We start from the raw sequence: 55823 nt of genomic DNA, 5'->3' as shown, positions 1-55823 counted from the left end.
GCTGACGGCACTGCTGGGGTGACGGCGCCTCAGCCCCGTACCGGACACCGGGATCCGGGCCCCGTACGCCGGACGGGACCGGCGGCGCTCCACCGGTCCCGTCCGTCCGCGTACGCGGGCCGCAGATCAGGCGATGCGCTCCAGGACCACCGGCGAGGCGCTGAAGTCCGTGCCCGCCGGGGCGACGTCGTAGGAGCCGGCCACGGCCTCCAAGGCGTACGCGAAGCGGTCCGGGGTGTCGGTGTGCAAGGTCAGCAGGGGCTGGCCCGCGGTGACCGGGTCGCCGGGCTTGGCGTGCAGTTCGACGCCCGCCGCCGCCTGCACCGGGTCCTCCTTGCGGGCGCGGCCGGCCCCGAGGCGCCAGGCGGCGACACCGACGGCGTAGGCGTCCAGGCGGGTGAGGACACCGGAGGAGGGGGCCGTGACGACGTGCTGCTCCCGGGAGGTGGGCAGCGCGGCGTCCGGGTCGCCGCCCTGCGCGGCGATCATGCGGCGCCACACGTCCATGGCGGAGCCGTCGGCCAGCGCCTTGGCCGGGTCGGCGTCCTTCAGACCGGCCGCGTCCAGCATCTCCCGGGCCAGGGCCAGGGTCAGTTCGACGACGTCGGCGGGGCCGCCGCCGGCCAGCACCTCGACGGACTCGCGGACCTCCAGGGCGTTGCCCGCGGTCAGGCCGAGCGGGGTGGACATGTCGGTGAGCAGCGCGACCGTCCGCACCCCGTGGTCGGTGCCCAGGCCGACCATGGTGGAGGCCAGTTCGCGGGCGTCCTCGACGGTCTTCATGAAGGCGCCGGAGCCGACCTTGACGTCCAGCACCAGCGAGCCGGTGCCCTCGGCGATCTTCTTGGACATGATCGAGGAGGCGATCAGCGGGATCGCCTCGACCGTGCCGGTGACGTCCCGCAGGGCGTAGAGCTTCTTGTCGGCGGGGGCGAGGCCGTCGCCCGCCGCGCAGATCACCGCGCCGACGCCGTCCAGCACGGACAGCATCTCCTCGTTGGACAGCAGGGCGCGCCAGCCGGGGATGGACTCCAGCTTGTCCAGGGTGCCGCCGGTGTGGCCGAGGCCGCGCCCGGACAGCTGCGGGACGGCCGCGCCGCAGGCGGCCACCAGCGGGGCCAGCGGCAGGGTGATCTTGTCGCCGACGCCGCCGGTGGAGTGCTTGTCGGCGGTGGGCCGCGACAGCGAGGAGAAGTCCATGCGCTCGCCGGAGGCGATCATCGCGGCGGTCCAGCGGGCGATCTCCCGCCGGTCCATGCCGTTGAGCAGGATGGCCATGGCGAGCGCGGACATCTGCTCGTCGGCGACCTCCCCGCGGGTGTACGCGTCGATGACCCAGTCGATCTGCTCGTCGCTGAGTCCGCCGCGGTCCCGCTTGGTGCGGATGACGGAGATGGCGTCCATGGCCATGGTTGTTTCGCTTCCTTCCGGGGTGCGAAGGGTGTTGTTCCAACGGGTGCGGCCCCTCTGCGCCGCGCCGGGCTCACCCGCGGGGGGCTGCGCCGGGCCGGGCGCCGAGGGGCCGTACACGGGTCACTTGGCGAGGTGCTCCGGCCCGAAGGCCTGCGGCAGCATCCGCTCCAGCGGCAGGATCCCGGCCGGGGTCTCCAGCAGCAGGTCCGGGCCGCCGAACTCGTACAGCAGCTGGCGGCAGCGCCCGCACGGCACGAGGATGTCGCCCTTGCCGTCCACGCAGGTGAAGTGGGTCAGCCGGCCGCCGCCGCTGTTCTGGAGCTGGGAGACCAGGCCGCACTCGGCGCACAGTCCGATGCCGTAGGAGGCGTTCTCGACATTGCAGCCGGTGACGGTGCGGCCGTCGTCGACCAGGGCGGCGACGCCGACCGGGTAGCCCGAGTAGGGGGCGTAGGCCCGGCTCATCGCCGCCCGCGCCGCCTCGCGCAGGGCCGCCCAGTCGACGCTCGGCGCGCTCTGTGTCACTTGCCCTGTCCCTTCCGGTACGGCAGTCCGTCCGCCTTCGGCATCCGCAGGTGCTGCGCGGACAGCGACAGCACCAGCAGGGTGACGATGTACGGGGTGGCGGTCACGACCTGCTTGGGCACGTCGCTGGTGCCGGCGTACCAGACGAACATCAGCGCCGAGATCACGGCGGTGACGACGGCCGGGACGAGCTTCTTGCGCCACACCAGGTACGCCACACCGAACACCAGCAGGATCGCCAGCAGCAGGATCAGCGCGTGGACGTTGGTGGTGCCGCCGCGCAGGTTCAGGCTGTCGGTGTAACCGAACAGCCCGGCGCCGAGGGCGAGGCCGCCCGGCATCCAGTTGCCGAAGATCATGGCCGCGAGGCCGATGTAGCCGCGGCCCGCGGTCTGGCCGTCGAGGTAGACGTTCGAGGCGACGATGGACAGGAAGGCACCGCCGAGACCGGCGAAGCCGCCGGAGATGATCACGGCCAGGTACTTGTACTTGTAGACGTTGACGCCGAGGGACTCGGCGGCCACCGGGTTCTCGCCGCAGGAGCGCAGCCGCAGCCCGAAGGCGGTGCGCCACAGCACCCACCAGGACAGGGGGACGAGGGCCACGGCGACGACGGTGAGCGGCGACAGGTCGGTGATCAGACCGCCGACCAGGCCGGCCACGTCGGAGACCAGGAACCAGTGCTTCTCGTTGAGGGTGTCCAGCCAGCCCGACAGGCCGGGGATGTCGAAGGTGCCCAGCGAGTCGATCGGCGGGGACTGCTTGGAGGAGCCCTGCGGGACGCCCTCGAAGGTGAACTTCGACAGGTAGCGGGTGGTGCCGAGGGCCAGGATGTTGATGGCCACACCGGAGACGATGTGGTTGACGTTGAACGTCACCGTGGCGACGGCGTGCAGCAGCGCGCCGAGGCAGCCGCCGATGATGCCGAACAGGACACCGGTCCACGGGCCCCACTGGTAACCGGCCCAGGCGCCGAACCAGGTGCCGAGGATCATCATGCCTTCGAGGCCGATGTTGACGACGCCCGCGCGCTCGGCCCACAGACCGCCGAGTCCGGCGAGGCCGATGGGCACGGCCAGGCGCAGCGCGGTGGACATCTGCCCGGTGGAGGTGATGCCGTCGGCGCCGGTGATCAGGCGGACGACGGAGGTCAGGACCAGGACGCCCGCGATGATCAGCAGGAGCACCGGCAGGGAGAACCGGCGGCTGCCCCGGCCGGGCTGCTTCGCCTGCGGCTTGGCGATGGTCGCGGTGGTCATCGGGCCGCCACCTCCTTCTTCTCGGAGTTGTTCTGGGCGGCGGCCACGGCGAGTTCCAGGCCGACCTGCTTCTGCTGGCGGCGCAGGCCCCACTGGCGTACGGCCTCGTAGGAGATGACGACCGCGAAGACGATCAGGCCCTGCATGATCGTGGCGATCTCCTTCTCGTACGCCACCGGGGTGGCGTAGTCGAGGGCGGGGGACGCCTTGTCGAGGAAGGCGATCAGCAGCGCGGCGACGGCGATGCCGACCGGGTTGTTGCGGCCGAGCAGGGCGATGGTGATGCCGGTGAAGCCGAGTCCGGTGGGGAAGCTGAGGCTGTAGGTGTGGGCGTCGCCGAGCAGCAGCGGCAGGCCGGAGAGGCCCGCGACCGCGCCGGAGATCAGCATGGCGGTGAGGACCATCTTCTTGGCGTCGACACCGGAGGCCGCGGCGGCGGACTCGGACTCGCCGGTGGCCCGCAGGTCGAAGCCGAAGCGGGTGCGGTTGAGGACGACCCAGTAGACGACGCCCATGACGATGGCGAGGAAGACCAGGCCGTAGATCTCGCCGACGTCCGAGCCGAGGTCGATGCCGGGGACCCAGCCGGAGTCCTTCATGATGCCGGTGGTCGAGTTGTTGCCGACCTGCACGCCCCACACGCTGTTCAGGGTGAGGTAGCCGATGAGGCTGGTGGCGATGGAGTTGAGCATGATCGTCGCGACGACCTCGCTCACGCCCCGGGTGACCTTCAGGACGCCCGCGATGCCGGCCCAGAAGGCGCCGGTGAGCATGCCCACGAGGAGCAGCACGGGGATCTGGAGGAAGGACGGCAGGGCGAGGTGGGCGCCGACCACAGCGGTCACCATCGCGGCGAGCCGGTACTGGCCGTCGACGCCGATGTTGAACAGGTTCATGCGGAAGCCGACGGCGACCGCGAGCGCGGCCAGGTAGTACATGGACGCCTGGTTCAGGATCAGCACCTGGACGTCGGAGTACCCGGCCTGCTGGAGCATCAGCGTGTACGGCTCGATCGGGTTCTTGCCCGAGGCGATCAGCACGACCGAGGTCAGTACGATCGCCGCGACGAGCGCGATGACCGGACCGGCCACCGCGAGGAGCACCCGCTCCTTGTCGAACTTCTTCATCGGGCCTCGTCCTCCGGACCGGCGTCGTCGGTGGTCTCTGCGGATTCCAGGTGGCCCGCGGCGGCACCCGTCATGGCCGAGCCCAGTTCCTCCGGGGTGATGGTGGCGGGGTCGGCGTCGGCGACGAACCTGCCGTTGTAGATCACCCGCAGGGTGTCGGACAGGCCGATCAGCTCGTCCAGGTCGGCGGAGATCAGCAGCACGGCCAGGCCCTCGCGGCGGGCCTCGCGGATCTGGTCCCAGATCTGCGCCTGGGCGCCGACGTCCACGCCCCGGGTGGGGTGGGCGGCGATGAGGAACTTCGGGCCGTGGCTCATCTCGCGGCCGACGATCAGCTTCTGCTGGTTGCCGCCGGACAGGGAGGCGGCGGTGACGTCGATGCCGGGGGTGCGGACGTCGTACTCCTCGACGATCCGGCGGGTGTCGGCCTGGGCGCCCTTGGGGTCGAGCCAGAAGCCCTTGGCGTTGGGGCGCTCGGTGACGTGTCCGAGGATGCGGTTCTCCCACAGCGGGGCTTCCAGGAGGAGGCCGTGGCGGTGGCGGTCCTCGGGGATGTAGCCGACGCCGGACTCGCGGCGCCTGCGGGTGGGCCAGGGGGTGATGTCCTCGCCGAGCAGGCTGATCGAGCCGGAGTCGGCGTGCTGGAGGCCGATGAGGGCCTCGATCAGCTCGGTCTGGCCGTTGCCCTCGACGCCCGCGAGGCCGAGGACCTCACCGGCGTGGATGGTGAAGGTGATGTCGTCCAGGACGGGACGGCCGCCCTCGGCCTCCAGGCGGAGCCGGTCGACGGTGAGCACGGGCCGGTCGGTGACCGTCGACTCGGCGGTCTCCGGCGTCGGCAGTTCGCTGCCCACCATCATCTCGGCGAGCTGGCGCGGGGTGGTCTCGGCGGGGACGGCGGTGCCGACCGTGGTGCCGCGCCGGATGACGGTGATGTCGTCGGCGACCGAGAGGACCTCGCCCAGCTTGTGGGAGATGAAGATGACGGAGAGGCCCTCGGACTTCAGTTCGCGCAGGTTGTCGAAGAGCGCGTCGACCTCCTGCGGGACCAGCACGGCGGTCGGCTCGTCGAGGATGAGGGTGCTGGCGCCGCGGTAGAGGACCTTGAGGATCTCCACCCGCTGGCGGTCGGCGACGCCGAGGTTCTCGACGAGGACGTCGGGGCGTACGCCGAGGCCGTACCGGTCGGAGATCTCCTTGATCTTCTTGCGGGCGGCGCCGCCGATGCCGTGCAGCTTCTCGCTGCCGAGGACCACGTTCTCCAGGACGGTCAGGTTGTCGGCCAGCATGAAGTGCTGGTGGACCATGCCGATGCCGCGGGCGATGGCGTCGGCGGGGCTGCCGAAGGCCACCTGTTCGCCGTCGACGGTGATGGTGCCCTCGTCCGGCTTCTGCATGCCGTAGAGGATCTTCATCAGGGTCGACTTGCCGGCGCCGTTCTCGCCGACGAGGGCGTGGACGGTGCCGCGGCGGACCGTGAGGCGGATGTCGTGGTTGGCGACGACTCCGGGGAACCGCTTGGTGATGCCCGCGAGCTCGACCGCGGCTGTCGGCTGAGCGGTGAGCGGAGGGCTGCTGGACGCGTCGATGGCGCACTCTCCTCAGGAAAGGGGCCGCTCTACGCGCGTAGCGCCCCTGCTTTACGTAGTGCCCGGAATCGATCGGATTTTTTCCGTCCCGATCTTTTCCGAGCATTCTGCCGCGCGAACGGGGTGCGGAGACCTGTCATGCCTCCCGCACCCCGTTCCCTGGCTGTGACGCTGCCACGCTGCCATCGCAGCGTCGCCCTGACCATGCCCGGGAAGGTTCCAGGCCGGTCACGACCGGGTCAGGAGGTCTTGACCTTGATGGCGCCGCTCTTGATGCCGTCCTCGGCCTTCTTCAGCGCGGCCTGGAGGTCGGCGTTGTTCTTGAAGACGGGGTTGGAGTCGGCCAGGCTCACACCGCCGGTGGACAGGCTGGCCCGGACCAGGCCGCTCTGCGGCTTGCCGTCCTTGACCGACTTGGCCAGGTTGAACACCGCGCCCTGGACGTCCTTCATGGCCGAGGTGAGGATCGAGTCCTTGTACTTCGCCAGCGCGTCCTGCTTGTACTGGTCGGAGTCGACGCCGATGGCCCAGATCTTGTGCGCGGCGGCGGCCTTGATCACGCCCTGGCCGGACAGGCCCGCGGCGGCGTAGACGACGTCGGCACCGGCGTCGATCTGGCCGTTGGCCGCGTTCTCGCCCTTGTCGGGGCTGGCGAAGCCGCCCTCGGCGGCCGTCTCGGTCAGGTACTGCGACTTGACCTTGACACCCTTCTTGGTGTCCTCGACGCCCTGCTTGAAGCCCGCCTCGAACTTGTGGATGAGCGGGACGTCCACGCCGCCGACGAAGCCGACGGTGTTCGACTTGGTGGTCTTGGCGGCGGCGACACCGGCGAGGTAGGACGCCTGCTCCTCGTGGAAGACCATGTCCACCACGTTGGACGCCTTGATCTGCTCGTCGTCGACGATGCCGAAGGTGACCTTCGGGTACTTCGCGGCGACCTCCTTGACGGCCGGCGCGTAGGCGAAGCCGACCCCGATCACCGGGTTGTAGCCCTGCTTGGCCAGGGTCTCCAGGCGCTGCACCTTGTCCGCGTCGGACTCGCCGTCCTGCGGCTCGACGGCCGTGCTCTTGTAGCCGAACTCCTTGTCGGCACGCTCCAGGCCCGTCGTCGCGGCGTCGTTGAAGGACTGGTCGCCCTTGCCGCCGACGTCGTAGGCCAGGGCGAGGCCGAGGTTCTTGCCCTCGCCGCCCGAGGACTTGCTGGACGAACTGCCACAGGCGGAGACGGTGACAGCGAGAGCTGCGGTTGCAACGCCCGCAACCGCGATACGGGACACCCGGCGCATGGAAGGAGACTCCTTTGTGCAAGCGCCCAAACCAGGCGCTGGTTCCGCCGCAGCGTAACGCGCGTAGACCAGACGGAAAACCCCTTCTGTCCCCTCCGTTACCGACCTGTGGCCGCACGGAGGCCGCCGCCGCGGCCGCCCTCACGGACAGCGCCGCGCCCCTCGCGCAAGGCGAGGGGCGCGGGCGCGGAAGCGGCCGGACAGGAGCCGGACAGGGGCCGGGGAGCGGCCCGGCAGGTCCCGCGCCCCCACCCGTCCGGACCACTCCAGGTCCTCCTCCAGGTCCTGCTCCACCCGCTACTTCACCTGCTGCTCCACCCGCTACTCCACGCGGACGGTGACCTTGCCGTCGACGATGTCCTGCTTCGCCTTGTCGACGGCGGCGACGACGTCCTTCATGGCCTGGTACTTCGGGTTGGAGTCGGCGAAGCCCACGGCGCCCGACTTCAGGTCGCCGCGCACCTCGCCGGTGTGCGGCTTACCGTCGACGACGGACTTGGTCAGGTCGTACACCGCGCCGCCGACGTTCTTCAGCGCCGAGCCGAGGATCCAGTCCTTGTACTGCGCGAGCGCCGACTGCCGGTACTGGTCGGAGTCGACCCCGATCGCCCACACCTTGTGCGCGGCGGCGGACTGGATGACGCCCTGCCCGGACAGGCCCGCGGCGGCGTACACGACGTCGGCCCCGGCCTCGATCTGGCCGTTGGCCGCGTCCTTGCCCTTGTCGGGGCTGGCGAAGCCGCCCTCCTGCGCGGTCTGCGTCAGATACTGCGACTCGATCTTGATCTTCGGGTTCACGGACCGGGCGCCCTGCTCGAAGCCGGCCTCGAACTTGTGGATCAGGGGGATGTCGACGCCGCCGATGAAGCCGATGTGGTTCTTCTTGGTCGTCTTCGCCGCGGCCACCCCGGCGAGGTAGGAGCCCTGCTCCTCGTGGAAGAGCAGGTCGGCGACGTTGGACGCCTTGACGGTGTCGTCGTCGACGATGCCGAAGGTGATCTTCGGGTACTTGGCGGCGACCTCCTTGACGGCCGGCGCGTAGACGAAGCCGACGCCGACGATCGGGTTGTACCCGGCCTTGGCGAGCTGCTCCAGGCGCTGCACCTTGTCGGCGGTGGACTCGCCGTCCTGCGGCTCGATGTCCCGGCCGCCGATCTTGAACTCCTTCTCCGCCTTCTCGAAGCCCGCGAAGGCGGCGTCGTTGAAGGACTGGTCGCCCTTGCCGCCGATGTCGTACGCCAGGCCGATGCCCTTGCCCGAGTACGCGCCGGAGGCGGAGGCACCGCCCCCCGAGTCGGTGCTGGACTTGCCGCATCCCGCGGCCAAGAGCGCGACGGCCGCGACAGCCACCGCGGCCTGGGAGAAACCGGTCCTCCGGGAGTTCGTACGCACAGCAAGCACCCCTTCTTGCCACGGCGCCGTCACCGGCGCGCGCCCCATGTGCCGCCCCTGGTGGCGAGTCCGGCGCACAGTAACGCGCGTAGAAGGAGGGGGGAACGGTGTTTTTCCGCGCCGTTACCGAACCGTGCCGCCGTGGGAGGGGTGCCCGGGGGCGCCCCTCCCACGGCGGTGCGCCGGACCCGGCTCAGTGCGTCGGGTGCAGCAGCGCCGCCGCCGTGAACAGCTCCACGCCCACGCGGATCGCGGACTCGTCGGCGTCGAAGTCGCCCTGGTGCAGGTCGCGCAGGGTGCGCTCGCCGGGGGTGCGGACGCCGAGGCGGGCCATGGCGCCGGGCACGTGTTCGAGGTACCAGGAGAAGTCCTCGCCGCCCAGGCTCTGCTCGGTGTCCTCCACGGCGGACGGGCCGCGCCGGGCGGTCATGGCCTCGCGCAGCAGTTCGGTCGCGACCGGCTCGTTGACCACCGGGGGGACACCGCGCACGTAGTTGATCTCCGACTTGGCCTTGTGCAGGTTGGCGACCTCGTCGATGGCGGCGACCACGATGTCCGGGGCGTGCCGCCACGCCTTGATGTCCAGGCAGCGCACGGTGCCGGACAGCTCGGCGTGCTGCGGGATCACGTTGGGCGCGTGCCCGGACTCGATGCGGCCCCAGGTCACGGCGAGTCCGGCGCGGGTGTCGATGCGGCGGCCGACGAGGGCGGGCACATCGGTGACGACGCGGGCGGCGGCGGTGACCAGGTCGGTCGTCAGGTGCGGCCGGGCGCTGTGCCCGCCGGGGCCGTCGAGCGAGACCTCCAGGCGGTCGCAGGCGGAGGTGATGGCGCCCTGGCGCAGGCCGATCGTCCCGGCGTCCACGCGCGGGTCGCAGTGCACGGCGAGGATCCGGCTGACGCCGCCGAGCACCCCGGCCTTGATCGCCTCGGTGGCGCCGCCGGGCAGCACCTCCTCGGCGGGCTGGAAGACCAGCCGCACGGGGCGGGCGAGCAGGCCCTCGCGGTGCAGCTCGGCGAGGACGAGTCCGGTGCCGAGCACGACGGTGGTGTGCACGTCGTGGCCGCAGGCGTGGGCGCGGTCGGGCACGGTCGAGCGGTAGGGGCTCTCGCTCTTGGTGTCCGGGATCGGCAGCGCGTCGATGTCGGCGCGCAGCGCGAGCATGCCGTGGGCGGCGTCCGGCTCGGTGGCGTTCTCGTCGATGCCCGTGTCGTCCTCGGCGTCCTTGCCGATGTCGCAGACGAGGCCGGTCCCGGAGGGGAGCACCCGGGGCCTGAGGCCCGCCTTCTCCAGCCGCGCCTTGATCGCGGCGGTGGTGCGGAACTCCTGGTTGCCTAGCTCCGGGTGCATGTGCAGGTCGCGGCGGAACGCGACGAGTTCGGCGAACAGCGCCTCCGGCAGTGTGCCGGGCAGGGCGTTCTCCGCGGGATGATCGGCCTCGGACTCTGGGGACATCAGTTGGTTCACCCTCTGAAGGGTATGACGCCGGGACGGTCAACTGCCCCTCGTTCAACAAAAGTTCAGCCCGTCAGGGGAAGAAGAACCGGCCGTCGGCGCATAGGCGTCGAATGGGATGGGTACACTCGCCCGTCCTGCTCGGCCGAGTGCACCGCTTTTGTTCTTTTCTCCAGGCATACCACGTGCCGTCCGGATCACGCCCGAAATGTTCACCTGCTGGACGTCCGGACGGCCCGTGTCACCCCTCCCCCCGGGCCGCGCGGCACGACGCGGGCCGTCCCGGCGGAGGCCGCAGGGCGCCTGAGGTCAGGGCGCCTGCGGTGCCTGCCGGCCGGGCAGTGCCGTGCCCGCGACCCGGTGCACACCGCGCGCGGTGCCGGTCACCCCGGAGAGGAAGCCCTCGGCGCGCGGGGAGGCCGTCGGTGTCAGCCAGCTCGGGTCGATGTCGCAGACGGCGACCCGCACCCCCGTGCCCTCCAGGGCCAGCGGCAGCGTGTGCACGACCGTGGAGGGGAAGCTGAGGACCGTACGGCCGATGGGCCCGCGGCGGGCGGTCAGCTCCAGCGGCAGTTCGGGGCGGACCACCTCCAGGCCGGTCTCCACCGCGAGCCGGTGCAGCTTCTCGGTGCTCTCGCGGCGGTGCGCGAAGTAGCGCCCGGCGCCGTGCGCCCCGGCCAGCGCGCGGACGGCGGCGAGATAGCGGTCGCAGTCCACCACGCCGGTCTCCACCAGGGAGGTGCCCACGAGGTCGGCGCCGGTGGTGACACGGGGTGGCCCGAAGCGGGTCCGGGTCCACACGAACCGGTTCGCGGTGACGCTCACCCCGTCCGGGACCGTGTCGATCGGCATGGAGGAGAAGACCTCCACCCGCCGCCCGTCCCGCCCGGCGGCGCCGGGTGCGAGCCGACGGCGGGCGGCGGCGGACACCGGGGCGAACAGCAGGTCGCGGGGGCCGGGCCGGCCGCCCTTGCGGTGCCAGCGCACCAGCCGTTCGCCGCGGCTGAGCTGGGCGGTGAACTCCATGGTCGCGGTGCCGTCGTCCACGACCACCAGATCGGGCGCCCCGGTGATCGTCAGCAGCAGCTGCACATAGCGCGAGAACGGGTCGCCCATCACCACCCGCTCCGCCTGCCGCAGCCGTCCCGTCAGCGCGCCGATGGTCCTGAACGGCGCCGAAGCCCCGCCCCGCGCCTCCTCCCACCGCACTTCGTACCCCTCGTCCCGGGCCAGTTCGGCCATGCGCCGCAGCTGGCCCCGGGTCATCGGGTCGGTCGGGGCCAGGACGACGACGGTGAGCAGGTCGCGGGCGGCCCCGGCGGCCCTGTCCGGCGAGGTGTCGTCCCCGCTGTCCGTGGCCGGGCGCCGGACCTCCGCCGAAAGACCGTGGGCGTGGGCCCACTCCAGAACGTTCAGGAGCTGGACCGGGCTCTCGACGAAGGCGAGGGTGCGGGTGGGAGCGGGAGCGGGAGCGGGGCCGGCGGGGCCGGCGGCGGGGCTCATCGGCGTACGACCGTTCCGTCGCGTGAGGGTGCGGGGGCGGGCGGGCTCGGTCTCACACCGCGACCGGCTCGCCCGCCGCCGCGGCGATCTCCGCCTCGGCCACCACACCGGTGACGCGGCGCAGCTTCTTCATCGGGCCGTGCTCGGAGTCGTAGACCTTCTTCACGCCGTCGCCGAGCGATGCCTCGATGGTGCGGATGTCGCGGACGAGGCGGGTCAGGCCCTGCGGCTCGACGGAGGCGGCCTGGTCGGAGCCCCACATGGCGCGGTCGAGGGTGATGTGCCGCTCGACGAAGGCGGCACCGAGGGCGACCGCGGCGAGGGTGGTCTGCAGGCCGGTCTCGTGGCCGGAGTAGCCGATCGGGACGTTCGGGAACTCCTTCTCCAGCGTGTTGATCACGCGGAGGTTCAGTTCCTCGGCCTTGGCCGGGTAGGTGGAGGTGGCGTGGCACATGAGGATGTTGTCGGAGCCGAGGACCTCGACCGCGTGCCGGATCTGCCGGGGGGTGGACATGCCGGTGGAGAGGATGACCGCGCGGCCGGTGGCCCGCAGGGCGCGCAGCAGCTCGTCGTCGGTCAGCGAGGCGGAGGCCACCTTGTGGGCGGGCACGTCGAACTTCTCCAGGAAGGCGACGGCCTCGGTGTCCCACGGGGAGGCGAACCAGTCGATGCCCTTCTCCTTGCAGTACGCGTCTATCCGGCGGTACTCGTCCTCACCGAACTCCACGCGGTGGCGGTAGTCGATGTAGGTCATCCGGCCCCAGGGGGTGTCGCGCTCGATGTCCCACTGGTCGCGCGGGGTGCAGATCTCGGGGGTGCGCTTCTGGAACTTGACGGCGTCGCAGCCTGCTTCGGCGGCCACGTCGATCAGCTTGAAGGCGTTCTCCAGCTCTCCGTTGTGGTTGATGCCGATCTCGCCGCAGATGTAGACCGGGCGGCCGGGGCCGACCTCGCGCGAACCGAACGTGCGCAGGCGGGAGTGGGTGCTCATCAGGGGGTTTCCTTACTGGGGGAGGGAATCGAGGGTGGGGCCGAGGATCCAGTCGGCGATCTCGCGGACGGCGCCGTCGCCGCCGGGGACGGTCGTGACCGCGCGGGCGGCGGCGCGTACGGCGTCGTGGGCACCGGCGACCGCCACGGGCCAGCCGACGAGGGCGAAGCACGGGAGGTCGTTGACGTCGTTGCCGACGTAGAGGACACGCTCGGGGGCGATGCCCTGCTCCTCGCACCACTGCTTGAGCGCGAGGTCCTTGCGGTCGATGCCGTGCAGCACCGGCAGTGCGAGCTTGCGGGCGCGGGCGGCGACGACCGGGTTCTGTTCCGTGGAGAGGATCAGCATCTTCAGGCCGCTCCTGCGCAGCGCCGCGATGCCGAGGCCGTCGCCGCGGTGCACGGCGACGAGCTCCCGTCCGTCGGAGTCGATCAGCACCCGGTCGTCGGTCTGGGTGCCGTCGAAGTCGAGGACGACCGCGTCGATGTCGGCGGCGGTCGGGAGGGGGCCCGCGGGCACCCCGGCCGCGTCGAACAGCGGCGCGAGGGCGCGGGCGCGGGCCAGGTCGTGCGGGTCGTCGATCTCCAGGACGCGCGCCGGGTCGGTGCGGACCGGTTCGGTGCGGCCGAAGAAGCGGTGCCGGCGGGCGCGGAAGCCCGCCGCGTCCATCGCGTACGCGGCGCCGGTCTCCAGCAGGTCCTGCGGGCGGTCCTGGCGGCGGGGGCGGAAGGACTTGTCGTGGTTGACGCCGTAGCCGCCGGTCGCGGGGGTGGCGGGCGCGATGGTGGCGGCACCGGCGCGCGGGCCGTCCGCGCCCCCCGCCGCGATCGCGGCCGCGCCGGTGTACGCGGGATCGGCCGCGCCGGTGTACGCGGGTTCGGCCGCGCCCGCCGCGTCCTCGGCGGACCGCCACAGGAAGCCGTGGAAGGGCGCCACGGTCACCGCCGTGTCGGCGCCGTCCTCGACGACCGCGCGGGCGACCCCGTCGACGTCCTCACCGGTCAGGAACGGGCTGGTGCACTGCACCAGCAGGACCACGTCCACCACCGCGCCGTGCAGCGTCTCGTGGGCGTCCAGCGCGTGCAGGACGGCCGCCTCGGAGGTGGCGGTGTCGCCCGCTATCGCGGCCGGCCGCAGCACCACCTCGGCGCCCGCCTCGCGGGCCACCGCGGCGATCGCCCGGTCGTCGGTGGAGACCACGACGTCCGTCACCAGCCGGGCGGCCCGGCACGCACGCACCGCGCGCGCCACCAGCGGGACACCGCCCACGGGGGCGAGGTTCTTGGCGGGCACGCCCTTGGAGCCGCCGCGGGCGGGTATCACCGCGAGCACACGGCGCGCCGGGGCGCCCTGGCCCGCTTCCGGGTGGGACATGACTTCTGCTCCTTGACGTGGGGCCGGACCGCCCGCGTACGGGACCGGACGGCCGGGGTGGGGGGCCGGGCCGCTCACAGCTCGCCCATCCGCCGGATCACCGGCGCCACGCGCTGCACACCGTGGCGGTAGGCGCCGCGGGCGGCGCGGCGGACGGTCCGCCGGACCGCTCCGGGCTCCCGGGCGGCGGCCGGTGCGCCCGGCAGCGGCGCGCCGTCGGGTCCGAGGTGGTGGCGGGCGAGGAGGCCCGGCAGATAGCCGGGCGCGGTCGCGGGGGTGTAGTAGGGGGCGAGCGGGGGCAGCGCGCCGCGCTCGCCGAGCAGGCCGGCGATCTTCTCCCGGGCCTCCTCGAAGGCACCGGCGTACGAGTCCTCGCCGCAGGCGTCCGGTCCGGCGGGCGCGCCCCCCGGGGCCACGCCCTGCCGGGCCACCCAGTCCTCCTCGGGCACCGGCCGGTGCCCGGCGTCGAGCTGGTCCCAGGAGGCGAGGCAGCCGGAGCCGGTGAAGTGGTGGTTGCCGAGCGTCTCGCGCACCCCGAGGTCGGTGAGGACGGCGGTGGGCACCCGGCGGTGCAGCGCCTCCAGGGCGGCGGTGGAACTGACCGTCACCAGCAGGTCGGTGCGGTCCAGCACCTCCCCCATGTGCCCGTAGACCAGGCGCAGGTTGGGCGGCAGCGTGAGCTTGCGCGCCAGTTTCTGGTACGGCAGTTCCTCGATGTGGGTGGTGTGCTCGCCCGGCTTGGAGCGCAGCTTGAGCAGCACCTCGCGCCCGGGGTGCAGCCGGGCGTGCCGGATCAGCCGCTCCAGCAGGTAGGCGCGGTCCCGGCGGCTCTCCGGCACGGAGGGCTGCGCGGCGAACACCACGGTGTACGGCTCGTGCGCGCCCGTGTAGGGGGCGCCGCCGAGGAAGGGCAGGGCCACCTCGGTGACCGCGGCCGCGTCGGCGCCCACCCCCTCGTAGACGGCGCGGAAACGCTCCGCGTCCTGGCGGGAGTTGGCGAGCACGAGGTCCGCGCCGTGCCGCAGCAGCAGGCCGTCGGTGAGCTTCTCGTAGACGACGCCGACATAGCCGGTGACGACCACGGGCCGCCGGGCGGCGTCCTGCCAGGTGTGCCGCAGCCCGTGCAGCACGGCCTGGACGCCGCCGCCGACGAGGGCGAGGACGAGCAGGTCGTAGGGCTCGGCGGCGGGGTCCTCCCGCACGGCGCGCAGGAACTCGGCCGCGCTCACCTCGCGGAGCGAGTCGGCGCGGACGCCGACCTCTGTCAGCTGGCGGGGGGTGGGGGTGGCACGGCCCCGCAGGAGGTAGCCGTCGAGCCGGACGGCGGCACCGGCGGGGGCGAGGCGCTGCGCGGTGAGCGCACCCCATTTCCACCGGGTGTCGGAGTCGGCGAGAACGGCGACCCGCAGGGACTTCGTTGCACTTGCTGGCACGCCGAAGACGCTAGGAAGGTATTTCTAGGTCCGGCACAACCCGAATGCAACAAACGGTTAACAGCATGCCTCCGAATGCCGAATCGGCGCCGGAGGGCGACTTCGGAAAGCCCGGTTCACGGCATCGCCACATGCCGTTCACCCCGGGGCGGCCCACCGGTCAAGACACGGTCGGGACCGGCACCCTAACGTCACACACGTGGTCAAGCTCTCCGTCATCGTGCCGTTCTACAACGTGCGGCAATACGCACCCGACACCGTGAAGAGTCTTCGTGCGAACACGCGTGACGACTTCGAATTCATACTCGTCGACGACTGTTCGAGCGACGGGACCCCGGATGTCCTCGCGCGCGCGGAACGCGAACTGCCCGGTGCGGTCCTCGTCCGGCGCGAGCGGAACGGCGGTCTGGCGACCGCGCGCAACACGGGGCTCGACCGGGCACGCGGCGAGTACGTGACGTTCCTGGACGGCGACGACTGGCTGGCCCCCGGCTACTACCCGCGGCTGCTCGCCGTGATCGAGGAACTGGGCTGCGACTTCGTCCGCGCCGACCATGTGCAGTGCACCGGGCGGGCGCGCAGCGTGCACCGGGTGCCGCACGGCCGGCGCGGGGTGGTCCTCGACCCGCGGGCGGCGATCCTGCCCGCCGACCGCACCACACCGGTCGACTACGCCTACGCGTGGGCGGGCGTCTACCACCGGCGGCTGCTGGAGCGGGGCCTGCTGCACTTCACGGACGGACTGCGCACGGCCGAGGACCGGCCGTGGATCTGGAGGCTGCACCGGGAGGCGGAGTCCTTCGCCGTCTGCGGCCTGCTGGGCGTCCACTACCGGCGGGGCGTGGCCACCTCGCTCACCCAGATCGGCGATGTGCGCCAGCTCGACTTCCTGCGCGCCTTCGACCAGGTCGTCGAGGAGACCGCCCGGGACCGGGAGGCCGACCTGCTGCTGCCCAAGGCCGTGCGCACCTACTGCGCGATCCTCGCCCACCATCTGGGCTCCGTCGAGAGGTTCGAACCGCCGGTGGCCCGGAAACTGAGATCGCTCGGCGCGCGCGCCCTGCGCCGGATGCCGCAGGGCGTCCTGGACGAGGCACTGGACTCCATGGACGTCCGGCGCGCCACCCGGCTGCGCCGGCTGCGCCGCCGCCCGGCCGCCGCGGGGGCCGCCGCGTGACCACCCGGATCTTCCTCGCCTCGACGCTGTACGGCGCCGCCACGCTCGCCGCCGCCCTCGACGCCGACTGCTTCGGACCGGCCGGCCGGCGCATCCTGCTCGTCTGCAACACCACGGCCAACCCGGAGACCACACCGTCCCTGGACGACATGCCCGGGTTCGCCCGGCTGCGCCACCGGTTCGACGAGGTGCTGTCCTGGAACGAGACGGTCTCCCCCGTCCACCCGGGCGGCTGGTCCCCGCGCCCGGACGACGTACCGCTGTGGGAGCGGCATCTGCGGCTGCTGTGGGACCTGGGGGACGACGACGTCGAGCTGGCCGTCGAGTCGATCCAGGTCGACCCGGCGCTCGCGGTCTGCCGGATCTTCACCGGCGCGCCCGTCACCGTCTACGCCGACGGCCTGATGAGCTACGGCCCCACCCGGAACAAGATCGACCCGCTGGTGGGCACCCGCATCGACCGGCTGCTCCACCTGGACCTGGTGCCGGGCCTGCGGCCGGTGCTGCTCACCGAGTTCGGTGTCGAGCCGGAGGTGATCCCCGCGGACACCTTCGTCGAGGTGCTGGCCCAGCTCGCCGACGCCGCCCCGGAGCTGCCGGAGCTGCCGGACGGACCGGCCCTGCTGCTGGGGCAGTACCTGGCCGCGCTGGACATCCTCACCGCGGAGGAGGAAGAGGCCCTGCACGTGCGGATGCTGCGGGGTGCCGTGGCGCTCGGTCACACCCGGGTCGTCTTCAAGCCGCACCCCTCCGCACCGGCCCGCTGGTCGCGGACGCTGGAGCAGGAGGCGGCGCGGCTGGGCGCCGAGCTGACGGTGCTCGACGTGCCGGTCCTCGCCGAGGTGCTGTACCAGCGGGCGCGTCCCGCGCTGGTGGTCGGCTGCTTCTCCACCGCGCTGCTCACCGCGTCCACGCTGTACGGGCTGCCGGTGGCCCGGACCGGCACCGGCATGCTGCTGGAGCGGCTGACGCCGTACGAGAACAGCAACCGGGTGCCCGTGACGATCGTCGACGCGCTGCTGCCGGACGTGGCCGACGCGGCGGCGGTGGCCGGGCAGGGGCCCGGCTCGGGGCCGGCCGCTCCGGCGGCCGTGGCGGCGCTGGCCGAACTGGTGCGGGCGGTCGCCTTCGCGATGCGGCCGAGGATCTGCCCGGGGCTGCGCGGCGACGCGGAGCGGTATCTCGCCGCCCACCCCGGCCCGCACACCCTGCGCTACTTCAAGCGCCGCCGCCTGACCGCCCTCGGGCTGCCCGGCGGGGTCCCGCGGCAACTGGCGTTCATCCCGCGCAACGCGACGGTGCGGCGGGTGGCCCGGCAGGCGCGGGCCCTGCGGCGCCGGACGGGCCGCAGGGCCTGAGCCGGTCCGCCGGGGCGGGCCGCGCGCGAGCGGGTCCGGCGGCTACGAACCGGCCAGCGACAGCTTGACCGCGAAGCCCAGGAACAGCGCGCCCGCCGCCGAGGTCGCCCCCGCCGACAGCCGCTTGCGGCGGCGGAAGGCGGCGGCCAGCCTGGTGCCGCTGAAGATCAGGGCGCTCAGATACAGGAAGCTGGCCACCTGCGCGAAGGCGCCGAGCACGACGAAGGAGAGAGCCGGGTAGGCGTAGCCCGGGTCGACGAACTGCACGAAGAAGGCGACGAAGAACAGGATCGCCTTCGGGTTGAACAGACTGACGACCAGGGCCCGGCGGAAGGGCCGCTCGTCGGCGGGGCCGCCCGCGTCCGGACCGGCCGCGGCGGTGCGCTCGCGCCGGGTGCGCCACATGGCCCAGGCGGCGCGCAGCATCCCGATCGCCAGCCAGGTGAGGTATCCGGCGCCCGCGTACTTCACGATCCCGAACAGCAGGGCGTTCCCCTTGAGCAGGGAGGCGACCCCCGCCGCCGACAGGGTCATCAGCACGGTGTCCCCGCACCAGACGCCCGCCGCCGCGGTGTACCCGGAGCGGACGCCGCGCCGGGCGGCCACCGACAGCACATAGAGCGAGTTGGGCCCGGGGAGCAGCACGATGAGGACGAGGCCCGCCAGATAGGTGGGGAGATCGATGACGCCGAACATGGCTGGAGTGTCGCACGGCAGTACGACACTCCGGGAGATGTCCCGAGGGACGAGACGGGCGGCCCCCGGCGCCCGCTCAGTACGCGTCCGGCGGCCGGTGGCTCCCCCACACCTCGCGCAGCGCGCCGCACACCTCGCCCACCGTGGCGCGCTCCCGCAGCGCCTCCTTCATGGGCGGCAGGACGTTGTCGTCGCCCTCCGCCGCCCGCTTCAGCGCGGCCAGGGCGGTGTCCACGGCCGGCTGGTCGCGGGCGGCGCGGAGCGCGGCGAGGCGCTGCGTCTGCCGGGCCTCGACGGCGGGGTCGACGCGCAGCGGCTCGTACGGTTCCTCCGCGTCGAGCCGGAAGCGGTTGACGCCGACGACCACCCGCTCCCCGGAGTCGGTCTCCCGCGCGATGCGGTACGCGTTCTGCTCGATCTCGCCCTTCTGGTAGCCGCGTTCGATCGCGGCGACCGCCCCGCCCAGCTCCTCGACCCGGTCCATCAGGAGCCGGGCGGCCGCCTCGATGCCGTCGGTCATCCGCTCGACGGCGTAGGACCCGGCGAAGGGGTCGACGGTCGCGGTCACATCGGTCTCGTACGCCAGGACCTGCTGTGTCCGCAGCGCCAGCCGCGCGGAGGTGTCCGTGGGCAGCGCGAGGGCCTCGTCGAAGGCGTTGGTGTGCAGCGACTGCGTGCCGCCGAGGACGGCCGCCAGGCCCTGCACGGCCACCCGGACGAGGTTGACCTCGGGCTGCTGCGCGGTCAGCGCCACCCCCGCCGTCTGCGTGTGGAACCGCAGCATCCACGACTTCGGGTCCCGCGCGCCGAAGCCCTCCCGCATCACGCGCGCCCAGATCCGGCGCGCGGCACGGAACTTGGCGACCTCCTCCAGGAGTGTCGTGCGGGCCACGAAGAAGAAGGACAGGCGCGGCGCGAAGTCGTCCACGTCCATGCCCGCCGCGAGCGCCGTGCGCACGTACGCGATGCCGTCCGCCAGCGTGAACGCGATCTCCTGCGCGGGCGAGGCCCCCGCCTCCGCCATGTGGTAGCCCGAGATCGAGATGGTGTTCCACCGCGGCAGCTCCGCCCGGCAGTACCGGAAGACGTCCGCGGTCAGCCGCAGCGACGGCTCGGGCGGGAAGATGTACGTGCCCCGCGCGATGTACTCCTTGAGCACGTCGTTCTGGACCGTCCCCGTCAGCTTCTCCGCCGCCACCCCCTGCTCCTCCGCGACCAGTTGGTACATCAGGAGCAGCGGCGCCGCCGGTGCGTTGATCGTCATCGACGTCGACACCCGGTCCAGCGGGATCCCGGCGAAGAGCACCCGCATGTCCTCCACCGAGTCGACCGCCACCCCCACCCGGCCCACCTCTCCCCGCGCGAGGGGGGCGTCCGAGTCGTGGCCCATCTGCGTGGGCAGGTCGAACGCCACCGACAGGCCCGTCGTACCGTGCGCGATCAACCGCCGGTAGCGGGCGTTGGACTCGGCGGCGGTGCCGAACCCGGCGTACTGCCGCATCGTCCAGGGGCGGCCCGTGTACATCGACGGGTACACGCCCCGCGTGAACGGGTATCCGCCCGGCTCCCCCAGCTCGGCCGCCGGGTCCCATCCCGCCAGCGCGTCCGGGCCGTACACCGGCTCGATGGGCAGACCCGACTCCGACTCGCGTGCCATGGCGTGCCTCCGTGCGCTCCGTTTCCTTCCGTTTCCTTCCGTTCCCCTGTTTCCCACCTTGCGCCGTGGTTCGCCACCGGGCGCGGGTGGAAAGACTGTCCGGTGGAGTGCCGCGGCCCACGGCGGCGGGCACCGCACACACCGGGGAGACAGCGGGGGGCCGTATGCGCAGCGGGGGCATCAGGAGGGCGGCGGCGGGTGTGGCCGCGGCCGGGGCGCTGGCCGGGGTGTTCGGCTGCACACCGGCCGAGCAGGGGTCCGGCGCGGACGGACAGCACCGCTCGCCCGTGCACATCGAGGTCCCGTCCGCCCGGCCCGCCGACGGCGGCGCGGGCGGTAAGGACAGCAAGGACAGCCAGGGGGCCCACCGGAGCGGCGGCGGCAGCGACGGGAAGGCCCGCGCGTCCGACGGCGGGCCCCAGGCCACGACCGGTTCCACCGGGTCCACGGGCGCCACCGCATCGGCTGGGTCGGCGGGTTCCGGCGGGAGGACGCGGCCGGTGCCCGCCCCGCGGACCGACGCCCCCGTGCTGTGGTCGCTCGGCGACAGCGGCCTCGCCGTACGGAGGCTCCAGGCGCGGCTGCGCCAGGTCGGCTGGCTCGCCGAGGGGCCCACCGGGACGTACGGCGACGCCACGGAGCAGGCCGTGCGCGGCTTCCAGGGCAAGCGGGGACTGCCGGTCACCGGCCGCGCCGACACCGTCACCTGGCAGCGGCTGCGGGCGATGACGCACGAGCCGGGGCAGTGGGAGCTGTATCTGATGGGCGGCCAGCCGGCCGGGGCGCCGGACGCGCGCTGTCTGACCGGCCGGGTGCTGTGCATCGACAAGACGACCAGGACGCTGCGCTGGATGATCGACGGGCGGACGGTGTCGACGATGGCGGTGCGGTTCGGCACCGAGGCCACGCCCACCCGGGACGGTGTGTTCAAGGTCTACTGGAAGTCACGCCACCATGTGTCGACGATCTACCACTCCCCCATGCCGTACGCGATGTTCTTCAGCGGCGGGCAGGCGGTGCACTACTCGTCGGACTTCGCGGCCCGGGGCTACGCCGGTGGTTCGCACGGCTGCGTCAACGTACGGGACGAGGCCGCCATCGCGCAGTTGTTCGCCCAGGTGAAGGAGGGCGACAAGGTCGTCGTGCACTGGTGAGGCGGCCCCAGGGGATTCGTGGCGCGGGCGGGACCGGGGGAACGTGCCCCGCCCGCGCCGATGCACGAGCCGCGGGTACGGGGGGAACCCCGGCTCTGTGCGAGGGCCGATGACCAGTCGGCCTTACTCACTACTGCGCCGGGGCGGTCAAAAACGTCACACCCTGCGGGGAGAATTTTTCCCGCATCGGTGAAACCGCTGGTCAGCGCGTTGCGAGCGGGGCAGCCGAGGCGGACGGTGCCGTCTCGCCCAGGGGCGGCGCCGCGGTGGCCGGGCGGGTCACGACGTCACGGCGCGGCTGATCGCCGCCCTGGTGGCCGCCGGGACGGCCGCTGCCGGGGTGACCGCCGTGCGGGATCCCGCCGCCGGGGCGGCCGCCGGTGCCCTCGGCGTGACCGCCGTCGTCGTCACCGCCGCGCCCCTGGTGACCGCCCGAGCCGCCTTTCCCGCCGCTTCCCCCCTTGCCCCCCTTGCCTCCGGCGCCCTCTTTGCCCCCCTTGCTGCCTTTGCCGCCTTTGCCGCCCTCATTGCCCTGGCCGCCGCCCTTGGCTCCGGTGCCGCCGTTGCCGTTGCCGTCCCGGCCGCCCTGTCCGGTGCCACGGCCCTCGGCCGCCTTCAGCACGCCCTTGCAGTACGTCCAGGCCCGCGCCGGACCGCCGGCCGCCCCGTCCAGCACATGCCGTCGGCCGGTGTCCAGGGACTTGCCGTCCCGCAGGTCGCGGCAGGCGGCGAACAGCCGGCCCCAGCCGCCGCCCGAGCGGCCCCGGTCGCCGTCGTGCCCGGCGGCGGAGCCCGGTGCGGTGCCGTCGTCGCCGGTGTCCTCGGCGCCGCCCGTGGCGGAACCGGCCGGGGCGCCGGGCGTGGCCGGTCCGTGGGGCTGCCCCGGCCCGACGGCGGTGGCGCCGGTGCCGGTGCCGGACGGCGAGGACGTGGGGCGGGCGGGGGCGGCCGGTGCGGGGGCGGACGCGGCGGGCGCGGGTTCGTCGCCGCCGAACGGGGTCGGCAGCACCCCGGTCGTGGCCGCCGCGACCCCGCCGAGCGCGCCCGCGGCCAGGGTGGCGGTCAGCGCCAGCCGGACGGGGCGGCCCAGGCGCGGGCCGGGGCGCCGGGGACGCCCGGTGCGGGCGCCGTGCCCCGGGGCGGCTCCGTGCGCGGCGATCCGGACGAGTCCGGCGTCGGTGGCCGAGGGCCCGGCGGGCGCGACGGATTCCGCGGCGGCCGCCGCCCGTTCGGCGCGGACCTTGCGGAAGGCGGCCAGGGCGGCGGCCTCGCCGGGCAGCTCGGCGGGTGGCTGGACGGGTGCCTGGGCGGGGTGGACGACGGATTCCGCGGCGAGCGCGTCCAGGGCGCGGGCGAGGCGTTCGGCCTGGTCACGGACGGTAACGTCGACGGTGTCCAGCGGCTCCCCGCGGAGCAGGCGCTCCGCGCTGTCACTGTCCAGCCATCGGTACTGCTCGTCGGCCATCACATGTCCTTCTGCGTCCGGGCGCGCGTATGCGTCACACCGGCGGACGTCACCGCGCGTCCCCGCGGTTCTCTCGGGGGCGGCATCGCGCCGAGCACGCCGACGGATTCCGCATCGCCGCCGAGCAGTTCGGCGAGGCGTCTGAGACCGCGGTGCGCGGCGGTGCGGACGGCGCCCGGCCGCTTGCCGAGCGTCTCGGCGGCGGTCTTGGCGTCCAGGCCCACCACCACGCGCAGCACCACCGCCTCGGCCTGGTCCTGGGGGAGCTGGGCGATCAGGGCCAGGGCGCTGCCGGTGGTGAGGGACTCGATGGCCTCGTCCGCGGTGTCGGACTCGGCGGCCCGTCCGGTGAGTTCCGTTTCGTCGCCGCCTATGGCGGGGCGACGGCCCCGCATACGGATGTGGTCGAGCGCGCGGTTGCGGGCGATCCGGGCGGCCCAGCCGCGGAACCGGTCGGCGTCCCCGCTGAACCGCTCCAGGTCGCGCGCGATCTGGAGCCAGGACTCGGACGCCACGTCCTCGGCGTCGGGTTCACCGACCAGTGTGCGCAGATATCCGAGCAGGCGCGGGTGCACGGCGCGGTACACAGTCCGGAACGCGGTCTCGTCCCCGGTCTGCGCCGCAAGCACCGCGGCGGTCAGCTCCGCGTCGTCCCCCAGCACCCCGTGGTTCCTCGCTAGATCGAGCAGGATCGTCGCGGCAACGAGGCCGTCGAACTGTGCGGTGATCATGCATCTTCCGCGCCCGGCGCGAAAGGCACGTTACGGCCTGAAACCGCCTGTCGTCCACGACCGTACAACGTGCAACCAATTCCTCCGAGAGCGAGGTGTGACAGAAAACGCACTCATGGCGCTGTAGGGAGTACGGGCCGCCGCGCGGCCCGTGCCGCGCGACGGCCGGGGTCTCTCCTGTGGGGGGTGGCGGCCCCGGCCGTTGCCTCGGCACAGCGGCCCGGGAACCCGGTCCGAACTCCCTCTTCGTCAGCGGCGACGCGGTCGCCAGTCGTCGCGGCGCCGGGTCCTGGCCGGGCGCCGGACCCCTTGTTCCCAGGTCGCCCGGAAGGCGGCGAGCGCGCGCCGCTCGGCCTCGGCGCCGTCCGCCGGCCGCGCGCGCAGGGCGGCGGCGAGCAGGGTCTCGGGAGGCGTACCGGCGGGGCCGGGCGGACCCGCCGCGCCGGGGCCGCCGCGTACACGATGGCCGAAACCGCTCTCGCTCCGCTGTTCGCCCATGTCCGGGTCCGTCCGTCCTGTCCGGGTCCGCCGGGCGGACCCACCGCACGGCCGTCCGCGCGGTCCGCCGGTGCCGTTCACTCCGACTCCCCCAGCGGCCGCGGGCCGTCCGCCGTCACACCCGGCGCCCCGAGCCGGGCGGCGAGCCGTTTCAGCCCGCGGTGGGCGGCGGTGCGCACGGCCCCGGGCCGCTTGCCGAGGACGCGGGCGGCGGCGGGGCCGTCGAGACCGACGACGACCCGCAGCAGTACGGCCTCCGCCTGGTCGCGGGGCAGGGAGCGCACCAGTTCGAGGGCCCACTGGGTGGAGAGCGACTCCAGCGCCTGCTCGTGGGTGTCCTGCGGGGCGATGAGGGCCTCCGCGTCGGCGTCCTCCAGGGCCGTCGACCGGGGGCGTGCCCGGCGGCGGCGCAGGTGGTCCAGGGCGCGGTGGCGGGCGATGGTCGCCGTCCAGCCCCGGAATCCGGCCCCGTCGCCCTGGAACCGGCCCAGGTCCCGGGCGATCTCCAGCCAGGCGTCGGAGGCCACGTCCTCGGCCTCCGCGCCGACGATCCCGCGCAGATAGCCGAGCAGGCCGGGCTGCACGATCCGGTACGCGACCGCGAACGCGCTCTCGTCGCCCTGCTGGGCCCGCGCGACCGCCGCGCCCAGTTCCCCGTCGGTCGCCCGCGCGCGACGGGGCTCCCCTGCCTGGCCCAACACTGTCCCCGTAAGTGGCGAGTGCGAAGCGGGCCCGGCCGGGCCCGCCGTGTCACAGGACGGGCCGTGCCGTACGGCCCATGGTCATCAGCGCCGGGCCCCGCGGAAGTGTCACAGCCCGGCCGCCGGGCGGCCCGGCTGGGTCAGCCGCGGCCGCGGGCCCGGCGCGAGAGGGCCGCCCGCAGCACCCGGCGCCCCTCCGTGGCCACGTCCCGGGCCCCGCGCAGCCCGGCGGCACCATGTCCGGCGAGGAGTTCCAGGACGGTGATCTGGCGGCGCAGTTCGGCCGCGACCAGCGGGGACAGTCCCTGGAGGCGGCCGCCGTCCGGGCCGGGCGCCCGCCGCACGGCGTCCAGGTCCCGCGGACCGGCCGGGTCCGGCGCGCTGTCCTCGGGCCGGTCGAGGAGCCGGTGGATCCGCAGCGAGGCCACCGAGCAGGCGTCGGCCCACTCCCGTACGGCGGCCCCGGCGGCGCGGCCCGCCGGGGCCCCGTCCAGCATGCGGCGGGCCAGCAGCGCCGCCTCGTCCCCAGGGGCGCCGGGCACCGCGGCGGCGAGGGCGGTACGGGCCCGTTCCAGCGGGCGGCCCCAGTCGCCGCCCTCGTCCGTGAGCGCTCCCCACAGCGGGCGCAGCACGTCGTCGGCCTCGGTGTCGGCGCCGCCCAGCAGCGGAACGCACCGATCCAAACAGGCCAGTCCGCTGGCGGCGAGGCCGCGTTCGTCCGCCCGCACGATCAGTTCCACCAGGCTCATCCACGCCTCCCCCCGGCAGGGCCCCACCCCCTGCGCCAGGCCGCACCGTCCGGTGTCACGGGCGGCCGTCCGCAGTGTCACACGCCCCTCAGCCGCCGTCGAGAGCCGGTGCGGAACAAAAGATTTCGGCCATACTCCCGGACGCGGCGCCCGGCGGTCCGCCGGATACGCGGCGGATGAGCGGCGGGTACGCGGCGGGTGCGCGGCGGGCTCAGCCCAGCCGGTCCGCCAGGGCCCTGAACTCCGTCCAGGACAGGGCGGGCCGCGCCGGGTCCCAGAGCTTCTGCGCGGTGGCCCGCAGCGGCATCCGGATCCCGGCGGCCACCTGCTGCGGGGTCTGCGAGGAGGCCAGGTCGCACCAGACGGCGAAGACACCGCCGAGGATCTGGGAGTCGTAGCGGGCGGGCACGGCCTCGGTGCCGCGCAGCACGCGCGGCGTCCACTGCTCGTAGATCCGCTGCCCGGTCGGGTAGACGAAGGTCTGCGGCTGGCCGAGGACGTAGTACAGGAACTCGTCGTTGTAGTTGATCACCCGGCGCCCGGCGGCCAGGTACTCGGCCGGCTGCCGCGCCCCCAGCTCCTTGCCGGTCCAGTAGGCGACCTCGACGGTGCCGGACGGCCGCACCGAACCGCTGCGGTAGAAGCCGTCGTTCCAGGCGCGCACGGTCCGGCCGCGGACGGCGGCGGCGCGGTCGTTCAGCCAGCCGGTCGTCAGGTCGGCGACCGTGCCGCCCGCGCCGTGGGCCCGGCGCGCGGCGGCGGCCAGCTGCGGGTAGGACGCCTCGGGGCTGCGCACGGTCAGCGCCTGGTACTCGTCGCCGCCCAGGTTCCACAGGCCGCCGGGGAAGACCTCCGCGAACTCGCCGAGCAGGTCGTCCACGATCCGGGCCGCGCCGTCCTGCGAGATGTCGATCGCGCCCTTGGTCACCGTGCCCTGCGCGGTGCGCAGCCGGAGGCCGGGGTGGGCGGCGAGCACGGCGCCCAGATGGCCGGGCGAGTCGATCTCGGGCACGACCGTGATGTGCCGGCTCGCGGCGAGGGCGACGAGCTGCCGGACCTGCGCCTTGGTGAGGTGGTCCGGGGAGACGACCTCCGGGTGCGTGTCGGACTGGATGCGGAAGGACTGGTCGTCGGAGAAGTGCAGGCCCAGCTCGTTGTACTTCAGGTCGCCCAGTTCCCGTATGCGGTCCGCGATCCAGTCCGCCGGGAACGGCTTGCGCGCGATGTCCAGCATGAAGCCCCGCCGGGGCTTGGCGGGCGCGTCCGCGACGGTGCCCTCCGGGGCGGTGCCGCCCGCGTGCACCTCCTGCTTCAGGGTCCGGGTGCCGTAGAAGACGCCCGCGTCGCCCGGCCCGCTGACGGTGACGCGCCCCTCGCGCACGGTCATCGTGTACGACTCCGGGTTGCCGTCCGTGCCGCCGCCCAGCTCCAGGCGCACGTCGCCCGTCCGGACGTCGTCGCGCTCGCCCGCGTACGCCAGTCCCAGCTCACCGGCGATCAGCCGGCCCTCGTCGGCCAGGGACGGGGCGCCGATCACCACCCGCTCGCCGCGCGCCGGACGCCAGCCCGGACCGCGGGCCGCGGTGTGCGAGCGGACCGCCGGGATGGTGCGCGGCGCCTGCGAGAGGGGATAGGTCCGGGCCGGGCTGGGCGCGGCCGGGCCCGGGGAGGAGGCGCCGGGCGTGGCGCGCGCCGCGTCCGGCGGGCCGTCGCCGCCGCCCGAGGCCCACACACCGAGGCCGACGCCGAGTCCGACCGTGACCGCGAACGCCCCGCCCACCAAGACCCACCGGCGCCGCGGCGCGGGGGCCGCGGCACGTCGCCGCCTGTGCTGACTCACCCGGCCAACCTACGGGTCCGGGCCGCTCCGCAGGTCCACACACGGCGCCCAAACTCTCCCGTCCGGGTGAATTCCGGGCAGCGGCCGGACACATCCGGGCCGCTGCCGATAACGTGACCGCACGACTCACGGCAGTACCTGCCGACTCATCCGGAACGCCCGTCACCCGGGCGCCCGTTCCCACGCCGAGGACCCACGCTGCGCGCGCAGACCCTGGAGCAGTTCAACACCGCCCCGCCCGACGAGGCCCGCCGCACCCTCCTGGCCTGCCTGCGCAGCCCGCGCTGGGCCCACCGTGTCACCGCCCACCGCCCCTACCCCGATCTGCCCGCCCTGCTGGCGGCGGCGGACGAGGCGGCCTACGACCTGGGTCCGGCCGATCTGGCGGAGGCCCTGGCGGCGGAGCCGCTGCCCGTCCTGCCCGAGGGCATATACCTGGCCGCCTCCACCGCGCTGAGCGCCGCCTACGCGGCCTACGACGCCAGATTCGGACACAAGTTCGTCATCTGCCTGGACGACGCCGCTCCCGGGGAGGCCCTGAACCGGGTGCTGGCGGCGATCCGGTCACGATTGACCAACGATCCCGAGGAGGAACGGGTCATCGCCGCGGACGAGCTGCGGCGCCTGGCCCGGGGGCGGCTGCTGCGCGCCGCCCGGTGCCCCGCGGCGGCGCCCGCCGGGGCCGCACCGGTGCCCGGCCCGCCCCCGCACGGCCGCGCCCGGCAGTCCGCGCACCACGCCCCGCCCGTGGCCGCCCCGCACTGAGCCGTCCGTGCCCCTTTGCGTGCCAGTTTGATCACACCGGCAGGCCCGCTGTCAGCACCGCTCGCACACGTCGCTACGATGCTGGGGGCCGGTGGACCGTACCCGGCCGGGCCCGACCGACAGTGAAGCCGGCGCGGCCCTAGTCCCCGCTCCCGGAGGGTTCTTCCGTGCCGGCTGGAACGCTGTACCGCGGACGGGAAGGAATGTGGTCCTGGGTGGCTCACCGAGTCACCGGCGTCCTCATCTTCTTCTTCCTGTTCGTTCATGTGCTGGACACCGCGCTCGTCCGCGTGTCTCCCGAGGACTACGACAAGGTCGTGTCCACGTACAAGACCCCGATCGTCGCGTGCCTGGAGTACGGCCTCGTCGCCGCCATCCTCTTCCACGCGCTCAACGGTCTCCGTGTCATCGCCGTCGACTTCTGGGCCAAGGGCGCCCGCTACCAGAAGCAGATGCTCTGGACCGTCGTCGGCGTCTGGGTCGTGCTCATGCTCGGGGCCGTCTACCCCGTCCTGGGCCACGCCGCTCGAGTCGTCTTCGGGAGCTGACGCGCATGTCCACCACTGAAACCACCGCTTCCGGCGTCGGCCCGGTCGAGGGCGCCTCCTACAACGTCGACAACCCGGCGCCGCTCATCGAGGCCCCGCGCAAGCGCACCAAGAAGACCCCGAAGTCGACCCGGGGCAACTTCGAGCTGTACGGCTGGCTCTTCATGCGGCTGTCCGGCGTCGTCCTGGTCGTCCTGGTCATCGGCCACCTGCTCATCCAGCTCGTGCTGGACGGCGGTGTCTCCAAGGTCGGCTTCGCGTTCGTCGCGGGCCGCTGGGCCTCGCCCTGGTGGCAGGTCTGGGACCTGCTGATGCTGTGGCTGGCCATGCTGCACGGCTGCAACGGCCTGCGTACCGTCATCAACGACTACGCGGAGCGCGCGAACACGCGGCTGTGGCTGAAGGGCCTGCTCTACACCGCCACGGTGTGGACCATCCTGCTGGGCACGCTGGTGATCTTCACCTTCGACCCGAACATCCGCTAGGCACGGGGCTGAGGTAATCCACTCATGAAGATCCACAAGTACGACACCGTCATCGTCGGCGCCGGCGGCGCCGGTATGCGCGCCGCCATCGAGTCGACCAAGCGCAGCCGCACCGCCGTGCTGACCAAGCTCTACCCCACCCGCTCCCACACGGGCGCCGCGCAGGGCGGCATGGCCGCCGCGCTGGCCAACGTGGAGGAGGACAACTGGGAGTGGCACACCTTCGACACGATCAAGGGCGGTGACTACCTGGTCGACCAGGACGCCGCCGAGATCCTGGCGAAGGAGGCCATCGACTCGGTCCTCGACCTGGAGAAGATGGGCCTGCCGTTCAACCGGACGCCCGACGGGACGATCGACCAGCGCCGCTTCGGCGGTCACTCCCGCAACCACGGCGAGGCCCCGGTCCGCCGCTCCTGCTACGCGGCCGACCGCACCGGCCACATGATCCTCCAGACGCTCTACCAGAACTGTGTCAAGGAGGGCGTGGAGTTCTTCAACGAGTTCTACGTCCTGGACCAGCTGCTGACCGAGGTCGACGGCGTCAAGCGCTCGGCCGGCGTGGTGGCGTACGAGCTGGCGACCGGTGAGATCCACGTCTTCCAGGCGAAGTCCGTGATCTACGCCTCCGGCGGCACCGGCAAGTTCTTCAGGGTGACCTCCAACGCGCACACGCTCACCGGTGACGGCCAGGCCGCCGTCTACCGCCGCGGGCTGCCGCTGGAGGACATGGAGTTCTTCCAGTTCCACCCGACCGGCATCTGGCGCATGGGCATCCTGCTGACGGAGGGCGCCCGCGGTGAGGGCGGCATCCTGCGCAACAAGGACGGCGAGCGCTTCATGGAGAAGTACGCTCCCGTCATGAAGGACCTGGCGTCCCGCGACGTCGTGTCCCGCTCCATCTACACGGAGATCCGCGAGGGCCGCGGCTGCGGTCCCGAGGGCGACCACGTCTACCTCGACCTCACGCACCTGCCGCCGGAGCAGCTGGACGCCAAGCTGCCCGACATCACCGAGTTCGCGCGGACCTACCTCGGCATCGAGCCCTACACGGACCCGATCCCGATCCAGCCCACCGCGCACTACGCGATGGGCGGCATCCCGACCAACGTCGAGGGTGAGGTCCTGGCGGACAACACCACCGTCGTGCCGGGCCTGTACGCGGCCGGCGAGGTCGCGTGCGTCTCCGTGCACGGCGCCAACCGCCTGGGCACCAACTCGCTGCTGGACATCAACGTCTTCGGCCGCCGGGCCGGCATCGCCGCCGCCGAGTACGCCGACGGCGCGGACTTCGTGGCGCTGCCCGAGGACCCGGAGAGCCAGGTCGTCGAGCAGATCGAGCGGCTGCGCTCCTCCACGGGCACCGAGCGGGTGGCCACCATCCGCCGCGAGCTCCAGGAGACCATGGACGCCAACGTCATGGTGTTCCGCACCGAGCAGACGATCAAGACGGCGGTCGAGAAGATCGCCGAGCTGCGCGCGCGCTACAAGAACGTGTCCATCCAGGACAAGGGCAAGCGGTTCAACACCGACCTCCTGGAGGCCATCGAGCTGGGCAACCTGCTGGACCTGGCCGAGGTCATGGCGGTCTCCGCCCTGGCCCGCAAGGAGTCCCGCGGCGGTCACTACCGCGAGGACTACCCGAACCGCGACGACGTCAACTTCATGCGCCACACCATGGCGTACCGCGAGGTCGGCGCCGACGGGTCCGAATCCATCCGTCTCGACTACAAGCCGGTCGTCCAGACCCGCTACCAGCCGATGGAGCGTAAGTACTGATGGCAACCCCTGTTCTGGACAAGGCGGACGCGGCCGGGCAGCCCGAGCCGGGTTTCGCCGACTCCCCCTACATCACCGTCACCTTCCGGATCCGCCGGTTCAACCCGGAGGTCTCGGCGGAGTCGGTCTGGGAAGACTTCCAGCTGGAGATCGACCCCAAGGAGCGGGTCCTCGACGGCCTGCACAAGATCAAGTGGGATGTCGACGGCACGCTGACGTTCCGCCGCTCCTGCGCGCACGGCATCTGCGGCTCGGACGCCATGCGGATCAACGGCAAGAACCGTCTGGCCTGCAAGACGCTGATCAAGGACATCAACCCCGAGAAGCCGATCACGGTCGAGCCCATCAAGGGCCTGACAGTCCTCAAGGACCTGGTCGTCGACATGGAGCCGTTCTTCCAGGCGTACCGGGACGTGATGCCCTTCCTGATCACGAAGGACACCAACGAGCCCACGCGTGAGCGGCTCCAGTCGGCCGAGGACCGGGCGCGCTTCGACGACACGACGAAGTGCATCCTGTGCGCGGCCTGCACCTCCTCCTGCCCGGTGTTCTGGAACGACGGCCAGTACTTCGGTCCGGCCGCCATCGTCAACGCCCACCGCTTCATCTTCGACTCGCGTGACGAGGCGGGCGAGCAGCGCCTGGAGATCCTGAACGACAAGGACGGCGTCTGGCGCTGCCGCACCACCTTCAACTGCACCGACGCCTGCCCGCGCGGCATCGAGGTGACGAAGGCGATCGCGGAGGTCAAGCGGGCGCTGATCACCCGGCGCTTCTGAGTCGTCCGCCGTCCGGTACGCCCCGCGGCGGCCGGTCCGGTACCGAGGGCCCCGCTCCGTCCTGGAGCGGGGCCCTCGGCGTGTCTGCGCCGGGCGGGTGACCTCGCGGGCCGCCGTGCGGGGTGGACGCGGGGGCGGGCGGCCGGGCCGTACCTAACCTGATCACATGTCAGATGACGAGTCGTACGAGCTGCTCGGGTTCGACAACGTGCTGCTGGCCGTGGGTGATCTCGACGAGGCCGCGGCCTTCTACGGGCGGGCCGGGTTCACGGTGGCCTTCCGGCTGGACGAGGCGGGGATCGCCCTGCTGAAGGTCGGCGGGGAGACCCCGGGGATCCTGCTGCGCCGTCAGGAGGCGCTCGGGCACCGGCCGCCGCCCTGGCACACCCCGCGGCTGTGGCTGGAGGTCCCGGACGCCCGCGCGGCGGCCCGCGCGCTGGCGGCGGCCGGGATCGAGCCGCTGGACGAGCCGGCGGCGCAGGCGACCGGCTGGACCGTGGAGATCGCCGACCCCTGGGGCAACGTCCTCGGTCTCACCGACTACACCAAGCGCCCGGAGCTGGGCCGCAGGCCCTGAGCGGCCGGGCGCCGACGGCGCGCGGGCACTGGCTAGGCTCTGTCCGTGTCCGAGAAGAAGAGCCCCGGCGGCAAGAGCGAGACCAGCGGCGCGGGCCCGGCCCCGAGCAAGTCCGAGCAGACCCGCGCCCTCATCCTGGAGACGGCCATGCGCCTGTTCCAGGAGCGCGGCTACGACCGGACGACGATGCGGGCCATCGCGCAGGAGGCCGGGGTCTCGGTCGGCAACGCGTACTACTACTTCGCGGGCAAGGAACACCTGATCCAGGGCTTCTACGACCGGATCGCCGCCGAGCACCGGGAGGCGGTGCGCGAGGTCCTGGCGCGCGAGACGGGCCTCCAGGCGCGGCTGGCGGGGGTGCTGAAGGCATGGCTCGACATCGCCACGCCCTACCACGAGTTCGCGGTGCAGTTCTTCAAGAACGCCGCCGATCCCGACAGTCCGCTCAGCCCGTTCTCCCCGGAGTCCGAGCACGCGCGCGTGGAGGCCGTCAGCGTCCACAAGGAGGTGCTGTACGGGGCGCGGACCAGGGTGCCGGCGGAGCTGCGCGAGGTGCTGCCCGAGCTGATGTGGCTGGCCCAGATGGGCCTGGTCCTGTACTGGGTGTTCGACCGCACCGAGGGCCGTGAGCGCAGCTACCGGCTGGCCGAGCGCGGTGCCCGGCTCACCGCGCGGGGGGTGTCGCTGGCCCGGTTCCGGGCGCTGCGTCCGCTCGTGCTCGATGTGCACGAGCTGTTCACGGACTTCCTGCCGGGGATGACGAAGGCGCTGCCGGATCCGTCGGCCAGGGCCCGCAGGCGGGCGTGAGGCCCGCCGGGCGGCGGGCCGTCACGCGGGCGCGGGTCAGATCCAGGTGAGCTTCCACAGGCGGAAGACGCCCGTGCCGTCCGAGAGGTACTGGCCGCCGCCGACGTCCTCGGTGGTGACGACGTACTCCTTCTGCTGCCACAGCGGGACCAGCGGGACGTCCTCGGCCACCTTCGCCTGGAGGTTGCGGAAGTCGGTGGCCGCGCGGCTGCGGTCGGTGTACTGCTGGCTGTCGGAGACGAGTGCGTCGACGGCCTTGTTGCTGTAGCCGGTGTTCATGCTGCTGCCGGTGCCGACGAGCGGGCCGCCGAAGGTGTCCGGGTCGGGGTAGTCGGCGACCCAGCCGACCGCCCAGGCGTCGAGCTTGCCGGAGGTGTACCGCTTCTGGAAGTCGGTCCACTCGTAGCCCTTGACGTCGACCTTGAACAGGCCGCTCGCCTCCAGCTGCTTCTTGATCTCCGCGGCTTCCTGGGCGCCCTGGCCGCGGCCCTCGCCGTAGCCGTAGGTGAAGCGCACCGGGGTGGAGACGCCCGCGTCCGTCAGCAGCTGGCGGGCCTTCTTGGTGCTCTGGGCCGGGTAGGAGTCGAAGAAGGACGTGGTGTGTCCGGTGATGCCGGCCGGGACCAGGGAGTACAGCGCGTCGACCGTGCCGTCGTAGACGGAGGTGACGAGCTGCTCGCGGTTGACCAGCCAGGCGATGGCGCGGCGGACCCGGGCGTCGTGCAGCGGCGAGGAGTCGTGCGTGTTGAGGTACAGGTTGCGGGTCTCGGCGCTGTCGGACACCGACACGCGCTGCTTGGGGTCGCTGGGGTTCAGCCCGGCGAGCACCTTCGGGGTCAGCGTGCGGGTGGCGACGTCGACCTGCTTGTCCTCCCACGCCTTGTCGAGCGCGGTGCCCTCGGTGAAGTAGCGCACCTGGACCGGCTTGGCGGAGCCGCTGATGGCGCCCTTGTAGGAGCCGTTGGGCTTCAGCTCGGCGCTCTTGTCCTTGCTGTAGCCGGTCAGCCGGTAGGGGCCGGTGCCGTCGGCGTCGTTCCCGGTGCGCAGCGAGTCCAGCGCGTAGCGGGTGTGGTCGACGATGGAGCCGGCGCCGGTGGCGGCCTTCAGCGGGAAGGTGGTGTCGGGCTTGGAGAGGTGGAAGGTGACGGTCATGCCGTCGGCCTCCACCGAGCCCAGGGTGGAGAACAGGGAGGACGGGCCGACCTGGGAGTTGATCTTCTTGACCCGGTCGAAGGAGTACTTGACGTCCTCGGCGGTCATCGTCCGGCCGCTGGGGAACTTGAGCCCCTCGCGGACCGTGCAGCGGTAGGTGCGCGAACCGCCGCCGGTGAAGCCGCAGTCCTTGGCGGCGTCCGGCACCGGCTGGGTGCCGCCGGGCTCGAAGGTCAGCAGTGACTGGAAGACGTTGCTGTACAGGGCCCAGGAACCGGCGTCGTAGGCACCGGCCGGGTCCAGCGAGGTGACGGCGTCCGTGGTGCCCAGGGTGATCGCCTTGCCCTTGTCACCCTGTGACGGCAGGAGTTGCCAGCCGCCCACGCCGACCACCGCCAGAACCAGCAGTGTCAGCAGAATCCGCATGCGAACCGACCGCATCGGTGATGCCCTCCCCAGGCCCTTCGCGAGCCGCCGTGCATATGCCACACCCCGTAGGGCCGCGCACACATAATCACACGACGTTCACCTTGGGGAAGAGGTTCCAGGAAGGGATGAAAAGACGTTATGAAGAAGTGTTGTCGCTTTGTTTCACAGGATGTCCTCAGGCGCCCCTCAGATGGCGATGAATGTACGTTTTACTCCTTTTCATCCGTTCTTCCGGGATGAAAGGTGATACGCCACACACCTGGACGCCCGTCCCGGTTCCGGACGGAACGTCAGCCGCCCGGTCCGCCGTACCCGTTATGACATCCGGCGCAGTGCGCGCAGCCCGCGCAACCCGAGGCCCCCGATGACCGTCCCCCATACGAAGGAGACGACCGCCAACGCCAGGTGGACCCAGAAGTACGCCGTCGGATGACCGTCGTCGAACGCGAGCCCGCTGCTGTCCTTGACGAGATTCTTGACGAAAGTGATCCAGATGACCCAGCTCCACACCCCGAAGGCGAGCAGGAACCAGGAGACGGGGCGGCTGAGCTTCATACCCTCAGTATCGCTGCCGGGTGTCCGGGGCCGGGGGCGGGGTACGGCCGGGGACGGGCCCCGGGACAGGGCCGCGATGGACACGACAGGTACGTTTCCGACCGTGCCCGCACCCGCCAGGACCGTCCGCCGCTCGCTGCTGGTCGCCTCCGCCGCCCTGCTGTCCCTCTCCGTCACCGCGCCCGCCGCGCTCGCCGCACCCGCCCCCACGGCCACTCCCCCGGCGCACATGTCCGGCGTGGGCGGTGCCCGGCTGGCCCAGCCCGGCACCCAGGTCGCCCTGGCCCCCGGGGTGCCCGCCCTGCCCAAGGAGCTGACCGCGCGCTCCTGGATCGTCGCCGACGCCGAGTCCGGGCAGGTGCTCGCCGCGCACAACGCGCACTGGCGGCTGCCCCCGGCCAGCACCCTGAAGATGCTCTTCGCCGACACCGTGCTGCCGAAGTTCCCCAGGACCCAGACGCACAAGGTCGCCCCGAGCGACCTGGCCGGGATGGGCGAGGGCTCCAGCCTGGTCGGGATCAAGGAGAACGAGACCTACTCCGTCCACGACCTGTGGCTGGGCGTCTTCCTGCGCTCCGGCAACGACGCCGTGCACGTGCTGTCCGCCATGAACAGCGGCGTGGCCCGGACCGTCGAGGACATGAACGCGCACGCCCAGGACCTCCAGGCGCTGGACACGCACGTGGTGAGCCCGGACGGCTACGACGCCCCCGGCCAGGTCTCCTCGGCCTACGACCTCACCCTGTTCGCCCGCTCCGGGCTCCAGAAGAAGGACTTCCGGGAGTACTGCTCGACCGTGCGCGCCGCCTTCCCCGGCGAGACGAAGAAGGACAAGAACAAGAAGGGGAAGACCTCCCGGGACTCCTTCGAGATCCAGAACACCAACCGGCTGCTCGCCGGTGACGCCGGGCTGTCCGTCTACCCGGGCATCGCGGGCGTGAAGAACGGCTACACCACCAACGCGGGCAACACCTTCACCGGCGTCGCCGAGCGCGACGGCAGGGTGCTGCTCGTGACGGTGATGAACCCGCAGAGCAGCGTGCACGACGAGGTCTACCGGGAGACCGGCCGGCTCTTCGACTGGGGTTTCAAGGCGGCCGGCAAGGTGCAGCCGGTGGGCACCCTGGTACGGCCCAGGAGCGCCCAGGCGGCCGGTGCGCAGCCGGACCCGAGCGCCCCGGCCGGCGGCACGCGGGGCACGGCGAGGACCGCGAGCGCCGCCGGGAGCGGCTCCGGCGGCATGGGGATCGCGCTGGGCATCACCGGCGGGGTGCTGGTGCTGCTGGCGGCCGGTGCCTTCCTGGTCAACCGGCGCTGGCCGCTGCCGGAGCTCATGCGGCGCCGTCCGCGCCCCTGAGCCGTCCGCCGGGCCGCTCGGCCGCCTCGTCGCCGCGGCCGTCCGCGCCGCCGGTCCCCGGACCGGCGGCGTCCCCGTCCGCCTCCGCCGCGCTGCCGGTCGCGGTCCAGGCCGAGCAGTACAGCACCAGCTTGGCCGTGAAGTTGATCCACAGCAGCAGCGCGACCGGGACCCCGAACGCGCCGTACATGCTCTTCGCCGCCACCCCCTGGATATAGCCGCTGAGCAGCAGCTTCAGCAGCTCGAAGCCGACCGCGCCGAGCAGCGCGGCGACCACCAGACGGTGGCGCGGCGGCTCGACGCCGGGCAGCAGGGTCAGGACGTACAGGAGCACCAGGAAGTCGGCGAGCACCGCGACGGCGAACGCGATGACCCGCAGGACCACGCTGCCCGCGCCGTCCTCGCCCAGGCCCACCGCGCGCGAGGTCCAGCCGACGGCGGCCGAGGCGACGGTGGAGACGGCGAGCGTGATCAGCACCGCGCCGCCGAAGCCCACCAGGATCCCCGCGTCCTGGACCTTGCTCACCACCGGGTTCTTCTCCGGGTCCGGCAGCTCCCAGACGGCGCGCAGGCAGTCGCGCATCTGGCCGACCCAGCCCATGCCGGTGAAGAGCAGGGCGGCACCGGCGATGATCCCGACGGTGCCCGCGTTCTGCGCCAGCGTGGTGATGTGCAGCTGGTCGCCCAGGCCCGGGAACTGCTGGGCGATCTTGCTCTCCATGGTGTGCTGCTGCCGGGTGCTGAGGGTGGCGGCGCCGATCGCGGCGGCCAGGGTCAGCAGCGGGAACAGCGCGATGAAGCTGACGAACGTCATGGCGGCGGCGAGCCGGGTCCATTTGACCCGGTCCAGACGTTCGTACGACCGCCACGCGTGCGTCTGCATCAGACGTGTCAGCCACGGGCCGATCACGGGGAGGTTCTTCAGCCAGTCCATGATCGGACTTGTGCCCGCTCAGGCGCCGCGTCAACACCGCGTTTCTACGACAGAACGCCCATAAGCGGACGATACAGTCGTCTGCCGTGAAGATTGCCCCCGGCGCGGTCCCCCGTCCCGCCTCCCGTCCCGCCCGTTCCCTGGCCCGGCTGGTGCCCCGGCTCACCGATCCGGGTCCCGGCCGGCTGCCGCGCTCCGTGCTGGTGCTCGGCGGCACCTCCGAGATCGCGCTGGCCACCGTGCGGCGGCTGATCGCGCGCCGCACCCGCACGGTGTGGCTGGCGGGCCGGTCCGCGCCCGCCCTGGACGCGGAGGCGGCCCGGCTGCGGGCGCTGGGCGCCGAGGTGCGCACGGTCGCCTTCGACGCGCTCGACTGCGGCGCGCACGAGAGCGTGCTCGGCAAGGTGTTCGCCGAGGGCCCCGTCGACCTGGTGCTGCTGGCCTTCGGCGTCCTGGGCGACCAGGCGTACGACGAGCGGGAGCCGCTGAACGCGGTGCACGTCGCCCAGACCAACTACTCCGGCGCGGTCTCGGCGTCCCTGGTGGCCGCGCGCGCCCTCCAGAACCAGGGGCACGGCTCTCTCGCCGTCCTCTCCGCGGCCGCCGCCGAACGGGCCCGCCGCACCGACTTCATCTACGGCTCCAGCAAGGCGGGCCTGGACACCTTCACCCAGGGCCTAGGCGACGCGCTGTACGGGACGGGCGTGCACGTGATGCTCGTACGCCCCGCGTTCGTGACGTCCCGGGCCACGGCGGGCCGCGCGGTGCCGCCGCTGGCGAGCACGCCGGGCGAGGTCGCCACCGCCGTCGAACTGGGCCTGCGGCGGCACTCGGAGACCGTATGGGTGCCGGGCGCGCTGCGGGTGGTCACGACGGCGCTGCGGCATCTGCCGCGCGGGCTGTACCGGCGGCTGCCGCTGTAGCGGGGCAGGCGGGAAGGTAGCGACAGCCCCTAGCGGGCGGGCAGGGTGCCGCGGTCGACGGGGGCCGCCTGCGGGGGCACCACCGCGCGGCCGCCGAAGGAGAACTCCCGCAGCTTGCGCCACACCCCGTCGGGGCCCTGCTCGTGCAGCGCGAAACCGGTGCACGTCCAGGCGGCCTCGTACCCGGCCAGCTCCGCGAAGGCGCGGTCCATCGCGGCCTCGTCGATGCCGTGCGCGACCGTGACGTGCGGGTGGTAGGGGAACTGGAGTTCGCGGGCCACCGGCCCGGAGGCGTCCCGGACCCGCTCCTGGAGCCGGGCGCACGCCTCGGCGCCCTCGACGACCCGGACGTACACCACCGGCGACAGCGGCCGGAAGGTGTCGGTGCCGGACAGCCGCATCGGGAAGGACCGCCCGGCCGCCGCCACCTCGGTCAGATGGGCCTCGACGGCCGGGAGCGCGGCCCGGTCGACCTCGGTCGGCGGGAGCAGGGTGACATGCGTGGGGATGCCGTGAGCCGCGGCGTCGCCGAAGCCCGCGCGCCGCTCCTGGAGCAGGCTGCCGTGGGGCTCCGGGACCGCGATCGACACACCGATCGTTACGGTCCCCACGTCGTCTCCTGTCGTCGTGCCGATGTGGTCTCTGCTCTGCTGTCCGTGCCGTCCCCGCGGGCGAGGGCCGGGCGGGCCCGTGCCGTCTCGTGCGCTCTCGCGTGTTCCCGGCCGTTTCGTCCCGGCCGTCCGGCTATCGACTGTACGGCCACGGCCCGGCGATGGGCAGGCGCAGCCGCAGTGATGTACGGCGCTTCGTACGGGACGGTCGCGAGCGGGAGTGCGCCTCAGTGCTTGGCCGGCAGGAAGCCCACCCGGTCGTACGCGTGGGCGAGGGTCTCCGCGGCGACGGCGCGGGCCTTCTCGGCGCCCTTGGCCAGGATCGAGTCCAGCGTCTCCGGGTCGTCCAGGTACTGCTGGGTCTGCTCGCGGAACGGCGTCACGAACTCGACCATGACCTCGGCCAGGTCCGTCTTGAGCGCGCCGTACCCCTTGCCCGCGTACTTCTCCTCCAGCGCGGGGATGCCCGTGCCGGTGAGCGTGGCGTAGATCGACAGCAGATTGCTGACGCCGGGCTTGGCCTCGGGGTCGAAGCGGATGACCGTGTCGGTGTCGGTGACCGCGCTCCTGACCTTCTTCGCGGTGGTCCTCGGGTCGTCGAGCAGGTTGATGAGGCCCTTCGGCGTGGACGCCGACTTGCTCATCTTGATCGACGGCTCCTGGAGGTCGTAGATCTTCGCCGTCTCCTTGAGGATGTACGCGGAGGGGACGGTGAAGGTCTCGCCGAAGCGGCCGTTGAAGCGCTCGGCCAGGTCGCGGGTCAGCTCGATGTGCTGGCGCTGGTCCTCGCCGACCGGCACCTGGTGCGCCTGGTAGAGGAGGATGTCGGCGACCTGGAGGACGGGGTACGTGAAGAGGCCGACGGAGGCCCGGTCGGCACCCTGCTTGGCGGACTTGTCCTTGAACTGGGTCATCCGGGACGCCTCGCCGAAGCCGGTGAGGCAGTTCATGACCCAGGCGAGCTGGGCGTGCTCGGGCACATGGCTCTGGACGAACAGCGTGCAGCGCTCCGGGTCGAGACCGGCGGCCAGCAGCTGGGCGGCGGCGAGCCGGGTGTTGGCGCGCAGCTCGGCCGGGTCCTGCGGGACCGTGATCGCGTGCAGGTCGACGACCATGTAGAAGGCGTCGTGGGACTCCTGGAGGGACACCCACTGGCGGACGGCGCCGAGGTAGTTGCCGAGGTGGAACGAGCCTGCGGTGGGCTGGATTCCGGAGAGCACGCGAGGTCGGTCGTTGGCCATGCTCACCATTCTCTCAGGTAACGGCCCCCGATCCGGAACTGGTCCGCAACAGCCGCGGCCCGAATCGCCTGCTGTTGTGCAACAGCCTCACCGGACGGCCGCCCCCCGGCGCGAGGGGGGCGGCCGTCGGCCGGTGATCAGCCGAGGTCGATCTCCGGGTAGAGCGGGAAGCCCGCCACGAGGTCGGAGGCCCGGTGGGCGATCTCCTCGGCGGTCTTGCCGTCCAGGACGTGCTGCGCCTTGGACGGGGCGCCCTTGGCGGTGGTGCCGGGCTCGGTCGCGGTCAGCACCCGGTCGATGAGAGCGGCGACCTCGTCCATCTCGGCGGTGCCGAGCCCCCGGGTGGTCAGCGCGGGCGTGCCGATCCGGACGCCGGAGGTGTACCAGGCGCCGTTGGGGTCGGCGGGGATCGCGTTGCGGTTGGTGACGATGCCGGAGTCCAGCAGCGCGGCCTCGGCCTGGCGGCCGGTCAGCCCGTAGGAGGAGGCGACGTCGATCAGGTTGAGGTGGTTGTCGGTGCCGCCGGTCACCAGGGTGGCGCCGCGCCGCGTCAGGCCCTCGGCCAGGGCGCGGGAGTTGTCGACGACCCGCCGGGCGTAGTCCTGGAAGGAGGGCTGCCGGGCCTCGGCCAGGGCGACCGCCTTGGCGGCCATCACGTGCGGGAGCGGGCCGCCGAGCACCATCGGGCAGCCGCGGTCGACCTGGTCCTTGAGGGAGTCGTCGCACAGGACCATGCCGCCGCGCGGGCCGCGCAGCGACTTGTGGGTGGTGGTGGTGACGATCTGGGCGTGCGGGACCGGGTCGAAGTCTCCGGTGAGGACCTTGCCCGCGACCAGCCCGGCGAAGTGGGCCATGTCGACCATGAGCGTGGCGCCGACCTCGTCGGCGATCTCGCGCATGATCCGGAAGTTCACCAGACGGGGGTAGGCCGAGTAGCCCGCGACGATGATCAGCGGCTTGAACTCGCGGGCGGTGGCGCGCAGGGCCTCGTAGTCGAGGAGGCCGGTGGCCGGGTCGGTGCCGTAGGAGCGCTGGTCGAACATCTTCCCGGAGATGTTCGGGCGGAAGCCGTGGGTGAGGTGGCCGCCGGCGTCCAGGGACATGCCCAGCATGCGCTGGTTGCCGAAGGCGGCACGCAGCTCGGCCCAGTCGGCGTCGCCGAGGTCGTTGACCTGGCGGACGCCGGTCTTCTCCAGGAAGGGCGCCTCGACCCGGTCGGCGAGGACCGCCCAGAAGGCGACCAGGTTGGCGTCGATGCCGGAGTGCGGCTGGACGTAGGCGTGGCGGGCGCCGAACAGCTCCCGGGCGTGCTCGGCGGCCAGCGACTCGACGGTGTCGACGTTGCGGCAGCCCGCGTAGAAGCGGCGGCCCACGGTGCCCTCGGCGTACTTGTCGCTGAACCAGTTGCCCATCGCGAGCAGCGTGGCCGGGGAGGCGTAGTTCTCGGAGGCGATCAGCTTGAGCATCTCGCGCTGGTCGGCCACCTCCTGGCCGATGGCGTCGGCGACGCGCGGTTCGACGGCGCGGATCACGTCGAGAGCGGCGCGGAAGGCGGTGGACTCGGTGGACAGGGGCGCGGACATCTGGGGACCTCCGGACGTGGCGTCGGCGTTCACGGGACGGCCCAGGCGCACGGCACAGATGCTGCTCGGGCCGCTTCCCGATGGTCGGTCCCATCTTCGGGTCCCGGCGTCCCGCCGGGGCCCAGCGCGCCAGTCACGGCCCTCGGCCAGCCTACCGGCCGGTGCCGGGACGGACGCCGCGGCGTCCACCATGCGGGCGGGGCGCGGCGGCCGTCCGGGCGGGCGGGCGGCGGTCAGGCGCCGTCGGCTCCGGTGGTGGTGCTGGTAGTGCTGGTGGTGCCGGTGGTGCCGGTGGTGCCGGTGGTGCCGGTGATGCTCCAGCGGCCGACCTCGCGGTAGGACGAGTCGTGGACGGCGGAGCCGTCACCGGGTTCGAGGGCGTAGTGGTGGAGGTTGCCGCCCCAGTAGCGCAGGATGCGGCCCAGTTCGCGGGCCCGCTCCTCGGGCGGCTGGGCCGGGTCCACCGTGACCTCCAGAAGGAACTGCACGTCCGTCGTCTCCCATCGGGTGGCGGGTTCGGGGGCCGGATCCGGTGGTTTCCATTGTTTCATTCAAGTGCTTCTTGGCACTTGGCGCAGACTGTCCGCAGGCGGGCCGGGCCGGCTGTCCGGAAAGTCTCAACCGGCGGGGAGGACTCGCGTGGAGGACCGGGTGCGGATCGCCGTGCTGGCGCGGTCGGCGGGGGTGTCGGTGCAGCAGATCCGCGTCTACGCCGACGGCGGGCTGCTGCCCCCGGCCGGGCGCACCGCGTCCGGCTACCGGGTCTTCACCGCCGTGCACGCCGAGGCGCTGGCGGCGCTGCGGGAACTGGCCGCCGGGCACGGCTGGCCGACGGCGCGCACGGTCATGCGGGCCGCGCACGCCGGGGACCTGCGGGCGGCGCTGGCCGCCGTCGACGCGAGCCACGCCGCCCTCGACCGGGAACGCGCCGGGCTGGCCGCCGTGGGCGAGGCGCTGGCGTCGGTCCTGGCCGGCGGCGCGCTCGCCCCGGCCGCCGGGCGCCGGGCGCCGCGCATCGGGGAGGCCGCGCGCGCCGTGGGGGTGAAGCCGCCGGTGCTGCGGCTGTGGGAGGAGCGCGGACTGCTGCGGCCGGACCGGGAGCCGGGCACGGGCTACCGCCGCTACCCGCCCGCCGAGTTGCAGGCGGCGCACGTCGTGGCGCTGCTGCGCCGGGGCGGCCATCCGCTCGCGGCGGCCGGGCCGGTCCTGGAGGCGCTGCGCGCGGGCGGCGGCCCGGACCGGGTCCGCGACGAACTCACCGCCCGCCGGGAGCGGTTGTACGAGCGCAGCAGCCGCCGTCTGGCCGCGTCCGCGGCCCTGTACGGCTATCTGCGCACCCTCGGCCACCTCGCCTGAGCCCGGCCGGTGCGCTCAGAGGATCACGTGCGGGACGAAGCGGGCGTACTCGTCCGTGATCAGACCGGACGACTCGCGGATGCCGAGACCGGCGGACTCGTCCCCGACGACCCAGGCGCCCAGGACGACATGGTTGCCGTCGAAGGCGGGCAGCGGGGCGAGGGCCTGGTAGCAGCACGCCTCGTCCTCCGAGGCGGACGCGGGCGCGTCCTCGGTGCCCGGCTCGTGCACCGTGACGCCCTCGCCCTCGCGGCCGAGCAGCGGCTTGGCCACGTAGCCGCTGGTGTCGGCCAGTTCGCGCGGGCCGTCGAGGTAGGCGGGGAGCAGGTTGGGGTGGCCGGGGTACAGCTCCCAGAGGACGGCCAGCAGCGCCTTGTTGCTCAGCAGCATCTTCCAGGCGGGCTCGATCCACAGGGTGGAGCCGGTGCCGCCGCCGTTGTCGAGGGTGTCCAGCACATGCCCGCCGAAGCGGTCGGTGGTCAGCCACTCCCAGGGGTAGAGCTTGAAGACGCTGCGGATGAACCGCAGTCCGTTGTCCACGAACCGCTCGGACAGCGGGTCCCAGCCGATCTCCTCGACGGAGATCCACTCGGTCTCCAGGCCCGCCTGCTCGGCGGTCTCCTTGAGGTAGGCGACCGTCATCAGGTCCTCGCCCAGCTCGTCCTCGGCGGAGTGCGCGAAGTGCAGCGGGGCGCCCGGCGGGAGCAGCTTCGCCTGCTCGCGCCACGCGGCGACGAGCCGGTCGTGCAGGGAGTTCCACTGGTCGGCGCCGGGGAAGCGGTCCTCCATCCAGAACCACTGCGGGGAGGCCGCCTCGACCAGCGAGGTCGGGGTGTCCGCGTTGTACTCCAGCAGCTTGGCCGGTCCCGTGCCGTCGTAGCGCAGGTCGAAGCGGCCGTAGACGGAGGGGAGTTCGGCCCGCCGGTGCCAGGACTCCGCGACCGCGGCGGCGACCCGCGGGTCGGTGATGCCGAGGTCGGCGAACCGCCCGGTGGCGACGATGTGCCCGGCCGCGGCCAGGCACATGCGGTGCAGTTCCTCGACGACGTCCTCCAGCGCCTCCACCTCGGGCAGCGAGAAGACGTAGCAGGCGCTCTCGTCCCAGTAGGGCCGCAGCGAGTCGTCGGGGTGGCGGGTGAGCGGGTAGATCAGGCCCTGCGCCTCGACGGTCTGCTGCCAGCCGGGGCGTGGTTCGAGGGTGCGGCGTTCCATCTCCGGCCTCAGCCGCCGGACTTGCCGTGGCCGCCGCCGAAACCGCCCCGGTCGACGCCGCCGTGGCTGCCGTGGCTGCCGCCGGTCACCGAGCCGGAGCTGGCGCCGGATCCGCCGGAGCTCTTGCGCGGCTTGGTGAACGAACCGCCGGTGACCCAGCCGCTCTTCTTCTTGCCGCCGTAGTACCAGGCGCTGTTGTACGAGGACTTGGTGGTCTTGCAGTTCTTGTCGGCGACGACCTTGTAGCCCTTGGAGAGCGAGTAGCTGCCGCGGTCCACGCACCGCTTGTCCGGGGCGGAGGAGCAGGAGGTGAGCGCGGCGGCCAGCAGCCCCATGCCCCCCAGGACGACCGTGCCCGATCGAAGCCGCCGTCGTGTGTCCGCCATGTCCCTGTCTCCCCGTCGCAATCGTCGTGTGATGCCGTGTGATGCCGTGCCGGTACGTGCTGTCGTTGTTCACGGCCGGAACCCGGTGGCCGGTTCCCGGCCGTCGCGCGTCGGCCAGCCTAGAGAGGGACGGGAGCATGCGTGCGGGCGGCCCCGTGCCGGTGGCTCGCCTACAGTCGGTGCGTGCTTCTGGGAATGGTGTGCGCGCTCGGCGCGGCGGTGTGTTTCGGTACGGCGACGGTGTTCCAGGCGGTCGCCGCGCGGGCGGCGGCCGGTGCGGACGGCGTCCAGGCCGGTCCGGGCGGTGACGCGGCGCTGCTGCTGCGGGCGCTGCGGCAGTGGCGGTACCTGCTGGGCCTCGGTCTTGACGGGGTCGGTTTTGTGCTTCAGATCGCGGCGCTGCGCTCCCTGCCGATCTACGTGGTGGGCGCGGCCCTGGCCTCCAGCCTGGCGGTGACGGCGGTGGCCGCGGCCCGGCTGCTGCGGGTGCGGCTCAGCGGCACGGAGTGGGCCGCGGTGGCGGTGGTCTGCGCCGGGCTCGCCCTGCTCGGGCTGGCCTCGGGCGCCGAGGGCGACAAGCCCGGTTCCACGGCCCTGAAGTGGGCGATGCTCGCCGCGGCCCTCGCCGTGCTGGCGCTGGGCACGGTGGCGGGGCGGCTGCCCGAGCGCGGCCGGGCGCTGCTGCTCGGTCTGGGCTCGGGCCTCGGCTTCGGCGTGGTCGAGGTGACGGTCCGGCTGATCGACTCGCTCTCCCCGGCGACGCTGTTCACCAACCCGGCGGCGTACGCCCTGGTCCTGGGCGGCGGTGCCGCCTTCCTGCTGCTCACCACCGCCCTCCAGCGCGGCTCGGTGACCACGGCCACCGCCGGTCTCGTGCTGGGCGAGACGCTCGGCCCGGCGGCGATCGGCGTGGTGTGGCTCGGCGACCGCACCCGGGACGGGCTGGCCTGGCTCGCGGTCCTCGGCTTCGCGGTCGCGGTGGCCGGGGCCCTGGCCCTGGCCCGCTTCGGCGAGGCCCCGACACCCGAGCCCGCACAGAAACAGGAACCGGCCGGCTCGTCCTGAACCCACCCCCACCCGACACGACCCCTGAGCGGTCCCGGCCGACCAACGGCCTCCACCTCCGCCCCGGCGCCGACCGTCTCAGCCGTCCCCGACGCCCCAGCCGCACTGGACGCACCGGCCGCATCAGCAGCCGTCCGCAGGCACCCTCCCCACCGCTCAGGGCAGCACCCGGCACAGCGCGTCCAGAGCCCCCGCCCACGCGTGATCGGGTGGCGTGCCGTAGCCGACGACCAGGGCGTCCAGTGGGGGCACCGTGGCGTCCGGGTGGCGGAAGCGGGAGAGGCCGTAGAGGGTGAGGTCCTGCCAGGCGGCGGCCTGCACCACCGCCTGCTCGGTGCCCGGTGGCAGCCGCAGCACGGCGTGCAGTCCGGCGGCGATGCCGGTGGGGCGGACCGCGGGGGCGGCGGTGGCCAGCGCCGCCACCAGGGCGTCGCGGCGGCGCCGGTAGCGCAGCCGGGCGGCGCGCACATGGCGGTCGTGGGCACCGGAGGTGATGAACTCCGCCAGCGTCAGCTGGTCCAGCACCCCGCAGACCTCGGCGTGCCCCTTGGCCCGGACCGCCGCCTCGGCCAGGTCCGGGGGCAGCACCATCCAGGCCAGCCGCAGGCCGGGGGCCAGGGACTTGCTCGCGGTGCCCAGACAGACGACGTGGCCGGGGTCGAGGCCCTGGAGCGCGCCGACCGGCTGGCGGTCGTAGCGGAACTCGCCGTCGTAGTCGTCCTCCAGGACCAGCCCGCCGGTGCGCCGCGCCCAGTCGGTGACGGCCGCGCGCCGGTCCGGGGGCAGGGCCACTCCCATCGGGAACTGGTGCGAGGGGGTGAGCAGGACCGCCCCGGTGCCGGGCGGCGGTGCGACGACCGTGCCGCGTTCGTCGAAGGGCAGCGGGCGGGTGCGCAGACCGGCCCGGGTCAGCTGGTCCCGGTGCAGGTCGAGGCCGTACGACTCGACGGCGACGGTGTCCGTGCCGCGCTCGCGCAGCACCTCCCCGAGGATCCGCAGGCCGTGCGCGAACCCGGCGCACACCACGATGTGCTCCGGGCCGGTGCGCACGCCGCGCACCCGGGCGAGATACCCGGCCAGCGCGGTGCGCAGCTCGGCCGTGCCGCGCGGGTCGCCGTAGCCGAGGACGTGGTGCGGGGCCGTGGTGAGCGCGCGGCGGGCCGCCCTGAGCCATGCGGCGCGGGGGAAGGAGGCCAGGTCGGGGCTGCCGGGGCGCAGGTCGTACCGGGGGCGGTGCGGGGTGCGGTGCGGGCCCGGCGGGGCGGTGGCGGAGGCGGCGACCGCCCGGTCGGCGACCTGGGTGCCGGAGCCCTGGCGGGCGGTGAGCCAGCCCTCGGCGACGAGGTCGGCGTAGGCGTCGGCGACGGTGTTGCGGGCGACGCCGAGGTCGGCGGCGAGGCTGCGGGAGGACGGCAGCCGGGTGCCGGGGGCGAGCCGGCCGGTGCGGACCGCCTCCCGCAGGGCGTCGGTCAGCCCGCGCCGCACCCCTGGACCGGCCGGTTCCAGATGGAGGTCGACGCCCAGAGTGGCCCATGTTCTCGCCATGGAAATGGACCATACCCCTGGGACGCTTCGCGCCTAGGGTCGAGCACATGAGCACGGAGACTGAAGCGGAATCCGCCGACACCCCCTACGCGGCCGAGCAGGCGCCCCGCCTGTCCTGGCACCAGTACGCCCCCGAGGTCTACAAGGCCATGATCCGCCTGGACACGGCCGCCAAGCGGGGGCTCGAACCCCGGCTGTACGAGCTGGTGAAGATCCGGGCCTCCCAGCTCAACCACTGCGCGTTCTGCCTGGACATGCACACCAGGGACGCCCTCGCGGCCGGCGAGAGCGTGGAGCGGATCGTGCAGCTCAGCGCGTGGGAGGAGTCGCGGCACTTCTACACGGAGAAGGAGCTGGCCGCGATCGAGCTGACCGAGGCCGTGACCGTCCTGACCGACGGCTTCGTGCCGGACGCGGTGTACGAGAGGGCCGCCCGGCACTTCGAGGAGGCCGAGCTGTCCCAGCTGATCGCGGCCATCGCGGTGATCAACGCCTGGAACCGGTTCGGCGTGACCACCCGGATGACCCCGGGCCACTACCGGCCGGGGGCGCACAAGTGAGCCGGACCCGGCTGCTGGACCCTGAGGTGTCGGGGGCGATGTCGGCGCTGAGCGCGGCGGCCAAGAAGGGGCTGGGCGATCCGGTCCTGGCCGAACTGGTCATGATCCGGGCCTCGCAGCTCAACCACTGCGCGTTCTGCCTGGACATGCATCTCGCAGTCGCCCGGAAGAACGGCGAGTCGGAGGACCGGATCCAGCTCCTGAACGCCTGGGAGGAGACCGAGGACCTGTTCACCGGGCGCGAGCGGGCGGCGCTCGCGCTGACCGAGGCGGTCACCGTGCTGACGGACGGCTTCGTGCCGGACGCGGTGTACGAGGAGGCCGCCCGCCACTTCGACGAGGCCGCGCTCGCCCATCTGATCGCGCTGGTCACCGTCATCAACGGCTGGAACCGCCTGATGGTCGCCCGCCGTGTCCCGCCGGGAGGTCACCGGCCGTGAACGGCACCGAGACCTTCCGCGCCCTGCACCACGGGCGGCTGCCCGACGACCCCCTGATCCTGCCCGGCCCCTGGGACGCGGCCAGCGCCCGGGTCTTCGCGGAGGCCGGGTTCCCGGCGCTCGCCACCCCCAGCGCGGGCGTCGCCGCGTCCCTCGGGTACGCCGACGGGGACGTCCCGGCGGACGAGATGTTCGCCGCGGTGGCACGCATCACGCGCGCCGTGGACGTACCGGTGTCGGCGGACGTCGAGGGCGGCTACGGGCTGCCGGCGAAGGAGCTGGTGGAACGGCTGCTGGAGGCGGGCGCCGTGGGCTGCAACCTGGAGGACTCCGACGGGGGTGTCCTCAAGGACCCGCGGGAGCACGCCGACTACCTCGCCGAGGTCCGCGCGGCCGCCGGTGACCGGCTGTTCCTCAACGCCCGCGTCGACACCTTCGTGCACGGCGACGGCGATCCCGGCCGGGCCATCGGCCGGGCCGGGCGGTACGTGGCCGCGGGCGCGGACTGCGTGTACCCGATCCTCGCGCCGGAGGACGTCCTGCCCCTGCTGCGCGCCGGGATCCAGGGCCCGCTGAACGCCCTGCACCGCCCGGCCCCCGACGCCCCTTCCCCCACCGCCCTCGGCACCCTCGGCGCCACCCGCGTCACCTTCGGCCCGGGGCTCCAGCGCCGGACGGCCCAGGCCCTGCGCGAGATCGCGGACGGGCTGCTCCGGCAGGGACCCGGGACGCTCCCGCACACCGGGTGAGCCGGGTCAGCCCGCGAACCAGCGGACCGGTCCCGGGGTGAGGTTCTGGTAGGTGTGCTTGGTCTCGCGGTACTCGGCCAGGCCGGTGGGGCCGAGTTCGCGGCCGAGGCCGCTCTTGCCGAAGCCGCCCCACTCGGCCTGCGGCAGGCAGGGGTGGAAGTCGTTGATCCAGACGGTGCCGTGGCGCAGCCGTCCCGCCACCCGGCGGGCACGGCCCGCGTCGGCGGTCCACACCGCCCCGGCCAGGCCGTACTCGGTGTCGTTGGCGAGCGCGACCGCCTCCTGCTCGGTGCGGAAGGTCTCCACGGTGAGGACGGGTCCGAAGACCTCCTCGCGGACGGCCTTCATCTGGCGGTGGCAGCGGTCGAGGACGGTCGGCTCGTGGAAGAAGCCGGTGGCGGGCCGGTACGCGGCGGGCTCGGGGCGCCCGCCCCCGCAGCGCACCACGGCGCCCTCGGCGAGCGCGGCGGCGACGTACGCCTCCGTACGGGCGCGCCGCTCCTCGGAGACGAGCGGGCCGCACTCGACGCCGGGCTCGGTCCCGCGGCCCAGCCGGATGTGCCGCGCCCGCTGGGCGAGTTCGGCGACGAAACGTTCCTTCACGGACTCCTCGACGATCAGCCGGGAGCCCGCCGAACAGACCTGGCCGCTGTGCACGAAGGCCGCGTTGAGGGCCTGGTCGACGGCGGTGTCGAAACCGTCGTCGGTGGCGCAGGCGTCGGCGAAGACGACATTGGGGTTCTTGCCGCCGAGCCCGAGGACGACCCGCTTCACGGTGGCCGCCGCGGCACGGGCCACCTCGGTGCCCGCGGCCCGGCTCCCGGTGAACGAGACCAGGTCGGCCCCGGGATGCCCGGCGAGCCGGGCACCGGCCGTGCGGCCGGACCCGGTGACGAGGTTGGCCGCACCGGCGGGCAGCCCCGCCTCGGCGAGCAGGTCGACGAGCGCGACGGTCGTCAGCGGGGTCAGCTCGCTCGGCTTGACCACGAAGGTGTTGCCCACGGCGAGCGCCGGGGCGATCTTCCAGCCGGCCTGGAGCAGCGGGTAGTCGCAGGACGTGATCAGCGCGCAGACGCCGACCGGCTCGTGCCCGACGACGCTGTGGATGTCGGGCGAGCCCGCGTCCACGACCCGGCCGGGCGCCTCGGCGGCGACGAGGTCGGCGAAGTGGCGGAAGGCGTCGGCGACGCAGTCCACGTCGACCCGGCCCTCCTCCAGCGTCTTGCCGGCGTCCCGGCTCTCCAGCAGGGCGAGCCGCTCGCGGTCGCGCAGCAGCAGACCGGCGACGTGGCGCAGCAGTTCGGCGCGGGCGGCGACCGGAGTGCGCGGCCAGGCGCCCTCCCCGCCGTCGAAGGCGTGCCGGGCGGCCTCCACGGCGAGGTCCACGTCCTGGGCGCCGCCCTCGGCGACCACGGCGCACACGGTCGCGTCCGCGGGGTCGAGGATGTCGCGCGTCGCACCGGAGTACGCCTGGCGCCACTCCCCGCCCATGTGCAGGGTGGGGTGTGCCGGGCGCTGGCCGGGGTGCGCCGCACGCCGGGCGCTGCCTGCCTCATCCGTCTCGTCCGGTCCGACCGGCTTGTCCGGCACTGCCTTCCGCTCCCTCACCGTCGCCGGGGTGACGCGGATGCCACCCCCGGGGCCGGGGGCATCTGCCCTCTTCCCCCGGCTCCCATGCGTGATCGGCGGGTGAACGTGCCGCGTGTCACGGATCTTGGCCGCTTACGGGCACAAAACGCGCGGCGGGCACCACCGCTGCGGGCACGGCGGCGGGGCTCAGCCGGTGGGCGCCGGGCACACCGCGCCCGGCGGGCAGAACCAGCCCAGCGCCGTGGTGAGAGCGGCCAGCGCACCGCCCCCGCTGTCCGAGTCGGGCCCGTAGGAGGCGATGGCGTAGACCTTCCCGTCGGCGGCCGCGAACCGCTCGTCGTAGACGTGCCAGGTGCCGATGTCCGGCTGGCCCTTGAGCGAGTCGGCGACGTACTCCAGACGGGTGCCGCTCACCCCGTCCGTCTGCACGTGGTCCAGGGCCAGCGCCCGGAAGCCGGAGGGCTTGGGGACCGCGTCGGAGAGGTAGAGCGTGAAGGAGGCGTCGGGCGAGTCCTCCGCCACCTGGTAGACCTGGATCCGCCGACGGCCCGAGCCGCTGCTGTAGTTGACGATGTCGATGCCGAACTGGGAAGCGACCGTGCGGCGTTCCCAGCCGTCGGGCACGGCGATCCTGAAGCCCTCCGGGTCGTCGCGGACGGCGTATCCGGCGGGGGGCTCCGCCGTGGCCGCTCGCGTGGCCGGATCCGGCTCCTGGCCGCCGGTGACCGTCCCGCCGGAGACGTCCGTGGACCACGACGGCTCGGGCCAGGAGGCCGGGGTGGACAGGTCCGCGGCCGGGGTGGACATGTCCGCGGCCGACGCGACCTGGTCGTCGTCGCTCCCGCCGCCCAGGCTCAGCGTCACCACCAGGGCGACGACGCCGGTCCCGGCGGCCGCGGCCGCCGCCGTCCACAGTCTGCGGCGGCCGTGGACGCCGGACCCGGCCGCTGCGGACGGCGGTCCCGACACGGTCCACCGGCCGGTGGGCGCGTCCGGGTCCCGGACCGGTCCCGGCGCCGGTACGTCCGGTGCGTGGTCGGGCCGGGCGGGCGGCGGCGACGTCGCCACGGGCGCATCCCGCCTGCCGTTCTCCCAGCGCTGGGTCTCCTCGTTCCAGTACCGGCCGCCCCCGTGCATCACCACCGTGTTCTCCTTCCCCCGTCCGTGTCTGCCGTCCGGGCGGGCCGCCCGGCGGGTCACATGCCGAGCAGTCCGGCCACCGATCCGGCCGAGGCGAAGACGGCCAGCACCGACTGGGCGTCGGCGAGCAGTTCGCGCAGCCGCTGCCGCCTGCTCTCCCCCGCGCTCCCGGTACGGGTGATCTCGTCCTCGGTGTCGGCCAGGGCCGCGTCCAGGTCCCGGCTCCGGTCGCTCGCCCGGACCCGTTGCAGATCGGCCCGCAACTCCCGGACCGCGGTGAGCAGTTCCTCGGCCGCCGCGTCGCGCGGGGCCGCCGCGTGGTGGCTCTCGGCGTGCGCGTGGCTGCCGATGGCGAACGTGCTGTGCGAGACGTCGCCGATGCTGACGCCGGGCTCATCGGCCGTGGTCATCGTGGCTGTTTCCCTTCTGCGGCGCGAAACCGCCGGTGGTCGCCGAGGATCCGGCCCGCGCGTGCGTGCCGATGGCGAACGTGCTCTGGGCGACGGAGTCGATGTGCACCCCGCCGTTGCTGATGTTGACGACCTTCTGCACGAACTCGCCGGTCTGGTAGCCGTGTTCGGACAGGGCCGTGCGGACGCCCTGGGCGATGCGGTCCTGGACGCTGCGCAGATAGCGGTCGACGTCCATCTGCTGGAAGGTCGATCCGGAGTCGGCGGCGCCCAGTTCCCGTACGGACAGCGCCGGGCCGTCGGGCAGGGCGTCCGCGTAGCCGCCGGTGAGCAGTTGCCAGGCGTGGCCCGCCGCCCGGCACAGGGTGAGGAAGGAACTCGTCACCGACAGGGGCACCTGTCCGGCGGCCCAGGTCGCCATGCCGAGCCAGCCGTTGGCGCGGAACCGGTGGGCCGTGCGGTCGGCGTCCTTGAAGTCCTCGCGGACCGGCATCAGCACATGCGGGGCGATCTCCAGCATGAGCATGCGCCCCTGGGTGTGCACCCGGATGTACACGGTGACGACCAGTTCCTCCTCCCAGCCGCCGACCCGCACCCGCAGGAAGTGCCGCCGCTTCTCGGCGCCCTCCTCGACGGCGCGGTCCCGGTGCTCCTCGAACGCCTCCTGGCTGTAGGGGGCGTCCTGCCGCAGGGACAGCCCCTCGGCGGGCAGGAACACGCACTCGTCCAGCTCCAGCCAGCGCAGCCGGTCGCGCACGGTGTGCCCCGCGTACTCCGGGGGCAGCCGCAGCCCCTCCAGGAGCGGCCGTACGGTGTCCAGGACCGTGCGGTTGCGCAGCGGGCGCGGTGTACGGCCCTCGACGGGGCGCATCTCGACGGCGAGCACCCAGGTGTCGTACGCCCGGCCCGCGCCGCAGAACGGGCGGGACTCGCGGTACATCACCAGCGGGGCGTGCTGTTCGAGCCGGATGCGCTCCTTGAGCCGCTGGAAGCGCGGGTCGTCGGCGCGCTCCGCCGGGTCGGAGGCGGCGTCCGGGAAGCGGTCCGGGGCCAGTTCGCCGCCGAGCGCGCGGGCGAACTGGCTGCGCTGGACGCCCGCGGCCACGGCGACGGCCAGGAACAGCACCAGCGCGAGCCACGCCTGGAGCGCCGTCATCCGGTCGTGGCCGCCCGCCAGCCGGGACAGGGCGGGCAGCAGGCCCAGCAGGAAGCCCTTGAAGCCGGTGGCCTCGTAGGTGTCCCGCTCGCTGGAGAAGGCGGCGACCACGGTGGCGAGCAGGAAGAGGGCGAACACCAGCCGGCCCAGCCAGCGCAGGGCGGCGGCCATGGCCCGGCGCTGCGCCGGTGCGCTCGGGTCCTCGCCGCGGGCGGCCACCCCCATCGCGAGCAGCAGACTGGGCAGCAGATACGCCACCATCACCCCGCCGGTCAGCGGCCAGCCGACGATCCACAGTCCCACGATCCCGGCGGCCCACCCGACCTCCGTACGGCGGGCGCGCAGCGCGTGCGCGAGGACGCGGGCCGCGTCGAAGCCGAGGGAAGGGGCCACCAGGCGCTGTTCGTTGAGGTGCAGTTCCTCGATCACGCGGTCCCGGTAGGCGGGATCCAGATAGGTCCCCGCGCACAGCAGCCGGGTGGCCTCGCTGGCGTGCGGCGGCACGGGCGGGGGCGCGTCAGGAGGCGCCGGATGCGGCTGTGGCGGCACGGACACGGTGTTCACGTGGCTCCCCCGAGGTGTGAACGGTCATCACTGCGCGTGACACTGATGGGCCATCAGCATAGGGGGCGGGCGAGCCACAGGGGAAGCGAACAGTCAAGAGGATGCCGCAGTGGCGCGAACCACACCGTGTCCGGCCGGGACGCACGCGGGCCCCGCTCCGGCCGAACCGGAACGGGGCCCGTGCGCGGGCGCGGTGGCTCAGATGAGGCCGAGGGCGCGGACCGCGTCGCGCTCCTCCGCCAGCTCCTGCACGGAGGCGTCGATGCGGGCGCGGGAGAACTCGTTGATCTCCAGGCCCTGGACGATCTCGTACACGCCGTCCTTGGTGGTGACGGGGAAGGACGAGATCAGGCCCTCCGGGACGCCGTAGGAGCCGTCCGAGGGGATGCCCATGGAGACCCAGTCGCCCTCGGCGGTGCCGTTGACCCAGGTGTGCACGTGGTCGATGGCGGCGTTGGCGGCGGAGGCGGCCGACGAGGCGCCGCGGGCCTCGATGATGGCGGCGCCGCGCTTGGCGACGGTCGGGATGAAGTCCTCGGCCAGCCACTTCTCGTCGTTGACGGTCTCGGCGGCGTTCTTGCCGGCGACCGTGGCGTGGAAGATGTCCGGGTACTGGGTGGCGGAGTGGTTGCCCCAGATGGTCAGCCGCTTGATGTCGGCGACCGTGGTGCCCGTCTTCTTCGCGAGCTGGGTCAGCGCGCGGTTGTGGTCGAGGCGGGTCATCGCGGTGAAGCGCTCGGCCGGTACGTCCGGGGCGGCGGCCTGGGCGATCAGCGCGTTGGTGTTCGCCGGGTTGCCGACGACCAGGACCTTGACGTCGTCCGCCGCGTGGTCGTTGATGGCCTTGCCCTGCGGCTTGAAGATGCCGCCGTTGGCCTCCAGCAGGTCGCCGCGCTCCATGCCCTTGGTGCGCGGGCGGGCGCCGACGAGCAGGGCGACGTTGGTGCCGTCGAAGGCGACGTTCGGGTCGTCCGAGATGTCGATGCCCTGGAGCAGCGGGAACGCGCAGTCGTCCAGCTCCATGGCCGTGCCCTCGGCGGCCTTCAGGGCCGGGGTGATCTCCAGGAGCCGCAGCTTGACCGGCACGTCCGCGCCGAGCAGCTGGCCGGAGGCGATGCGGAAGAGCAGGGCGTAACCGATCTGGCCGGCCGCGCCGGTGACGGTGACGTTCACGGGAGTGCGGGTCATGGCGTTCTCCGTAGACAGCTGGCGGTCGGGGCGTCCCTGCCCCGGGGTGCGGGGATCCCCGCGACCGGCCGCGGAGACCGGACGTCCGCCACGGTGATCGATCACGCGTACGGATGATCGATCTCTTGGCGTCAAGAGAGATCCAGCGGTCAGGCTATCGCGCATCCGGCATGCCGGACGTCCGGCCCCCTGTGGCCCGTCCCACAGAGTGAGCCGGTCACCGGCGGGGAACACGCGGGGAACACACGGGAGGCGGCCGTCCGTCCGGGAGAGGGAGAGACGGAACGGCCGCCGAATGGGGGTACCGGAGCACCGGACTCCCGTGGGGGTACGGTCCACGTGCCCCGGACGGCGGGCCTCATGCGCACCGCACCCGGTTTCTTTTCCGGACCGGTGCGGCTCCTTCACGAGCCGAGCCGAGCCGCGCCGAGCCGCGCCGTGCCACGCCGTGTCGCGCGGAACCGCCTCCGCCCCGCGCACCCGCTACTCCGTGCACCCCTTCTGGCCCGACGCCAGCGTCACGCACGCCCGCGCGCCGGTGGCGTCCGCGACGGCCACCATCG

At 73.2% G+C, this 55823-nt stretch carries 54 protein-coding genes (2 of these 54 only partly in view); 18 read left to right on the top strand and 36 right to left on the bottom strand.

All coding sequences use genetic code 11. The features are described from left to right. On the top strand, positions 1 to 5 hold the final stretch of the coding sequence (locus tag ACWDYF_RS19635) for an AEC family transporter (RefSeq protein ID WP_381736621.1). 916 nt of this gene lie to the left of the window's left edge; the window shows 5 of its 921 coding nt (coding positions 917–921); its start codon lies off the left edge, out of view; its stop codon occupies positions 3 to 5. 121 nt (positions 6 to 126) lie between these two features. On the opposite strand, the gene ACWDYF_RS19630 is transcribed toward ACWDYF_RS19635, so the two are convergent. From ACWDYF_RS19630 to ACWDYF_RS19575, 12 genes are all read right to left on the bottom strand, one after another. Beyond that, the gene (locus tag ACWDYF_RS19630) at positions 127 to 1410 is read right to left on the bottom strand and encodes a thymidine phosphorylase (RefSeq protein ID WP_018565040.1); all 1284 of its coding nucleotides are present in this window, start codon (positions 1408 to 1410) and stop codon (positions 127 to 129) included. A gap of 123 nt (positions 1411 to 1533) precedes the next feature. Further along, positions 1534 to 1938, bottom strand: coding sequence for a cytidine deaminase (locus ACWDYF_RS19625; RefSeq protein ID WP_381736623.1), 405 nt, complete (start codon positions 1936 to 1938; stop codon positions 1534 to 1536). After that, positions 1935 to 3197: an ABC transporter permease gene (locus tag ACWDYF_RS19620; RefSeq protein WP_018565038.1), complete on the bottom strand. Its 1263-nt coding sequence runs from the start codon at positions 3195 to 3197 to the stop codon at positions 1935 to 1937. Before ACWDYF_RS19620 ends, ACWDYF_RS19625 begins: the two co-directional genes overlap by 4 nt. Next, on the bottom strand, positions 3194 to 4324 hold the full coding sequence (locus ACWDYF_RS19615) for an ABC transporter permease (protein WP_037887894.1): 1131 nt from the start codon (positions 4322 to 4324) through the stop codon (positions 3194 to 3196). The genes ACWDYF_RS19620 and ACWDYF_RS19615 overlap by 4 nt, the downstream gene beginning before the upstream one ends. Beyond that, entirely contained in the window at positions 4321 to 5913 is a 1593-nt protein-coding gene (locus tag ACWDYF_RS19610; RefSeq protein WP_051115744.1) for an ABC transporter ATP-binding protein, read from the bottom strand. Before ACWDYF_RS19610 ends, ACWDYF_RS19615 begins: the two co-directional genes overlap by 4 nt. A gap of 239 nt (positions 5914 to 6152) precedes the next feature. Beyond that, positions 6153 to 7199 carry a BMP family lipoprotein gene (locus ACWDYF_RS19605; RefSeq protein ID WP_018565035.1) on the bottom strand — a complete coding sequence of 349 codons (1047 nt, stop codon included), beginning with the start codon at positions 7197 to 7199 and terminating at the stop codon, positions 6153 to 6155. Between the two features lie 321 nt (positions 7200 to 7520). Next, complete coding sequence (locus ACWDYF_RS19600; RefSeq protein WP_381736841.1) at positions 7521 to 8549, bottom strand: BMP family lipoprotein; 1029 nt, start codon at positions 8547 to 8549, stop codon at positions 7521 to 7523. A 235-nt stretch (positions 8550 to 8784) separates the two neighbouring features. Then, the gene (locus ACWDYF_RS19595) at positions 8785 to 10047 is read right to left on the bottom strand and encodes an amidohydrolase (RefSeq protein ID WP_381736842.1); all 1263 of its coding nucleotides are present in this window, start codon (positions 10045 to 10047) and stop codon (positions 8785 to 8787) included. A 309-nt stretch (positions 10048 to 10356) separates the two neighbouring features. Beyond that, complete coding sequence (locus ACWDYF_RS19590) at positions 10357 to 11550, bottom strand: hypothetical protein (RefSeq protein WP_389469729.1); 1194 nt, start codon at positions 11548 to 11550, stop codon at positions 10357 to 10359. A 52-nt stretch (positions 11551 to 11602) separates the two neighbouring features. Beyond that, the gene (locus tag ACWDYF_RS19585; protein ID WP_018565031.1) at positions 11603 to 12541 is read right to left on the bottom strand and encodes an N-acetylneuraminate synthase family protein; all 939 of its coding nucleotides are present in this window, start codon (positions 12539 to 12541) and stop codon (positions 11603 to 11605) included. A gap of 12 nt (positions 12542 to 12553) precedes the next feature. Continuing rightward, positions 12554 to 13915, bottom strand: coding sequence for a cytidylyltransferase domain-containing protein (locus tag ACWDYF_RS19580; RefSeq protein WP_389469732.1), 1362 nt, complete (start codon positions 13913 to 13915; stop codon positions 12554 to 12556). A 74-nt stretch (positions 13916 to 13989) separates the two neighbouring features. Next, positions 13990 to 15348: a DUF6716 putative glycosyltransferase gene (locus ACWDYF_RS19575; protein WP_389469735.1), complete on the bottom strand. Its 1359-nt coding sequence runs from the start codon at positions 15346 to 15348 to the stop codon at positions 13990 to 13992. A 199-nt stretch (positions 15349 to 15547) separates the two neighbouring features. Here ACWDYF_RS19575 and ACWDYF_RS19570 point away from each other — a divergent pair, with 199 nt between their 5' ends. Further along, positions 15548 to 16525, top strand: coding sequence for a glycosyltransferase family 2 protein (locus tag ACWDYF_RS19570; RefSeq protein WP_381736628.1), 978 nt, complete (start codon positions 15548 to 15550; stop codon positions 16523 to 16525). Further along, the gene (locus ACWDYF_RS19565; RefSeq protein WP_389469738.1) at positions 16522 to 17883 is read left to right on the top strand and encodes a polysialyltransferase family glycosyltransferase; all 1362 of its coding nucleotides are present in this window, start codon (positions 16522 to 16524) and stop codon (positions 17881 to 17883) included. Before ACWDYF_RS19570 ends, ACWDYF_RS19565 begins: the two co-directional genes overlap by 4 nt. A 42-nt stretch (positions 17884 to 17925) precedes the next feature. Here ACWDYF_RS19565 and leuE read toward each other — a convergent pair whose 3' ends face one another. Further along, a complete protein-coding gene (leuE, locus tag ACWDYF_RS19560; RefSeq protein WP_381736630.1) occupies positions 17926 to 18579 on the bottom strand; it encodes a leucine efflux protein LeuE in 654 nt (217 codons plus the stop codon). A 76-nt stretch (positions 18580 to 18655) separates the two neighbouring features. Then, the gene (locus ACWDYF_RS19555; RefSeq protein WP_389469742.1) at positions 18656 to 20236 is read right to left on the bottom strand and encodes an acyl-CoA mutase large subunit family protein; all 1581 of its coding nucleotides are present in this window, start codon (positions 20234 to 20236) and stop codon (positions 18656 to 18658) included. Between the two features lie 164 nt (positions 20237 to 20400). Here ACWDYF_RS19555 and ACWDYF_RS19550 point away from each other — a divergent pair, with 164 nt between their 5' ends. Beyond that, positions 20401 to 21390, top strand: coding sequence for a L,D-transpeptidase family protein (locus ACWDYF_RS19550; RefSeq protein WP_389469745.1), 990 nt, complete (start codon positions 20401 to 20403; stop codon positions 21388 to 21390). A 202-nt stretch (positions 21391 to 21592) separates the two neighbouring features. Here the strand turns inward: ACWDYF_RS19550 and ACWDYF_RS19545 are convergent, their stop codons facing one another. The 6 genes from ACWDYF_RS19545 to ACWDYF_RS19520 all read right to left on the bottom strand — a co-directional run bounded on the left by ACWDYF_RS19545 (position 21593) and on the right by ACWDYF_RS19520 (position 27374). Next, entirely contained in the window at positions 21593 to 22855 is a 1263-nt protein-coding gene (locus tag ACWDYF_RS19545) for an extensin (RefSeq protein WP_389469747.1), read from the bottom strand. After that, positions 22855 to 23517: an RNA polymerase sigma factor gene (locus ACWDYF_RS19540; protein WP_018564959.1), complete on the bottom strand. Its 663-nt coding sequence runs from the start codon at positions 23515 to 23517 to the stop codon at positions 22855 to 22857. Before ACWDYF_RS19540 ends, ACWDYF_RS19545 begins: the two co-directional genes overlap by 1 nt. 318 nt (positions 23518 to 23835) lie before the next feature. Continuing rightward, complete coding sequence (locus ACWDYF_RS19535) at positions 23836 to 24084, bottom strand: hypothetical protein (protein ID WP_389469749.1); 249 nt, start codon at positions 24082 to 24084, stop codon at positions 23836 to 23838. Positions 24085 to 24161: 77 nt separating this feature from the next. Beyond that, the gene (locus ACWDYF_RS19530; protein WP_381736635.1) at positions 24162 to 24782 is read right to left on the bottom strand and encodes an RNA polymerase sigma factor; all 621 of its coding nucleotides are present in this window, start codon (positions 24780 to 24782) and stop codon (positions 24162 to 24164) included. A 143-nt stretch (positions 24783 to 24925) separates the two neighbouring features. Continuing rightward, entirely contained in the window at positions 24926 to 25534 is a 609-nt protein-coding gene (locus ACWDYF_RS19525; RefSeq protein ID WP_381736636.1) for a hypothetical protein, read from the bottom strand. A gap of 211 nt (positions 25535 to 25745) precedes the next feature. Next, on the bottom strand, positions 25746 to 27374 hold the full coding sequence (locus tag ACWDYF_RS19520) for a beta-N-acetylhexosaminidase (RefSeq protein WP_389469754.1): 1629 nt from the start codon (positions 27372 to 27374) through the stop codon (positions 25746 to 25748). 198 nt (positions 27375 to 27572) lie between these two features. Here ACWDYF_RS19520 and ACWDYF_RS19515 point away from each other — a divergent pair, with 198 nt between their 5' ends. From ACWDYF_RS19515 to ACWDYF_RS19485, 7 genes are all read left to right on the top strand, one after another. After that, a complete protein-coding gene (locus tag ACWDYF_RS19515; protein ID WP_389469855.1) occupies positions 27573 to 28139 on the top strand; it encodes a 2-oxo-4-hydroxy-4-carboxy-5-ureidoimidazoline decarboxylase in 567 nt (188 codons plus the stop codon). Positions 28140 to 28306: 167 nt separating this feature from the next. Beyond that, a complete protein-coding gene (sdhC, locus tag ACWDYF_RS19510) occupies positions 28307 to 28687 on the top strand; it encodes a succinate dehydrogenase, cytochrome b556 subunit (protein ID WP_078509667.1) in 381 nt (126 codons plus the stop codon). Between the two features lie 5 nt (positions 28688 to 28692). Beyond that, positions 28693 to 29172, top strand: coding sequence for a succinate dehydrogenase hydrophobic membrane anchor subunit (locus tag ACWDYF_RS19505; RefSeq protein WP_037887867.1), 480 nt, complete (start codon positions 28693 to 28695; stop codon positions 29170 to 29172). A gap of 24 nt (positions 29173 to 29196) precedes the next feature. Then, the gene (gene sdhA / locus ACWDYF_RS19500; RefSeq protein ID WP_018564950.1) at positions 29197 to 30951 is read left to right on the top strand and encodes a succinate dehydrogenase flavoprotein subunit; all 1755 of its coding nucleotides are present in this window, start codon (positions 29197 to 29199) and stop codon (positions 30949 to 30951) included. Then, positions 30951 to 31730, top strand: coding sequence for a succinate dehydrogenase iron-sulfur subunit (locus tag ACWDYF_RS19495; protein WP_018564949.1), 780 nt, complete (start codon positions 30951 to 30953; stop codon positions 31728 to 31730). Before sdhA ends, ACWDYF_RS19495 begins: the two co-directional genes overlap by 1 nt. 166 nt (positions 31731 to 31896) lie before the next feature. Continuing rightward, a complete protein-coding gene (locus ACWDYF_RS19490) occupies positions 31897 to 32307 on the top strand; it encodes a VOC family protein (protein ID WP_381736638.1) in 411 nt (136 codons plus the stop codon). 147 nt (positions 32308 to 32454) lie between these two features. Further along, positions 32455 to 33114: a TetR/AcrR family transcriptional regulator gene (locus tag ACWDYF_RS19485; RefSeq protein WP_389469857.1), complete on the top strand. Its 660-nt coding sequence runs from the start codon at positions 32455 to 32457 to the stop codon at positions 33112 to 33114. Positions 33115 to 33150: 36 nt separating this feature from the next. Here ACWDYF_RS19485 and ACWDYF_RS19480 read toward each other — a convergent pair whose 3' ends face one another. Both ACWDYF_RS19480 and ACWDYF_RS19475 read right to left on the bottom strand, forming a co-directional pair. Beyond that, on the bottom strand, positions 33151 to 34692 hold the full coding sequence (locus ACWDYF_RS19480) for an ABC transporter substrate-binding protein (RefSeq protein WP_381736639.1): 1542 nt from the start codon (positions 34690 to 34692) through the stop codon (positions 33151 to 33153). Positions 34693 to 35010: 318 nt separating this feature from the next. Beyond that, positions 35011 to 35250, bottom strand: a complete 240-nt coding sequence (locus ACWDYF_RS19475) for an SCO4848 family membrane protein (RefSeq protein ID WP_018564945.1) — start codon at positions 35248 to 35250, stop codon at positions 35011 to 35013. A gap of 103 nt (positions 35251 to 35353) precedes the next feature. On the opposite strand from ACWDYF_RS19475, the gene ACWDYF_RS19470 reads away from it, so the two are divergent. Next, positions 35354 to 36607 carry a D-alanyl-D-alanine carboxypeptidase family protein gene (locus ACWDYF_RS19470; protein ID WP_389469760.1) on the top strand — a complete coding sequence of 418 codons (1254 nt, stop codon included), beginning with the start codon at positions 35354 to 35356 and terminating at the stop codon, positions 36605 to 36607. Here ACWDYF_RS19470 and ACWDYF_RS19465 read toward each other — a convergent pair. Further along, positions 36582 to 37541, bottom strand: a complete 960-nt coding sequence (locus ACWDYF_RS19465; protein ID WP_389469763.1) for a YihY/virulence factor BrkB family protein — start codon at positions 37539 to 37541, stop codon at positions 36582 to 36584. The two genes, ACWDYF_RS19470 and ACWDYF_RS19465, sit on opposite strands and share 26 nt — an antisense overlap. 140 nt (positions 37542 to 37681) lie before the next feature. Between ACWDYF_RS19465 and ACWDYF_RS19460 the strand changes: the two genes are divergently transcribed. Beyond that, a complete protein-coding gene (locus ACWDYF_RS19460) occupies positions 37682 to 38464 on the top strand; it encodes an SDR family NAD(P)-dependent oxidoreductase (protein ID WP_381736845.1) in 783 nt (260 codons plus the stop codon). 29 nt (positions 38465 to 38493) lie between these two features. On the opposite strand, the gene ACWDYF_RS19455 is transcribed toward ACWDYF_RS19460, so the two are convergent. The 4 genes from ACWDYF_RS19455 to ACWDYF_RS19440 all read right to left on the bottom strand — a co-directional run bounded on the left by ACWDYF_RS19455 (position 38494) and on the right by ACWDYF_RS19440 (position 42387). Further along, the gene (locus tag ACWDYF_RS19455) at positions 38494 to 39075 is read right to left on the bottom strand and encodes a 2'-5' RNA ligase family protein (protein WP_026252044.1); all 582 of its coding nucleotides are present in this window, start codon (positions 39073 to 39075) and stop codon (positions 38494 to 38496) included. 227 nt (positions 39076 to 39302) lie between these two features. Further along, positions 39303 to 40316, bottom strand: coding sequence for a tryptophan--tRNA ligase (gene trpS / locus ACWDYF_RS19450; protein ID WP_381736642.1), 1014 nt, complete (start codon positions 40314 to 40316; stop codon positions 39303 to 39305). 137 nt (positions 40317 to 40453) lie between these two features. Then, a complete protein-coding gene (locus tag ACWDYF_RS19445) occupies positions 40454 to 41899 on the bottom strand; it encodes a glycine hydroxymethyltransferase (protein ID WP_381736643.1) in 1446 nt (481 codons plus the stop codon). 233 nt (positions 41900 to 42132) lie between these two features. Continuing rightward, a complete protein-coding gene (locus ACWDYF_RS19440; RefSeq protein ID WP_389469768.1) occupies positions 42133 to 42387 on the bottom strand; it encodes a hypothetical protein in 255 nt (84 codons plus the stop codon). 151 nt (positions 42388 to 42538) lie between these two features. Between ACWDYF_RS19440 and ACWDYF_RS19435 the strand changes: the two genes are divergently transcribed. Further along, the gene (locus ACWDYF_RS19435) at positions 42539 to 43255 is read left to right on the top strand and encodes a MerR family transcriptional regulator (protein ID WP_389469770.1); all 717 of its coding nucleotides are present in this window, start codon (positions 42539 to 42541) and stop codon (positions 43253 to 43255) included. 15 nt (positions 43256 to 43270) lie between these two features. Here ACWDYF_RS19435 and ACWDYF_RS19430 read toward each other — a convergent pair whose 3' ends face one another. Together ACWDYF_RS19430 and ACWDYF_RS19425 are read right to left on the bottom strand one after the other, a co-directional pair. After that, entirely contained in the window at positions 43271 to 44467 is a 1197-nt protein-coding gene (locus ACWDYF_RS19430; protein ID WP_389469773.1) for a glutathionylspermidine synthase family protein, read from the bottom strand. A gap of 8 nt (positions 44468 to 44475) precedes the next feature. Next, positions 44476 to 44853, bottom strand: coding sequence for a hypothetical protein (locus ACWDYF_RS19425; protein WP_381736647.1), 378 nt, complete (start codon positions 44851 to 44853; stop codon positions 44476 to 44478). A gap of 195 nt (positions 44854 to 45048) precedes the next feature. On the opposite strand from ACWDYF_RS19425, the gene ACWDYF_RS19420 reads away from it, so the two are divergent. Beyond that, the gene (locus ACWDYF_RS19420) at positions 45049 to 45918 is read left to right on the top strand and encodes a hypothetical protein (protein WP_389469860.1); all 870 of its coding nucleotides are present in this window, start codon (positions 45049 to 45051) and stop codon (positions 45916 to 45918) included. A 156-nt stretch (positions 45919 to 46074) separates the two neighbouring features. Here the strand turns inward: ACWDYF_RS19420 and pdxR are convergent, their stop codons facing one another. After that, positions 46075 to 47463, bottom strand: coding sequence for a MocR-like pyridoxine biosynthesis transcription factor PdxR (gene pdxR, locus ACWDYF_RS19415; RefSeq protein ID WP_389469776.1), 1389 nt, complete (start codon positions 47461 to 47463; stop codon positions 46075 to 46077). Positions 47464 to 47510: 47 nt separating this feature from the next. Between pdxR and ACWDYF_RS19410 the strand changes: the two genes are divergently transcribed. From ACWDYF_RS19410 to ACWDYF_RS19400, 3 genes are read left to right on the top strand one after another with little or no spacing between them, the layout of a single operon-like run. After that, complete coding sequence (locus ACWDYF_RS19410) at positions 47511 to 48023, top strand: carboxymuconolactone decarboxylase family protein (protein ID WP_018564932.1); 513 nt, start codon at positions 47511 to 47513, stop codon at positions 48021 to 48023. After that, positions 48020 to 48463 (top strand): carboxymuconolactone decarboxylase family protein, encoded by a 444-nt coding sequence (locus tag ACWDYF_RS19405; RefSeq protein WP_389469781.1) that lies wholly within the window; start codon positions 48020 to 48022, stop codon positions 48461 to 48463. The genes ACWDYF_RS19410 and ACWDYF_RS19405 overlap by 4 nt, the downstream gene beginning before the upstream one ends. Continuing rightward, on the top strand, positions 48460 to 49212 hold the full coding sequence (locus ACWDYF_RS19400; protein ID WP_389469784.1) for an isocitrate lyase/PEP mutase family protein: 753 nt from the start codon (positions 48460 to 48462) through the stop codon (positions 49210 to 49212). The genes ACWDYF_RS19405 and ACWDYF_RS19400 overlap by 4 nt, the downstream gene beginning before the upstream one ends. Positions 49213 to 49218: 6 nt before the next feature. Here the strand turns inward: ACWDYF_RS19400 and ACWDYF_RS19395 are convergent, their stop codons facing one another. From ACWDYF_RS19395 to ACWDYF_RS19370, 6 genes are all read right to left on the bottom strand, one after another. Then, positions 49219 to 50703 (bottom strand): aldehyde dehydrogenase family protein, encoded by a 1485-nt coding sequence (locus ACWDYF_RS19395; RefSeq protein WP_389469862.1) that lies wholly within the window; start codon positions 50701 to 50703, stop codon positions 49219 to 49221. A gap of 285 nt (positions 50704 to 50988) precedes the next feature. Further along, positions 50989 to 51939, bottom strand: coding sequence for a hypothetical protein (locus ACWDYF_RS19390; protein WP_389469864.1), 951 nt, complete (start codon positions 51937 to 51939; stop codon positions 50989 to 50991). A gap of 59 nt (positions 51940 to 51998) precedes the next feature. After that, positions 51999 to 52352, bottom strand: coding sequence for a hypothetical protein (locus ACWDYF_RS19385; protein ID WP_389469787.1), 354 nt, complete (start codon positions 52350 to 52352; stop codon positions 51999 to 52001). Further along, the gene (locus ACWDYF_RS19380) at positions 52336 to 54072 is read right to left on the bottom strand and encodes a COX15/CtaA family protein (RefSeq protein WP_389469789.1); all 1737 of its coding nucleotides are present in this window, start codon (positions 54070 to 54072) and stop codon (positions 52336 to 52338) included. The genes ACWDYF_RS19385 and ACWDYF_RS19380 overlap by 17 nt, the downstream gene beginning before the upstream one ends. Before the next feature lie 198 nt (positions 54073 to 54270). After that, on the bottom strand, positions 54271 to 55260 hold the full coding sequence (locus ACWDYF_RS19375) for a malate dehydrogenase (RefSeq protein WP_381736652.1): 990 nt from the start codon (positions 55258 to 55260) through the stop codon (positions 54271 to 54273). Positions 55261 to 55743: 483 nt separating this feature from the next. Continuing rightward, positions 55744 to 55823: the 3' end of a helix-turn-helix domain-containing protein gene (locus ACWDYF_RS19370; RefSeq protein WP_389469795.1), read on the bottom strand. Its footprint extends 1258 nt past the window's final position; 80 of the gene's 1338 nt are visible here — the last part of the coding sequence; the start codon falls outside the window, past its right edge; the stop codon is at positions 55744 to 55746.

The sequence above is a fragment of the Streptomyces sp. NPDC003284 genome (assembly GCF_053589675.1).
The sequence above is the reverse complement of the archived record's forward strand: the minus strand, read 5'-3'. Positions and strand labels throughout refer to the sequence as shown.

Bases quoted from the DNA above. Each gene is read 5' to 3' on its own strand.
- ACWDYF_RS19480 (WP_381736639.1), bottom strand. From the start codon at position 34,692: ATGCGGATTCTGCTGACACTGCTGGTTCTGGCGGTGGTCGGCGTGGGC.
- leuE (WP_381736630.1), bottom strand. From the start codon at position 18,579: ATGTTCGGCGTCATCGATCTCCCCACCTATCTGGCGGGCCTCGTCCTC.
- ACWDYF_RS19495 (WP_018564949.1), top strand. From the start codon at position 30,951: ATGGCAACCCCTGTTCTGGACAAGGCGGACGCGGCCGGGCAGCCCGAG.
- ACWDYF_RS19410 (WP_018564932.1), top strand. From the start codon at position 47,511: ATGAGCACGGAGACTGAAGCGGAATCCGCCGACACCCCCTACGCGGCC.
- ACWDYF_RS19420 (WP_389469860.1), top strand. From the start codon at position 45,049: ATGGTGTGCGCGCTCGGCGCGGCGGTGTGTTTCGGTACGGCGACGGTG.
- ACWDYF_RS19630 (WP_018565040.1), bottom strand. From the start codon at position 1,410: ATGGCCATGGACGCCATCTCCGTCATCCGCACCAAGCGGGACCGCGGC.
- ACWDYF_RS19385 (WP_389469787.1), bottom strand. From the start codon at position 52,352: ATGACCACGGCCGATGAGCCCGGCGTCAGCATCGGCGACGTCTCGCAC.
- ACWDYF_RS19595 (WP_381736842.1), bottom strand. From the start codon at position 10,047: ATGTCCCCAGAGTCCGAGGCCGATCATCCCGCGGAGAACGCCCTGCCC.
- ACWDYF_RS19395 (WP_389469862.1), bottom strand. From the start codon at position 50,703: ATGGGCGGGGAGTGGCGCCAGGCGTACTCCGGTGCGACGCGCGACATC.
- ACWDYF_RS19505 (WP_037887867.1), top strand. From the start codon at position 28,693: ATGTCCACCACTGAAACCACCGCTTCCGGCGTCGGCCCGGTCGAGGGC.
- ACWDYF_RS19375 (WP_381736652.1), bottom strand. From the start codon at position 55,260: ATGACCCGCACTCCCGTGAACGTCACCGTCACCGGCGCGGCCGGCCAG.
- ACWDYF_RS19615 (WP_037887894.1), bottom strand. From the start codon at position 4,324: ATGAAGAAGTTCGACAAGGAGCGGGTGCTCCTCGCGGTGGCCGGTCCG.
- ACWDYF_RS19605 (WP_018565035.1), bottom strand. From the start codon at position 7,199: ATGCGCCGGGTGTCCCGTATCGCGGTTGCGGGCGTTGCAACCGCAGCT.
- ACWDYF_RS19585 (WP_018565031.1), bottom strand. From the start codon at position 12,541: ATGAGCACCCACTCCCGCCTGCGCACGTTCGGTTCGCGCGAGGTCGGC.
- sdhA (WP_018564950.1), top strand. From the start codon at position 29,197: ATGAAGATCCACAAGTACGACACCGTCATCGTCGGCGCCGGCGGCGCC.
- ACWDYF_RS19590 (WP_389469729.1), bottom strand. From the start codon at position 11,550: ATGAGCCCCGCCGCCGGCCCCGCCGGCCCCGCTCCCGCTCCCGCTCCC.
- ACWDYF_RS19445 (WP_381736643.1), bottom strand. From the start codon at position 41,899: ATGTCCGCGCCCCTGTCCACCGAGTCCACCGCCTTCCGCGCCGCTCTC.
- ACWDYF_RS19485 (WP_389469857.1), top strand. From the start codon at position 32,455: ATGCGCCTGTTCCAGGAGCGCGGCTACGACCGGACGACGATGCGGGCC.
- ACWDYF_RS19430 (WP_389469773.1), bottom strand. From the start codon at position 44,467: ATGGAACGCCGCACCCTCGAACCACGCCCCGGCTGGCAGCAGACCGTC.
- pdxR (WP_389469776.1), bottom strand. From the start codon at position 47,463: ATGGCGAGAACATGGGCCACTCTGGGCGTCGACCTCCATCTGGAACCG.
- ACWDYF_RS19620 (WP_018565038.1), bottom strand. From the start codon at position 3,197: ATGACCACCGCGACCATCGCCAAGCCGCAGGCGAAGCAGCCCGGCCGG.
- ACWDYF_RS19525 (WP_381736636.1), bottom strand. From the start codon at position 25,534: ATGAGCCTGGTGGAACTGATCGTGCGGGCGGACGAACGCGGCCTCGCC.
- ACWDYF_RS19580 (WP_389469732.1), bottom strand. From the start codon at position 13,915: ATGTCCCACCCGGAAGCGGGCCAGGGCGCCCCGGCGCGCCGTGTGCTC.
- ACWDYF_RS19490 (WP_381736638.1), top strand. From the start codon at position 31,897: ATGTCAGATGACGAGTCGTACGAGCTGCTCGGGTTCGACAACGTGCTG.
- ACWDYF_RS19465 (WP_389469763.1), bottom strand. From the start codon at position 37,541: ATGGACTGGCTGAAGAACCTCCCCGTGATCGGCCCGTGGCTGACACGT.
- ACWDYF_RS19550 (WP_389469745.1), top strand. From the start codon at position 20,401: ATGCGCAGCGGGGGCATCAGGAGGGCGGCGGCGGGTGTGGCCGCGGCC.
- ACWDYF_RS19390 (WP_389469864.1), bottom strand. From the start codon at position 51,939: ATGCACGGGGGCGGCCGGTACTGGAACGAGGAGACCCAGCGCTGGGAG.
- ACWDYF_RS19555 (WP_389469742.1), bottom strand. From the start codon at position 20,236: ATGGCACGCGAGTCGGAGTCGGGTCTGCCCATCGAGCCGGTGTACGGC.
- ACWDYF_RS19545 (WP_389469747.1), bottom strand. From the start codon at position 22,855: ATGGCCGACGAGCAGTACCGATGGCTGGACAGTGACAGCGCGGAGCGC.
- ACWDYF_RS19425 (WP_381736647.1), bottom strand. From the start codon at position 44,853: ATGGCGGACACACGACGGCGGCTTCGATCGGGCACGGTCGTCCTGGGG.
- ACWDYF_RS19535 (WP_389469749.1), bottom strand. From the start codon at position 24,084: ATGGGCGAACAGCGGAGCGAGAGCGGTTTCGGCCATCGTGTACGCGGC.
- trpS (WP_381736642.1), bottom strand. From the start codon at position 40,316: ATGGCCAACGACCGACCTCGCGTGCTCTCCGGAATCCAGCCCACCGCA.
- ACWDYF_RS19475 (WP_018564945.1), bottom strand. From the start codon at position 35,250: ATGAAGCTCAGCCGCCCCGTCTCCTGGTTCCTGCTCGCCTTCGGGGTG.